Raw genomic sequence first — 57,671 nt, forward strand, 5'->3', positions numbered from 1 at the left:
CGTCCCGGCACCGAGCTGGGCGCAGGCGGCAAGATCGGGGCGTTCGTGGAGACCAAGAACGCCAAGATCGGCGACGGGAGCAAGGTGCCGCACCTCAGCTACGTCGGCGACGCGACGATCGGCGACGGGAGCAACGTCGGGGCGGGCACGATCTTCGCCAACTACGACGGCGTGCGCAAGCATCAGACGCAGGTCGGCGACGCAGTGCGGATCGGTTCGAAGAATGTGCTCATCGCGCCGGTTACTATTGAAGACGGCACGTACACGGCGGCCGGAACCGTCGTGCGGAAGGACGTCCCCTCAGGGGCGCTGGCGCTCAATGTGGCGCCGCAGCGCAACATCGAGGGGTGGGTCGCCGAGCATCGGCCCGGCACCAGCACCGCGGAAGCGGCGGAACGATCGAGAACTGCGAAGGACGGCGGGAAGTAGTACATGAGCAAGATCGAGATGGCGGGGCAGAAGAAACTCGTCCTCATCACCGGCCGGGCGTATCCTGAGCTGGCCGAGCAGGTCGCCGCCGAGCTCGGCGCCGAACTCGTTCCTACCGATGCGCGCACGTTCGCCAACGGCGAGCTCTACGCCCGCTTCGACGAGAGCGTGCGCGGCTCGGACGCGTTCGTGATCCAGTCGCACACCAATCCCATCAACGAGTGGCTCATGGAGCAGCTCATCATGGTGGATGCGCTGAAGCGCGCTTCGGCCAAGCGCATCACGGTCGTCGCGCCCTTCTACCCCTACTCCCGACAGGACAAGAAGGGCAGGGGCCGCGAGCCCATCTCGGCCCGCCTCGTCGCCGATCTGTTCAAGGCGGCGGGCGCCGACCGCATCATGTCGATCGATCTGCACGCGCCGCAGATCCAGGGCTTCTTCGACGGTCCCGTCGATCACCTCTTCGCCATGCCCGTGCTGCTCGACCACTTCAAGAAGACCATCGACCGCGATGACCTGACCGTCGTCTCGCCCGACATGGGTCGCGTGCGCGTCGCCGACGTGTGGAGCGACCGGCTCGACGCCCCGCTCGCGATCATTCACAAGCGGCGTGATCCGCTCGTGCCGAATCAGGTCTCGGTGCACGAGATCGTCGGCGAGGTGAAGGATCGCTGGTGCGTGGTGGTCGACGACATGATCGACACGGGCGGCACGATCGCAAAGGCGGCCGAGGCGCTCAAGGCCAATGGTGCCAAGGGCGTCACCATCGCGTGCACGCACGCCATTTTCTCGGGTCGCGCGACCGAGCATCTGTCGCAGGAGTTCATCGACCAGGTCGTGGTCACCGACACGCTGCCGGTGGGCCCCGAGAAGCGCTTCGACAAGCTCACGGTGCTGCCGATTGCGCCGCTGCTGGCGAAGGCGATCCACGAGGTCTTCGAGGACGGCTCGGTTACCTCGATGTTCGAGGGCGCGGCCTGAAAGCGGGACGAGGCGCAGTCCAGGTAGGAGATCGCGATTCAGGAGGACGATTCACCGGCGGAACGTCCTCCTGAATCGCGATCTCCTATTTGGATCGCGGTATTCGAGACCCGCGCGAGTTCAGGCCACCCGCGCGCCCGCGCGCCAGACTGCGGCGGTGAGCGGCATGCCCGGGCGGTAGGCGAGGTGCGTCACCGAGGGCGCCTCGAGCACCTGCAGGTCGGCGCGGGCGCCGGGCCGGATCGCCCCGACGGCGGGCTGCATCTGGCCGAGGGGATCCCGCCAGCCGTGCTCGTGCATGCCGAGCGCGATCGCGCCGCCGAGCGTCGCCGCCCGCACCGCCTCCTGCACGGAGAGGCCCATCTGCAGCACGGCGGTCGCCACGCAGAAGCCCATCGAGCTGGTGTACGACGTTCCGGGGTTGCAGTTGGAGGCGATCGCCAGCACCGCGCCTGCGTCGATGAGCCGGCGCGCCGGGGCGAGGGGCATGCGGGTCGAGAGGTCGCAGGCGGGGAGCACGGTCGCCACGGTGCCGCGAGCGCCGTCGCTCCAGGATCCGGCCAGTGCCTCCACGTCGGCGTCGTCCAGGAAGCCGAGATGGTCGACGCTCAGCGAGCGGTGCTGCACCGCGAGGCGGACGCCGGGACCGTGGCCGAGCTGGTTGCCGTGCACACGAGTGGCAAGCCCCCTCGCGGCCGCGGCCTCGAGCACGCGAGCCGAGGCGCTCTCGTCGAAGGCTCCCGCCTCGCAGAACACGTCGACCGCGCTGACGATCGGCGCGACCGCGTCGAGCATCGGCCCGGTCACGAGGTCGAGATAGGCCCGCGGATCCTGCCCGCCCGGAACCACATGCGCCCCCAGGAATGTCACGGCGTCGGCCTGCTCGGCCGCGATCCGCGCGCTGCGCACCTCGTCGTCGACCGTGAGACCGTAGCCGGTCTTCGTCTCCAGCGTGGTCGTGCCGCCCCGGCGGGCCTCGGCGACGAGCCGCGCGAGGTTTTCGGCGAGTGCAGCGTCGGTGGCCGCCCGGGTCGCCTCGACGGTCACGTTGATGCCGCCCGCGGCATACGCCTCGCCGGCCATGCGCGCCTCGAACTCCGCCGTGCGGTCGCCGGCGAAGACCATGTGGGTGTGCGAGTCCACCCAGCCGGGTAGCACTGCGCGCCCCGCCGCGTCGAATCGCTCGTCGGCGGGAGGAGCGGCGGCGGCCGCACCGACCCACGCGATCCGGCCGTCATCGATCACCACGGCGGCTTCGCGCAGGCGACCTCCGACGCCCTCACCGAGCGACGCGTCGTTCGTCGTGAGCTCGCCGATGCCGTCGATCAGTAATGCAGTCACAGTTCTACTTTCGCACCAAGGAGAGGGGCGCGGTGGCGGATTTCCGATTCTGGCGCTTTTGCGGCTGAACGATGTGCGATATTGCACATCGAGAAGACGCAATGTCGTGCTGGAATCGGGAATCCGCCACCGCGAACCGGGGTCACCAGGCGGTGTCGGTGTTGCGGATGGTGGGTGTCATGGGAACCCGCACGCCGCGCTCGCCGGCGACGTCGACCGCGCGCTGGTAGCCGGCGTCGACGTGCCGGATCACGCCCATTCCCGGGTCGTTGGTCAGCAGGCGCTCGAGCTTCTCGGCTGCGAGCGGCGTGCCATCGGCGACCGAGACCTGGCCGGTGTGGACGGAGCGGCCGATGCCGACGCCGCCGCCGTGGTGGATGGACACCCAGGTCGCACCCGAGGCGGTCGCGGTGAGCGCGTTGAGCAGCGGCCAGTCGGCGATCGCGTCGGAGCCGTCGGCCATGGCCTCGGTCTCGCGGTACGGCGAGGCGACCGACCCCGAGTCGAGGTGGTCGCGGCCGATCACGATCGGCGCCGAGACCTTGCCCTCGGCCACGAGCCGGTTGAAGAGCAGGCCGGCCTGGTGCCGCTCGCCGTAGCCGAGCCAGCAGATGCGGGCCGGGAGGCCCTCGAACTCGACGCGCTCGGCGGCGGCGTCGAGCCACTTGTGCAGGTGCGTGTTCTCCGGGAAGAGCTCCTTGAGCGCCTCGTCGGTCACACGGATGTCTTCGGGGTCTCCCGAGAGCGCGGCCCAGCGGAACGGCCCGAGGCCCTCGCAGAACAGCGGGCGGATGTAGGCCGGCACGAAGCCGGGGAATTCGAAGGCCCGGTCGTAGCCGCCCGTGCGGGCCTCGTCGCGGATCGAGTTGCCGTAGTCGAAGACCTCGGCGCCCGCATCCTGGAACTCGACCATGGCCTTCACGTGCGCGGCCATCGCGGCCTGCGCGTCCCTGGTGAACTGCTCGGGATCCGCCTCGGCGCGCTCCAGTCGCTCCTCGACCCGGTAGCCGATGGGCAGGTACGACAGCGGATCGTGGGCCGACGTCTGGTCGGTCACGAGGTCGATCGTGATCTCGCCCGCACGGTGGCGGCGCAGGATCTCGGGGAACACCTCGGCGGCATTGCCCACGAGGCCCACCGACCAGCCGCGCTGCTCGTCCTTCGCCTGCTGCACTTTGGCGAGCGCCTCGTCGAGGTCGGTGACGACCTCGTCGAGGTAGCGCTTGCCCGCGCGGCGGTCGAGGCGGGTCTTGTCGACGTCGACGATGAGGCAGGCGCCGTCGTTCAGCGTCACCGCGAGGGGCTGGGCGCCGCCCATGCCGCCGCAGCCGCCGGTGAGCGTGATGGTGCCGGCGAGGGAGCCCTTGCCCGCGACAGTCTCGATGCGATTCTGGCCCTGCAGCTTGCGGCCCGCCGCGGCGAAGGTCTCATAGGTGCCCTGCAGGATGCCCTGGGTGCCGATGTAGATCCACGATCCCGCGGTCATCTGGCCGTACATGAGCAGCCCCTCGGCCTCGAGCTTGCGGAACTCGGGCCAGTTGGCCCAGTCGCCCACGAGGTTCGAATTGGCGATGAGCACGCGGGGTGCCCACTTGTTGGTGCGGAACACGCCGACCGGCTTGCCCGACTGCACGAGCAGGGTCTCGTCCTCCTCCAGATCGCGCAGCGTGTCCGCGATGGCGTCGTAGGCCTCCCAGCTGCGGGCAGCGCGGCCGGTGCCGCCGTAGACGACGAGATCGTCGGGCCGCTCGGCGACCTCGGGGTCGAGATTGTTCATGAGCATGCGCAGCGGTGCCTCGGTCTGCCAGCTCTTCGCCGAGAGCTCGGTGCCGCGGGGAGCGCGGACGGGGCGGGCGCCGGGGAGCGTCATGGTGGGGTCCTTTCGATCGTGTGCGGCGGCGATGCCGCGATGGATCCATCCCACCGCGTCTCGGTGCTCGGGGCAATGAACTCCTCGGCTCGCATGTCCGGGATCCCGGACGCGGACCGCCGCCGACGCCGAGCGAGTGGACGTGGCGCCGATCGGGGAAGCGGAGCGTGTCGCCGATTGGGCGAGCTGACGCTGCAGACCCAGACCGATCCACTACACCGGCACGGTGCCCTCCAGTCCGACCGCCGCTGGTTCCGCAACCCGGTGGCTGAACGGGACCCTGTGCAGGCATATTGCGCGAATGCGCTCCACGATGCTCTCCTTGAGGATTCCGAGTTCGGGTATCGGTTCCTCGCTGATGAAGCGAAGAGCCTCGGTGAACCGATGTGTGACCGGACTGCGTGGCTGCTCTGCCGTGATCCGCGCTGGCGGTGACGCGTTGAATAGCGCCGTGCTTCGCCGTGGTGACGTGGATCGAGCGCACCTATCATCGACGTCGCAGACAGGCCCGATTGGGGCGGTTGACGCCAATCGAATACGAGACCATCATCAACAACCAGGTCGCACTCGCTGCCTGACCAAACGGTCACCCTGACTGCGACACTACTGAGAATAGGCTGCCCAGTGCCGTCAACTCCCTCGCATGCAGATTCTGGAGCGGATACATAGCCGCACTGTACCAAATCTCCGGTATCCGCATACCTAAACTCTCCTGAAGCATACTGAGTGCGATTCGTGTGAGGTTAGATTTTCTCCACAGCCGGGGCTCAAATTGAGAAGGCCATCTACAGGCCTTCCACGCAAACCCGGGTAATTACGCACCATTCTCAAAGAGGTCGGCAATGAGTGTCTCAAGGATGAGGCCTACGTTTCCAGTTACCATCTCCGGATCATGTACCCGGCGCCAGGGCAGTTGGCGACGAAGAGCCGGTTCGGGCTGAGCGGGCACAGAGATGAGTTCATTCATGAGAACTTGGCTTTCTGAACATGCAGAACCATGTCTTCGTTCGCGCCGGTACACACGATTTGCCGCTGGCTTGAGAACTCGAACCGCTCTGCCGTCAACTCGTGCCAGAAATGCCGCTGCCCCTGGGTACGGGAAGGACTAGTGCAGTTCGGTTGAACCTCTCGACAAGGGAGTGGCTGTCACAACTGGCTCCTTCAGTGCGCTGTGGCTCATTGTTTCAGCGTGGAGCTTGTATACGCAGTTTGGCCGACGATAGGAGAACTTTATGCACGGCTCGCAAATACCTCAAGAAGCACCTGGGGTCTTGTGTCAGAGCAAGATCAAAAAGGTTACAAAATGGCTGCCCCTGGGTCTCGTGTCTCTAGTGCTTGTATCGCTTATTCCGATACCGATCACCGTTCATTCCAGCTCATCCTGCACTCTTCAGCGACCTTCCGCATGTGTCGAGAAGCAATTCGTGCAGTGGACTCCCGTCTATAGATTCTTCGTTCGCTAACGAATCCCACCCCGCAGGAAAGGAACCCCGAAGGAAATGAAGAAGCTCATACCGCCAGTAGCTCTCGCGGCACTCGTCGTCCTCCCTGCGTCTCCGGCGCAAGCGCTTGATGATGAAACCATCCACTTGGAAGAACTTGCTACGGTGCACGTGGCTGAAGAAGAAACAACGTTTCTGATTCTTCCGGATGGTAGAGAGTTTGCTTTGCCGCCTCCTGGGTTCGAAGTAGCCGCAGAAGCCCTAACCACAGAAGGGTCTCCTGAAGTTCTTCCAGTGCTGATCGTCACCGATGAAGATGGGGCTGCCGCAATTCGGATCGGCGACGAGGCCGTAGGAAGTGAAGCAGGTCTCGAGCGCTTAGCTGAGATTGAATCGCTGCTTGAAGAGGAGGAACGGTCATTGCAGGTCCCTCATGGCGCCTCCGGGATCGCTCCTCTTGCTTCACCCATCAAATGCAGCTCATGGGACTCGGTGTTGCTCGGGCATGATTGGGCCAGCCGAAACGTCGAGTGGCAATACAATCCGGCAAACCAAAAAGGCACTGATGCGGCGGCAACTCTTCAACGAGCTGCCAATCGCTGGAAAGGAACGCTTTCGGATGGCTGCGGGTTTACGGCTTCCTCAAAACTGAGAACGAGTTATGCAGGAACCACTACCCGTGCTCCGCTAAATAATAGCTCTGGCGGTTGTGGAGCTTGGAGTGCTGCGCTCAACACGAAGGGCTGGGGCTCGTTGCCTACCGACACGCTCGCCAACGCCTGCACGTACACAGTGGGTGCTTACCCGTACCGTTCGGACCACAAATACAACACCAGATATGCCTGGAATACTGGAAGTAGCACGTCCTGCTCAGGGAGCAAATACGATTTGCAGGGGGTGGCAACCCACGAGTTCGGTCACACCTACGGGCTCGGACACTCCAGCCAGTCGAACAACCAGGTGATGAAGCCCTCGGCCAACGCGTGCGAGTCCGCTATGCGCACACTCGGCAGAGGGGACATTCGAGGGATGAGCTACCTCTACGGCTAGTTGCCCCACACCGTCGAAAAGCCGATGCTGGTAGGGAGAACGGTGTCTTCTGCCCGCATCGGCTTGAGAACTCGAATAGCGTCACCGGTGATTGCAGCACTGTCGAGGCGCACGCCGAGAGGAGGGCTTCTCGGGCTGATCCGCCAGATCAGGCCAGAAGCTTCTCCTCTCGGCGCAGGGGGGGGCGGCGTCGCTGCGCCGCCGGCCCGCGGAAGGGGCCTCTCGCGCCTACTGCTCCACCACGTCGACCATCTCGGTGCCGTAGGCGCCGGGCTCGGTGCCGTGACCGATCTGCCGGTAGATCTCCGGCTTTCTGGCGCGCAGCACGAGCGCCCAGATGATGCCGACGATGGCGGCCACGAAGATCATGCCGGGCAGGATGAAGGTGGTGGCGTTGGGCTCGTCCTGATCCAGCATCAGCTGGAAGTTGCTCAGGATCATGATGAACACCCACAGCAGCGCGAGACCGGAGACGACCGGTGCGATCACGGTCGTCCAGACGCTGAGCCCGCGGTTGTTGCGCCGGAAGAAGCAGATCACGGCGACTGCGATGACGGCCATGAGCAGCACGAGCGCCGCAGCGCCGGTGTTCGTCAGCCAGGTGAACATGGTGAGCACCGGGTAGAGGAACGCCATGTCGCCGAACATCGACTCGGCCGCGCCGAAGGCGTCACCGGTCAGCGCGAAGCCGGCCACGACGACCACGGCGATCACGGTCTGGGCGACGGAGCCCGCCCAGGGCGCCCCGGACCGGCTCGTGCGGCTGAACCACGTCGGCAGCACGCCCTCGCGGCCGAGCGAGAAGAAGTAGCGGGCGACGGCGTTGTGGAAGGCCTGCAGCGCGGCGAAGAGGCTCGTGAGGAACAGGAGGGTCATGATGTCCGAGAAGATCACACCCACCTGATCGGTCATGAACACGAACATCAGGTCGGGGCCGAACGTCTGCGACTGCTCGACGACCTGCGAGGGGCCGATGCCCACCGAGAACGCCCAGGCGCTGAAGGCGTAGAAGACGCCGATGATGGCGACCGCCGCGTAGGTGGCGCGGGGCACCGTGCGCTTCGGATCCTTCGCCTCCTCGCCGTAGATCGCGGCACCCTCGAAGCCCATGAAGGCGGCCACGCCGAAGACGAGGATGATGCCGAGTGCCGGCCCGAAGAGCGCGGCCGGATTGAGCGCCGCTGCGGTCACGCCCTCCGGGGCATGACCGAGCGCGACGATGTCGAAGACGATGACGACGAGGAACTCGAGCGCCACGAGCACGCCCAGCACCTTCGCCGAGAGATCGACGCGGTTCACGCCGAGCACGCCGACGACGACGATGCAGAGGAGGATCCAGACCCACCAGGGCGAGGCGAAGCCGAACTTGGTCTCGAGGAAGATGGAGAGCTGGAAGCCGAACAGGCCGTAGATGCCGATCTGCATCGCGTTGTAGGCGACGAGCGCGACGAGCGAGGCTCCCACGCCGAGCGGCCGGCCGATACCCTGGGCGATGTACGCGTAGAAGGCGCCGGCGTTCGTGATGTAGCGGCTCATGGCGGTGTAGCCCACCGCGAAGACCGCGAGGATCACCGCGATGAGCAGGAAGCCGAGCGGCACACCGAGCGATTCGGTGACGGCGAACGATGTGGTGACACCGCCGGCGACCACCGTCAGGGGGGCCGAGGCCGCGATGATCATGAAGGTGATCGCGGGGACTCCGAGCGTCCGGCGGCTGAGCCCCGGATCGTGTTGCGCCGTTTCCGGCGTCGCGTGGGCACTCATGCTGTGACTTCCTCTCGTGGCTGCGCTGCGCACCTGCTTCGGCGCTGAAGGCTCTACGCGTCCGAGTCTAAGTACGGGCCCGGAAACGGCGAAGGGCAGGACTGTGCACAGCGCGCACGGCCCATGAGGATCGGCGCACGGCTATCCAAATGGACAGTCTGTGGAGCGGTTCGCCGGGGAGGGTCCGCCACCGTCATTCTGCGCGCAGTCGCAGAATCTGCGCTTGTGGATCCTGCGACTACGTTCGCTACGCTCACTCCGCGCAGGATGACGGAGGAGGCGGGGGTGCGCTCACTCCGCGCAGGATGACGGAGGAGGCGGGGGTGCGCTCTCGTCGCGCAGGATGACGGAGGAGGCGGGGGTGCGCTCACTCCGCGCAGGATGACGGAGGATGCGGGGGTGCGCTCTCGTCGCGCAGGATGACGGAGGAGGCGGGAGGAGGTGCTGGGGGCGCGGCGGGAGGGTCACGCGGCGTCGAACGCCGCGCGCACCTCCTCGTGCGGCAGCGCGAAGCTCGTGTGCCCGTCGCGGCCGGTCATGTCCCGCGCGGCGATGAGCGCGTTGCAGACCGCCTCCTCGGTGGCCTGCACGACCGCCTCGAAGAAGGGGTCGATGCCGCCCCAGGCCACGTGCGAGAGCTGCTCGACGGCGATGCCGTCGCCGGCCATCCGCGAACCGAGCGCCCCCTCGTTCGCGGTTGAGAAAGCGAGGAAGATGTCGCCCGAGAAGTGGCTGCCGGTGGTTCCGGTGCGGGCGAGGCCGAGCGGCACGCGGCGCGCGAGCGCACGGCACTGGTCCGGCAGCAGGGGCGCGTCGGTGGCCACGACCACGATCACGCTGCCCGCGCCGGGGGCGGCCACGGCGCCGGCTCCTGCCTCGCGCGCGAACCAGCCGCTGGTCTCCATGGGGTTCGGGGCCTGCGACGCGGGGCCGAGCGGGCGCCCCGCGATCCTGAGCTCCTTGCGCGAGCCGAAGTTCGCCTGCAGCAGCACCCCCACGGTCCAGCGCTCGTCGCCCGAGCGCACGATCCGCGATGCCGTGCCGGTGCCGCCCTTGAACCCGTAGCAGTTCATGCCGGTGCCGCCGCCGACGTTGCCCTCGGCGACCGGGCCGCTCGCTGCCGCGTCGAGGGCCGCGACGGCGTGCTCCGGGCGCACGGTGTCGGCGTTGATGGAGTTGAGGTAGCCGTCCCAGGTCTCGCCGACGACGGGGAGCATCCATGAGGCAGCCGATGCCGGGTGGTGCTGCGCCATCCAGCGATCGACGCCGCGGTGCACGGCGCCGACGGCGTGGGAGTTCGTGATCGCGATGGGGGCCTGCAGCTGGCCCGACTCCTCGATCCAGCTACGGCCCGTGAGTTCGCCGTTGCCGTTGAGCACCGCGACGCCGGCGGCGCACGGCCCGCCGGCTGCGGCGCGGCCGCGGGGCAGGATCGCGGTGACGCCCGTGCGGGCGACCGCGGGCTGATCCTCGAGGATCGTGACGAGCCCCACTTCGAGGCCGGGCACGTCGGTGATGGCGTTCCAGCGGCCCGGTTCGCCGTCGCTGGGGACGCCGAGGTCGCGCGCGCGGGGGGCTCCCGGGTCGGCGCCGCCGCCGGCGCCGGTGCCGGCCTCAGGGGCGGGGTCGGATGCCATCGATCCATCCTCGATCTTGAACATTGTTTAATCCTTTCGTCTGTGATTACATTACAGGCGATAACGAAATGCAGGAAGAACTTGATCATTGTTCAGCAAGCGCAGTGATCTCGGAGTCAGACAAGGGAGTCCGCATGTCCACCGCACCCACCCCATCGTCGCACCGCGGAAGCGGGCAGCTCGCCCGAGGTCGCCTCGGCACCTGGGACATCGTGTTCTTCGTGGTCTCGGCCGCAGCGCCCCTCACGGTGATCCTGAGCGGTGCCGTCACGACCTTCCGGCTGGGCGGTATCGGCGCACCCGGCGCCATCCTGTTCTGCGCCGTGGTGCTCGTCCTCTTCGCGCTCGGCTTCACCGCGATGTCGAAGAGCGTGCGCAACGCGGGAGCCTTCTACGCCTACGTGTCACGAGGGATCGGCAAGCCGTTCGGTCTCGGGGTCTCCTCGGCCACGGTCTTCGCCTACATCTCACTCGTCATCTCCTTCTACGGGTTCATCGGCTTCTTCGCGCAGTTCACCTTCGCCGAGCTCTTCGGTCTCGACCTGCCCTGGGGTGTCTGGTCGCTCATCGCCGTCGGGCTCGTCGCGTTCCTCGGCTACCGCAAGGTCGACGTCGGCGCGAAGGTGCTCGGCGTGCTGCTGACCCTCGAGGTCGCGATCCTGCTGGTCTTCGCGATCGCCGCGCTCGCCGACGGCGGCCCCGAGCCGTGGAGCCTCGTCTCCTTCGACCCGCAGAACGTGTTCTTCGCGCCGGCCGCGGGAACGCTCTTCATCGTGGGCTTCGGCGCTTATCTGGGTTTCGAGAGCACGGCGATCTACGCCGAGGAGGCGAAGCGCCCCGAGCGCACGATCCCGCGCGCCACGATCATCGCCATCGCGTTCCTGGGCCTGTTCTACGCGTTCACCTTCTGGGTGCTGACCGTCGCGTTCGGGGTGGACGGCGTGCTCGAGATGGCGCGCAGCGACGCGTTCGAGACCATGGTGATCACGGGCACGGAGAATCTCGCCGGCGCCTGGGCCGCCTTCGCCATGAAGGCGCTGATCGTCACCAGCTTCTTCGCGTGCGTGCTCGCCTTCCACAACGCCTGCACCCGCTACCTGTTCTCGCTCGGACGCGAGGGGCTGCTCCCTCGAGCGCTCGGCCGCACCAGCGCGCGCAGCCAGTCGCCGGCGGTCGCGAGCCTGACGCTCAGCGCGTGCTGCGCGATCGGCGTGCTCATCGCGATCCTCGTGAACGCCGACCCCTTCCTCGGCCTGGCCCTCTGGACCTACGCGACGGGCGTGCAGGGTCTCGTCTTCGCGCAGGCCTTCACCGCCATCGCGGTCGTCTGGTACTTCGCGAGGGATCGTCGCGGGCACAGCGTCTGGCGCGTGGTCGTCGCCCCGGTGCTCGGCGCGCTCGGCCTGGTCGTCGGATTCGTCCTGATCGTCACCAACTTCGAGGTGGTGACGGGGCTCGAGGGGCCGATCAACCAGATCCTGCTGCTGCCGACGCCGATCCTGTTCTTCGGCGGGATCACGGTCGGCCTCGTGCTCAAGGCGCGCAGACCGGAGTACTACGCGGGGCTCACGGAGTCGGTGCGGGTCGTGCCGCAGGAGGAGCTGCCGGAGGAGCAGCGGGAGCGGGAAGAGCCGGAACCCGCCCGCTGATGCGGGATCCCCGATCCGCGATCCCGGATCCTTCGCTCCGAGGGATCCGCTCCCCGAGGGATCCGCCCCTCCAGGGATCTTCGCCCCGAGCCCTCCGGCGGCCGCGCGTCGCGCCGGAGGGCTCGGGGCCGTCCTGCGTACGAATAAGCTGGAGCGCATGAACGCGACCGCACGCCGTCGATCGGAACGCCGCGAGGACATCGTCCGCGCATTCTGGCGCGTCGCCCGGTCGAATCCCCGGCGGGTGAACGTGCGATCGGTCGCGGCCGAGGCGGAGATGAGCCCCGCCAACGTGCTGCACTACTTCGCCAGTCTGGGGGAGCTGCAGATGACGGCGATCGCGGGGGCGCTCGAGCAGTTCTTCGAGCGACGCCAGGCGATCCTCGACCGCTCCGAGAGCGCGACCGCACGCATCGCGGCGATGATCGAGGCCGGCGTGCCCGACACCATCAGCGATGAATTGCGCCACGTCTACGAGAGCGTCGGCATTCTCGCCGACCACCCGGAGTACCTGCCCGCGCACCGCGCGCTCACGGATCGGCAGGTCATGCTCTACCGCACCCTCATCGAGATCGGCGCGGGCACCGGCGAGTTCGCGCTCGCGTCGCCGCCCGGGATGATCGCCCGCAATCTGGTGGCGCTCGAGGACGCCTATGACCTGTACCCGCTCGTGGGCGACCAGACCCCGCGGGAGGAATGCCGCGCCGCCGTGCGCAGCTACGCCGAGCTGGCGCTCGGCATTCCCGGGCGCCTCACGGGCGGCCCCGGATCCGGGGATCCCGGCACCGCCGCGTTCGGATCCGGGGATCCCGACTCCGCCTGAATCGACGACGGGGCCGGAGCGCTGCGCGCCCCGGCCCCGATCCCCAGCCGCCTCTGAGAGGTGGTGCCAGAACCCGTCATGCTGCGACTCGCACGCGTGCGCAGGACGACGGGAACCAGCCCGAGAAGCGTGCTACAGCGTCTCGCCGAGCTTGAAGCCCTTCGTCTCGTCGCCCTCGCGGGTGTACGAGAACCCGTCGGCGCCGATCGTCACGGCCATCTCGCTGTCGTCGGTGCGCGCGATCACCGGCTGCGGGTTGCCGTCGAGATCGAGCACCAGGGAGGCCTCGGTGTACCACGAGGGCACGACCGGATTGCCCCACCAGTCGCGGCGCTGGTTGTCGTGCACGTCCCAGGTGACGACCGGGTTGTCGGGGTCGCCGGTGTAGTAGTCCTGGGTGTAGATCTCGACGCGGTGGCCGTCGGGATCGAGCAGGTAGAGGTAGAAGGCGTTCGAGACGCCGTGGCGGCCCGGGCCGCGCTCGATGCGATCCGACAGGCGCAGCGCGCCGAGCTTGTCGCAGATCGCGAGGATGTTGTGCTTCTCGTGCGTGGCGAAGGCGACGTGGTGCATGCGCGGCCCGTCGCCCCCGGTGGCGGCGGTGTCGTGCACGGTCGGCTTGCGGCGCAGCCACGCGGCGTAGACGGTGCCCTCGTTGTCCTGGATGTCCTCGGTCACGCGGAAGCCGAGATCCTGGTAGTGGCGCACCGCGCGCGGCACGTCGGGGGTCACCTGGTTGAAGTGATCGAGGCGCACGAGCTCACCCGGGGTGTGCAGGTCGTAGCGCCAGGCGAGACGCTCGACGTGCTCGGTCTGGTAGAAGAACTCGTAGGGGAACCCGAGCGGGTCGACCACGCGCACCGAGTCGCCGATGCCCTTCACGAAGCCGTTCTCGTTGCGACGCACGTCGCAGCCGAGCTCGGTGTAGAAGGCGACCGCCTTGTCGAGGTCCTCGGGCGTGCGCACGCGGTACGAGAAGGCGGCGACCGCCGCCACGGGGCCCTTGCGCAGCACGAGGTTGTGGTGGATGAACTCCTCGGTCGAACGGAGGTAGATGGCCTCGTCGTCCTCCTCGGTCACGTAGAGGCCGAGCACGTCGACGTAGAACTCGCGCGAGGCCGCGAGGTCGGTGACCACGAGCTCCATGTACGCGCAGCGCAGGATGTCGGGGGCGGCGGCCTGCGGGGTCGCAATGGGGTTGTCGGAGTGGATCGGGGCCTCTTCGGTCACCCAGAAGCCGGAGGAGGTCTTGTCGCTGTCGTTGAGTTTGGCCATGATGTCGCTTCCTTGCAGTGTTCTGTCATCCTGCGCGAGCGCAGCGAGTCGCAGGATCCAGCTTCGTGTCGAGCCGGATGCCGCGCTTCGGTCTTCGGCCTTCGCGCAGGGTGACATGGGTGGCGTATGGAGGTTGAGGTTACTTGCCGGCGCCGAACCGGGGGCTGTGCGCCTCGTTGAGCGTGATGTGCACGGCCTGCTGATCGGTGTAGAAATCGATCGACCGGTACCCGCCCTCGTGGCCGAGGCCCGAGGCCTTCACGCCGCCGAAGGGCGTGCGGAGGTCGCGCACGTTGTTCGAGTTGAGCCACACCATGCCGGCCTCGACCGACTGCGCGAAGTTGTGCGCGCGCTTGAGGTTCGAGGTCCAGATGTAGGCGGCGAGGCCGTACTTCGTGTTGTTGGCGAGCTCGAGCGCCTCTTCGTCGGTGTCGAACGGCGTGATCGCGACGACGGGGCCGAAGATCTCCTCCTGGAAGATCCGGGCGTCGGGCGACACGTCGGCGAACACGGTGGGGGCCACGTAGTTGCCGGTGGGGAAGCCCTCGGGGCGCCCGCCGCCGGCGACGAGGCGGCCCTCGCCCTTGCCGATCTCGACGTAGCTCATGACCTTCTCGTAGTGCTCGGGGTGCACGAGCGCCCCGACCTCGGTGGCGGGATCGCTCGGCAGGCCGACCACGATGTTCTTCGCCCGCTCGGCGTAGCGCTCCACGAACTCGTCGTAGATGTCTCGCTGCACGAGCACGCGGCTGCCCGCGGTGCAGCGCTCGCCGTTCAGGCTGAACACGCCGAAGACGGTGGCGTCGAGCGCGGCCTCGAGATCGGCATCGGCGAAGACGACGGCCGGGCTCTTGCCGCCCAGCTCCATCGACAGGCCCTTGAGGTACGGAGCCGCGTTGCCGAAGATGATCTGCCCCGTGCGGCTCTCGCCCGTGAAGGAGATCAGCGGCACGTCGGGGTGCTTGACGAGCGCGTCGCCCGCCGACTCGCCGAAGCCGTTGACGAGGTTGAACACCCCGGCGGGCACGCCCGCCTCGGTGAAGATGTCGGCCCAGAGCGAGGCGGAGAGGGGAGTGAACTCGGCGGGCTTGAGCACCACGGTGTTGCCGGTCGAGAGCGCCGGGGCCAGCTTCCACGACTCGAGCATGAACGGGGTGTTCCAGGGGGTGATGAGCCCCGCGACGCCGATCGGCTTGCGGTTGACGTAGTTCACCTGGCGACCCGGCACCTTGAAGGTGTCGTCGTGCTGGGCCACGATGAGATCGCCGAAGAACCGGAAGTTCTCGGCCGCGCGGCGGGCCTGGCCCTTCGCCTGGGTGATGGGCAGGCCGGAATCGAAGCTCTCGAACAGCGCCAGCTGCTCGTCGCGCGACTCGACGATATCGGCGATCCTGTGCATGATGCGCGAGCGCTCGCGGGGCAGCATCTTGGGCCACGGGCCCTCCTCGAAGGCCCGCTTGGCGGCGGCGACGGCGAGGTCGATGTCGGCCTGCTGGCCCGAGGAGGCCATGATGTAGGTCTCGTTGGTGACGGGCTCGAGCACCTCGAACTCCTCGCCCCCGACGGAGTCGACGAACCGGCCGTCGATGTAGTGGCGGATCTTGTCGGGCAGCCCGGTGGGCTTCTCCTGAGTCATACTCTCTCCAGGTGGTCGGTGGTGGATGTGGATTCTGAACGGAGGGGATCAGGCGGCCGGTGCCGCCCGCTGCTCTCCCGTGTGGCGGTGCTCGTCGGAGTAGGCGAGCACCGCGTCGAGCGTCGCCGTGCGGTGCGCTCGAGCGGCCATCTCGATGTCGAGCGGCGCGGCGCGATCCTCGATGAGCTGCAGCAGCCGCTCGTGCTCGTCGACCGACTCCTGCGCCCGGCCGGGCACGAAGCTGAACGACGAGTTGCGCAGCACCTTCATGCGATTCCAGCCGCGGTGCACGAGGTCGAGGATGTGCGGGTTGGGGCACGTCTCGAACAGCACGCTGTGGAACTCGAGGTTGAGCTCGGTGAAGCGCTGGGGGTCGAACGCGCTGAGCGACTCGCGCATCGTCCGGTTGACGAGGCGCGCGCGGCGGATCTGGTCCGCCGTGATGTGCGGCGCCGCGAGCCCCGTAGCGGCCCCCTCGACGAGCGCGAGCGTCTGCATGGTGTGCAGGTACTCGGTCTCCTTGATGAGCGAGACCTGGGCGCCGACGTTGCGCTCGAAGGTGACGAGCTGCTCCGCCTCCAGACGTCGGATGGCCTCGCGCACCGGCACGACCGACATGCCGAGCTCGGTGGCGATCGGTGCGAGCACCAGGCGGTATCCCGGCACGTACTGCCCGCTGTCGATCCGATCCCGGATCAGGCGGTACGCGCGCTCGGACTTCGACTCGGCGGCCATGGCTACGCCCGTGCGCCCTGCCCGGCCGTCTCGGCCTCGTACTTCGCGCGCCACTCGGCGTTCATGGGGAACAGGCCGTCGACCGGGGCGCCCTGGGCGACCTGCTCGGCGACCCACGCGTCGGCGCGCTCCTGGGCGGCGGCCTCGCGGGCCACCTCCTCGAGCAGGAACGGCGGGATCACGATCACGCCGTCGCGGTCGCCCATGACGATGTCGCCCGGCTGCACGGCCGCGCCGCCGCAGGCGATGGTCACGTCGGTCTCCCACGGCACGTGACGGCGGCCGAGCACGCTCGGGTGCGCGCCCTGGGAGAAGACGGGGATGTCGAACTCCTGCACGGCCGCGAAGTCGCGCACGCCGCCGTCGGTGACGATGCCGGCGGCGCCGCGGACCTGCGCGCGCAGCGCGAGCACGTCGCCCACGGTGCCGGTCGACGGGATGCCGCGGGCCTCGACCACGAGCACCTCGCCGGCCTCGACGGTGTCGAAGGCGCGCTTCTGCGCGTTGAAGCCGCCGCCGTGCTGCTTGAACAGGTCGGGGCGAAACGGGATGAAGCGCAGGGTCTTGGCGGTGCCGAGGATCGTGTCGCCCTCGTGGTTCGGGTGCACCCCGTCGATGAAGACGTCGACGTACCCGCGCTTGCGCAGCGCCGCCGAGACGGTGGCGACCGCCACGCCGTCGAGCAGCGCGCGGATCTCGTCGGTGAGGGGCGAGCCGTCGGTCGCGCTCGTCGAGACCGGGCTCTCGCTCAGCGGGGACGCCTTGCCGGCGGCGACCGCAGCGGCGTGCGCCGCCTCGTCGCCCCACGCCTCGACCCGCTGCGTGTCGTTGACTGCGGGCGTGTTGCCGAAGTCGCCGAACGCGGTGCCGCCCTGGGCGACGGTGGTGACCAGGCGGCCGGTGCTGGGGGAGCCCGCGGCGTTCGGTGCGTCGACCTCGACCTCGACCACGTCGCCCGGCACGACGACCGAGGAGCCGGCCGGGGTGCCTGTGAGGATCACGTCGCCCGACTCGAGCGTCATGTGCTGCGAGAGGTCGGCCACGAGCTGCCCGAAGGGGAACGCGAGGGTGTCGCTCGTGTCGTCCTGCACCAGCGCCCCGTTGACCCAGGTGCGCACGCGCCAGGCATCCTGGCCGATGCCCGCGGTGGGGATCGCGACGGGGCCGATCGGGGTGAAGCCGTCGCCGCCCTTGTTGCGCACGTTGGAGCCCTTGTCGGCGGCGCGCAGGTCGTAGAGGCCGAAGTCGTTGGCCGCGGTGACCCGGGCCACGTGCTTCCAGCCGTCCTCGGGGGAGACCCAGCGGGCCGGCTCGCCGATCACGAGGGCGATCTCACCCTCGAAGGCGAGCAGCTCGGTGCCCGCGGGGCGCTCGATCGTGCCGCCGGTGGGGGCGAGCGACGAGGCCGGCTTGAAGAAGTAGGAGGGGAACTGGGGAGTGCGGCCGCGCTGCGCGATCCGCGAGGGGTAGTTGAGGTGGACGGCAATGATCTTGCCCGGCGTCTCGATGCCCAGCTGCTCGATTCCGTACGTCATGGCGACCTCGCTCATCTTTCTCGTGCGCGGGGTTCAGGAACTCCGCGCCTCGTTATATTTCTTATCGTATACGATCTGAAGGGGTTTGTGAAGAGGGGTGTGTGGCCGGCCGTCAGTAGCTCGCGCGTTCACCGTTCGCGCCGCCCGCGAAGCGATCCACGAGGGCCTCGGTCTGGCGAGCGAGGATCGCCACGTCGGCGCCCACCGCGACGAACGAGGCGCCCGCCGCGATGTAGCGGTCGGCGTCCGCTGCGACGAAGGCGTTCACGCCGACGGGCGTTCCCGCGGCCACGCCGGCGGCGATCGCGCGCAGCACCGACTCGACCACCTCGGGGTGATTCTGCTGGCCCAGCAGGCCCATCGAGGCGGCGAGGTCGGACGGCCCCACGAAGATCGCGTCGACGCCGTCGACCGCCACGATGCGCTCGACGTCGGCCACCGCCGCGGCCGACTCGATCTGCACGGTCAGACTGATGGTCTCCGCCGCCCGGCCGAGGTAGCCCTCCACCCGGTTCCAGCGGGCCGAGCGCGCGAGCGCTGATCCCACGCCCCGCACCCCGCCGCCGGCCGAGCCGTCCGGATAGCGCACGGCGCGCACGATCCGCTCCGCCTGCTCGGCCGAGTCGACCATCGGGATCAGCAGATTCTGCGCGCCCAGATCGAGGAACTGCTTGATCGTGACGGTGTCGCCGAAGGGCGGCCGCACGAGCGGGGCGACCGGGTATGCAGACATCGCGTAGAGCTGGGCGAGCACCGACTCCAGGCCGTTGGGGGAGTGCTCCGCATCGAGCAGCACCCAGTCGCAGCCGCTCCCGGCCACGATCTCGGCGGTGATGGGGCTCCCCGCGCACGCCCACAGACCGATGAGCGGGCGGTCGGCCTCAGCGAGGCGCTTGCGCAGCGTGGCCGGCAGGTCTACACGAATCGGCATGTCACCGACCCCAGCTCGTGGTAGTCGGCGTGCACGGTGTCGCCGCGCTCGACCCACATGGGCTTCGTGAACGAGCCCGCGAGGATGATCTCTCCCGCCTCGAGCGTCTGGCCGTGCTGCGCGAGCTTGTTCGCCAGCCACGCCACGCCGAGTGCGGGGTGGCCGAGCACGGCGCCCGCGACTCCCGAGTCCTCGATGGTCTCGTTGCGGTAGAGCAGCGCCTTGGCCCAGGTGAGGTCGAGCTCGTCGATCCGCACCGGGCGGCCGCCGAGCACCATGGCGCCCATCGCCGCGTTGTCGCTGATCGTGTCGACGATGGTGCGGCCCTCGAGCTCGAGGTGCGAGTTGAGCACCTCGAGCGCGGGGACGACATAGGCCGTCGCGTCCAACACGTCGAAGAGGGTGACGTCCGGGCCCGCGAGCGGCCGCGACAGCACGAAGGCGAGCTCGACCTCGATGCGCACGTTCGAGAAGCGATCGAACTCGAGCACCGATCCGGACTCGTAGACCATGTCGTCGTGGATCACGCCGTAGTCGGGTTCGGAGATGCCGGTGGCGAGCTGCATGACCTTCGAGGTGAGCCCGATCTTGTGGCCCACGAGCCGGGCCCCGTCGGCGATGCGTCGATCCGACCACACCTTCTGGATGGCGTAGGAATCCTCGACCACCATTCCCGGGTAGCGCGAGGTGAGCTTCGGGAGGATCGTGCGATCCCGGTCGGCCTGCACCAATTCCTCGGCGATGGATTCAATCTGCGACTGCTCGAGCACGAGTCCTCCGTTTCCTGGGTCCTGGTCAGATCGTATACGATCCTGGGCCGCCGCGCCAGGGGTCGGCGCCGCCTCGCGCCGTGTCGAATTCGTGATGTTCGCGAGGGTCCGGATGACTTGCGTTTTTTGTCAACGCACGTAGAATGAAATCCGACGGCACGCCGAAGTGACGTCCATCGCAGCTGGGAGAATGTTCTCCTCCCGCGCTGCATGGCGGATCTGCAACGGTGCCTCACCCCCAAGAAACGACATGTCCGAACTACCGAGAGAAGCAGACATGAAGAAGAACACCCTCACGGGCATCGCGGTCGTCGCCGCTGCGGCGCTCGCGCTCACCTCCTGCTCGGCGGGCGGCGCGGAGACCGGCGGCGAGGACGCGCCCGGCGGCGCGGTCCCTCTGAGCATCGGCAACTTCCTGGACGTCACCAACTGGGACCCCGCGAACGCCGATCTCGGCTTCGACGGCCCCTACCTGTCGGCCGTCTACGACGCGCTCATCACCACCGATGAGGCCGGCGAACCCCAGCCGGGGATCGCCACCGAGTGGCAGGTGTCGGACGACTTCCGCACCGTGACGTTCGACATCCGCACCGACGCGGAGTTCTCGGACGGCACGCCGGTCGACGCCGACGCGGTCGTCGCCGGCCTGCAGCACCTCAAGGACGGCACCACGGCGAGCGAGGCCTACCTCAACGTCGAGCAGATCGCGAAGGTCGACGACGACACGATCGAGTTCTCGCTGTCGAAGCGCGACGACACCATGCTCTACTTCCTCGGACTCGGCCGCAGCTATCTCGCCGCGCCGAGCGCGATCGACGCCGGCACGCTCTCGGAGGCACCCGTCGGCTCGGGCCCCTACACGCTCAGCGACTCGAGCGTTCCCGGCAGCGAGTACGCCTTCGACAAGGTCGAGGGGCACTGGGACGCCGGCGCGTTCCCGTTCGACCCGCTGAAGATCACGCCGCTCAGCGATCCCACGGCCATGCTCAACGCCATGGAGGCGGAACAGCTCAACCTCATCTACACCGACAAGACCGGGGCGGATCTGGCCGAGCAGAACGACTGGAAGGTCGCGCGCGGGCTCGCCACCTGGGCCGGGCTCAACTTCTCGGATCGCTCGGGCGACATGGGATCGCCGCTCGGCGACGTGCGGGTGCGTCAGGCGCTCAACTTCGCGTTCGACCGCCAGGGCATCCACGACTCCATCGCGCAGGGGGAGGGCTTCGTCTCGACCCAGCTGTTCCCGACCGGCACGCCGGGCAATGTGGAATCCCTCGACGCGGAGTTCCCCGTCGACCTCGATCGGGCCAAGTCGCTGCTGGCCGAGGCGGGCTACGCCGACGGCTTCGACGTCGCCATGCCGATGGCCGCTCCCTTCCAGCCCTACCAGGCCATCGTCGAGCAGACGCTCGCCGAGCTCGGGATCACGGTCACCTGGGAGGAGACCGACTTCATGAGCTACATGGGCAAGGCCCCCACCTACCCCATGTACATCGCGGTGATCGCGATGGACGCCAACCCGGTGGCCACCGTCGAGCGCCAGATCTCGAAGCCGCAGTGGTACAACCCGAACCCGGGCCTCGCGAACCTCGACGGTGTGCAGGAGCAGGTCGACGCCGTGTTCGCGGCCGAGCCCGGCGACGCGCAGCTCGCCGAGATCGAGCAGCTCAACGCGCTCGTGACCGAGCAGGGGTACAACGCGGTCTTCGGCCAGAACGAGAACATCTTCGTGAGCACCTCGGAGTTCGACGTGAAGCCGGTCATCGGCCTCATGTTCCCGACGCTGCGTCAGATCTCCGTCGGAGGCTGACCTTCGCGGGGCGGGGGCCGCAGTGCGACGCGGCCCCCGCCCCGTCGGTTCCGCCCCGCTCCGCTCCGTCAGTTCCGCCCCGCTCCGTTCGACCAGGGAAACCCGATGATCCTCTTCATACTCAAGCGGCTGCTCTCCGGCATCGTGCTGCTCTTCGTCGTGGCGAGCGGCACCTTCTTCCTCGCGCACGCGGCCATCCCGAACCCCGCACTCGGCCTGCTCGGCAGCGGGGCCACGCCCGAGGCCATCGCCGCGCTCACCGTCAAGATCGGCGCCGATCGCCCGGTGCTCGTGCAGTACCAGGAGTGGCTGCTGAACCTCCTCCAGGGCGACTTCGGCACCTCCTGGAAGAATGACCAGCCCATCGACAAGATCCTCGCTCTGCGGCTGCCGGTCACCCTGTCGCTCGTCACCGCGTCGGTCGCCCTCTCCGCACTGCTCGGCGCCATGCTCGGCACCCTCGCCGGCCTGCGCCCCCACAGCTGGATCGACAAGACCGTCAAAGCGGGGGCCGTCATCCTCTTCGCACTGCCCGGCTTCTGGGTCGCCGTCGTGCTCGTCATGACGTTCGCCGTGCAGCTCAAGTGGTTCCCGGCCATCGGATACGTGCAGCCGAGCGAGTCGCTGCCCGGCTGGCTGAGATCCATCACCCTGCCCGCGATCTCCCTCGCGCTGGGCGCGATCGTCATGATCGCCGAGCAGCTGCGCAACGGGATCATCCAAGCCGACGCCCAGGACTACACCCGTACGCTGCGCAGCCGGGGCATCCCGTTCTGGCGCGTCGCCCTCCACCTGCTGCGCAACTCGGCGCCGGCGTCCCTGACGATCCTCGCCCTCCTGTTCGTCGGCCTGCTCTCGGGTGCGATCATCGTCGAGCAGATATTCGGCATCAAGGGTATCGGCGAGCTCACGCAGAGCTCGTCCCAGAACGGAGACATCCCCACGCTGCTCGGCATCACGGTCGTCACCGTCGTGTTCGTCATCGTCGTCAACCTCCTGCTCGACATCGTGCTCGGCTGGATCAACCCGAAGGTTCGAGTGAAATGACCACCACCACCGCGCCCCTCTCCGCGCGACCGGACACGCGGTCCGGCGAACGCGGCTCCGTGCTCCGCCGACTGCTCCGGCGCCCTGCGGGCGCCGTCTCGCTCTCGGTGCTCGCGCTCATCGTGCTCGTCGCGATCCTCGCGCCCTGGCTGTCCCCGTACGACCCCAACGAGGTGATCCTGTCGCAGGCGCGCGCGCTGCCGAGCTGGGAGCACCCGCTCGGCGGCGACACCACCGGACGGGACGTGCTGAGCCGCCTCATCTGGGGCGCCCAGATCACCCTGTGGGGTGCCTTCGTCGCGATCCTCACCTCGCTCGTGCTCGGCGTCCCCTCCGGCCTCGCCGCCGGGTACTACGGCGGGGCGACCGATCGCATCGGCACGTGGATCAGCGACGGGCTGCAGTCCGTGCCCGGCATGGTGATCCTGCTCATCGTCGGCGCCAACACCGGCAACGACCTGACGCTGCTCATGATCACCATCGGCATCTTCATGGCTCCCGGCTACTTCCGACTCACGCGCTCGACCGTGCTCGCCGTGCGGGGGGAGATGTACGTCGACGCCGCGCGGGTCTCGGGCCTCACCGATCTGCGCATCATGGCGCGGCACGTCATCCGCCAGGTCTTCGCGCCGCTCGTCATCCAGTCGGCGCTCACGGCAGGCATCGCCATGGGCATGCAGGCCGGCCTCCAGTTCCTCGGCATCGGCGGCGGCACGACGCCCGGCTGGGGCGCGGCTATGAACGAGGGCTTCCAGGTCATGCGCACCGATCCGCTGCTGCTGCTCTGGCCGTCGCTCGCGCTGGGCATCTCGATCGCCGCCTTCGCGGTGCTGGGCTCGACGCTCGGCGACGTCATCAACGCGAAGACCCCCGTGCTGTCCCGCCGTCAGCGCAAGGCCATCGAGGCCGAGAACGCCGCCCGCGGCTCGGCACCCGCGACGACGTCGACCACCGGGTCGATCTCCGTCGCCGCGGTCGATTCGGCCGTGCGGCTCGAGAACCTGCGGGTGAGCTACGAGACTCCCGACGGAGAGGTCGAGGTGGTGCACGGGATCACCCTCGACGTGGCGCCGGGCGAGGTGCTCGGGATCGTGGGCGAATCGGGATCCGGCAAGTCGCAGACCGTGTTCTCGATGCTCGACCTGCTGCCCCAGTCGGGCTACTACACCGCCGACGCGATCTGGATCGGCGGCGAGGACGTGACCACGCTGTCGAAGCGCGACCGGGCGCGGCTGCTCGGTCATGAGATCGGCTACATCCCGCAGGAGCCGATGACGAACCTCGATCCCTCGTACACGATCGGCTACCAGCTCACCGAGCCGCTGCGCGCCGTGCACGGGATGAGCCGGTCCGAGGCGCGCGAGCGCGCGCTCGCGATGCTCGACCGGGTCGGCATCGTGGATCCCCATCGGGTCATGAAGTCGTACCCGCACGAGCTCTCGGGCGGCATGGCGCAGCGCGTGCTCATCGCGGGGGCGATCGCCGGCAGGCCGTCGGTGCTCGTGGCCGACGAGCCCACCACGGCGCTCGACGTCACCGTGCAGGCCGAGGTGCTCGAGCTGCTGCGCGAGCTGCAGCAGGAGGACCAGATGGCGCTCGTCATCGTCACCCACAACTTCGGCGTTGTGGCCGACATCTGCGATCGCGTCGTGGTGATGCGATCCGGATCCATCGTCGAGATCGACGACGTCGGTCCGATCTTCGCGCACCCCGAGAGCGACTACACCCGCGAGCTCATCGCGGCCTCGCTCGACGGGGCCGCGAGCCGGGTCGAGCTCGACGCGGAGGTCGGATCCGGTGCCGGTGCCGAGCTGGGATCCGGGGCCGGTGCCGAGCCGGGATCCGGGGCCGGCGCCGTGCCCGGAGTCGATGCCGAGCCCGGATCCGGGGCCGGTGCCGTGCCCGGCCCCGAACCGGTCTCAGCAGGTGCGAACAAGGAGGGCGACGTATGAGCGCGCAGGAGCAGACGGCGTCCGACAGAGGCGTGCGGGAGACGTCCACGCCCGAGCCCCTGCTGCGGGCGGAGCGAGTGGCCGTCGAGTACGGGTCGAAGCGCAGGCCCAACCGCGTGCTGCACGAGGTGTCGCTCGAGGTGGGCGCGGGCGAGTGCGTGGGCCTGGTGGGCGAGTCGGGCTCCGGCAAGTCGACGCTGGGCAAGGCGATCCTGGGCCTCGTCCCCGTGACGAGCGGCACCATCACCTTCGACGGCCGCGACATCACGCACCTCGCGGGGCGCGAGCGTCGGGAGCTCGCCTCGGACATCCAGGTGGTCTTCCAGGATCCGTACGGCTCGCTCAACCCCCGCATGACCGTCGGCGAGATCCTCGCCGAACCGCTCTCGACCGCGGGGACCGGGCGGGCCGAGGCCCGCCGCATCGTGGGAGAGATGCTCGAGCGGGTCAACCTCCCGGCCGGGGTGATCGATCGCTTCCCGAGCGAGTTCTCCGGGGGGCAGCGCCAGCGCATCGCCATCGCCCGCGCGCTCGTGCGCAAGCCCCGGCTCATCATCTGCGATGAGCCGGTGAGCGCGCTCGACCTCACCACGCAGGCGACCGTGCTCGACCTGCTCATCGAGCTGCAGCGCGATACCGGTGTGTCGTACCTCTTCGTGTCGCACGATCTGGGGGTGGTGCGTCGCATCTGCCACCGGGTGGCGGTCATGTACCGGGGCGATCTGGTGGAGGTGGGCGACGGCGAGCAGGTGACGCGGGATCCGCAGCACCCCTACAGCCGGCGTCTGCTCGCGGCCTCGCCCGTGGCGGATCCGGTGCTCCAGGCGCAGCGCCGCGCGGACTGGCTCGCGCTGCGCGAGACGCAGGCGGCGGCTTCGGCGTAGGCCGCGGCGCAGCCGTGCTCGCCGGCGCCGCGCGGCTCGCGGCGTGGCTCGCGCCGCCGTCCGCCGCTCGCACCGCCGCTCGCACCGCCGCCCGCACAGCGGGGTGCCCGCCCGGGGTGCTCGCCCGGGGTGCCCGCCCCGGGTGCCCGCCCCGGGGCGTCTGCCCCGAAGTGGGAGTCCCGTTCTGCCGCATCGAACGAGGCGAAACGGCAGAACGGGACTCCCGCTTCGGTGCGGCGCACGGCAGAGGGGGCCGGGGGTCGCCGGCCATGACCCGTGTGGTGGCTCGCGGCGGCGTGGCGCCGCAGAATCCGGGGTAGAATCGTATGATGAGCAATTCCGAAAACGTCGACGCCGCAGAGCCCCACGAGACGGCCGCGACCGACGTCGCCTCCACCGAGGCCGCAGTACCGGCTGAGACCCAGCCCGAGCCCGCCGCGGAGCCCGCAACCCCGGCCGCGCCCGCATCCGACCCCGCATCCGATCCCGAATCCGCCGCAGAGACCGACGCCGAAGCCGCGCCGGCCGAACCGGAGGCTCTCGAGACACTCGCCGAGGAGGCCGCTACCGCCGCTCCCGCCGCTCCCGCCGCTCCCGCCGCCGAGGCCCCCGCTGCCGCGGAGCCCGCGGCACCCGAGCGCGTCACCTTCGCCGATCTCGGCCTCGCCCCAGAGGTGTTGCGCGCGGTCACCGCGGTCGGCTACGAGACTCCGTCGGCCATCCAGGAGGCCACGATCCCGGTGCTGCTCAGCGGCCGCGATGTCGTCGGTCTCGCGCAGACGGGCACCGGCAAGACCGCGGCATTCGCGCTGCCGATCCTCAGCCGCATCGAGCCAGGCCAGGGTGTGCCGCAGGCGCTCGTGCTCGCCCCCACCCGCGAGCTCGCGCTGCAGGTCTGCGAGGCGTTCGAGAGCTACGCGTCCCAGTTGCCCGAGGTGCACCTGCTGCCCGTCTACGGCGGCCAGGCCTACGGGCAGCAGCTCTCGGCGCTGCGCCGCGGCGTGGACATCGTGGTGGGCACCCCGGGCCGCATCATGGACCACCTGAACCGGGGATCCCTCGATCTCAGCGAGATCAAGTACCTGGTGCTCGACGAGGCCGACGAGATGCTGAAGATGGGCTTCGCCGAGGACGTCGAGACGATCCTCGCCGACACTCCCGATACCAAGCAGGTCGCGCTGTTCTCGGCGACCATGCCCGCGCAGATCCGGCGCATCTCGCAGCAGCACCTCAACGATCCGCAAGAGATCAAGATCGCGGGCAAGACCCAGACGAGCTCCAACATCACGCAGCGCTACAACGTCGTCTCGTACACGCAGAAGCTCGATGCGCTCACGCGCATTCTCGAGGTGGAGGAGTTCGACGGCATGATCGTCTTCACCCGCACGCGCGGGGACTCCGAGCAGGTGGCCGAGAAGCTGCGCGCCCGCGGCTACTCGGCCGCCGCGATCAACGGCGACATCCAGCAGGCCCAGCGCGAGCGCACCGTGCAGGCGCTCAAGGACGGCAAACTCGACATCCTGGTCGCGACCGACGTCGCCGCGCGCGGCCTCGACGTCGAGCGCATCAGCCACGTCATCAACTACGACCTGCCCATCGACACCGAGTCGTACGTGCACCGCATCGGCCGCACGGGCCGAGCGGGCCGCTCGGGCGATGCGATCAGCTTCGTCACGCCGCGCGAGCAGCGTCTGCTCAAAGCGATCGAGAAGGCCACGAAGCAGCCGCTCACGCAGATGCCGCTGCCGCGCGTCGAGGAGGTCAACGCCACTCGCCTCAGCCGCTTCGACGACGCGATCACCGCGGCGCTCGACGAGACCAAACGCATCGAGGCATTCCGCGACATCATCGATCACTACGTGCGGCACCACGACGTGCCGGAGGCGGATGTCGCCGCGGCGCTCGCGGTCGTGGCGCAGGGGGACACCCCGCTGCTGCTGACCGAGGAGGACGACCGCAAGTTCGAGCGCGACCGCAAGCAGGCCGCGCGATTCCTGGAGGACGGCGCGCGGGATCGAGCCCGCGGCGACCGCCCGGATCGCGAGCGCGGGGAGCGCGGCGAGCGCGGCCCGAAGCGCGACGACCTGCGCATGTACCGCATCGAAGTGGGTCACCGGCAGCGCGTGAAGCCGGGGCAGATCGTGGGCGCGATCGCCAACGAGGGCGGTCTCGGGCGCGACGATTTCGGCCGGATCCAGATGCGCGACGATTTCTCGCTCGTCGAGCTGCCCGCGAAGCTGTCCCGGGAGGCCCTGGACGCGCTGTCCCAGACCCGCATCAGCGGCAAGCTCATCGAGCTGCGCCCCGACACGGGCCCCGTGCGCGACGGCAAGCGCGGCGGCTATGACCGCGGGGATCGCGGGGATCGCGGGGGCCGCGGCGGGTATGACCGCGGCGGCCGCTCGGGCTACGACCGAGGTGATCGTGGGGGCTACGACCGCGACCGTCAGGGTCGGGGCGGCCACGATCGGGATCGCGGTGGGGTCGAGCGGGATCGCGGCGAGCGTCGCGATCGCGGCGCCGGTGGTGATCGCGGAGACCGCGGGAGCTACGACCGGGATCGCGGGGGCTATGATCGCGGCGACCGCAAGCCGCGCTGGGACCGCGACGACCGCCGAGGGGGGCGCGACGGCAGGAACGACCGGAACGACCGCGATGCTCGTGGCGGCGGGCAGGACCGCGGATTCCGCGACGATCGCAAGCGCGACTCCGGGTCGGATCGCTCGGACGGCAAGCGCAAGCCCCGCTGGTAGTCGCCCCTCAGCGCCACCGGATCGCGGCCGGATGGCTTTCGAGCAGCTTCTCGATCGTCGCGTTCGGGCTGGACAGCATCGACGCGGCGGGCCAAGCTGGGAGGCACGGTCGCGACACCGGGGCCGAGAATCGGAGGGCACCATGCGCATCGGCACCATCGTCGGGAGTCTCTCGGCGGTCTCGATCAACCGGCGGATCCTGGCGGCGCTCACAGAGATCATCGGCGACCGCGCCGAGCTCGTCGACGTGCGGATCGACGACCTGCCGCTCTACAATCGGGATCTCGACGATCGCTTCCCGGCCGAGGCAGTGCGGTTCAAGGCGCAGCTCGGCGAGGTCGACGGTCTCATTCTCGTGACGCCGGAGTACAACCGCTCGATGCCCGCTGCGCTGAAGAACGCTCTCGAGTGGGGGTCGCGTCCGGGAGGCGAGAACGCGTTCCCGGGGATCCCGGCCGGTGTGCTCGGTGCGTCGGGCGGTCGGCTGGGCACGGCGCTCGCGCAGCACCAGCTGCGCGAGGTGCTCGCATACCTCGACATGCCGACGCTCGGCCAGCCCGAGGTGTATCTCACCTTCGACGCCTCGGAGCTGGACCCGGTGACCGGCGCCGCGACCGACCCGGCGCTGCGCCGCCGCCTGGAGCGATGGTCCGCGCGATTCCTCGCCCACGTCGAACGGCACCCGCGGCATGCGTGACCACGCCCGGTGCCTCGCGCGCACGCAGAGGGGGCGGCGACCCGTCGGTCGCCGCCCCCTCCACTCGTGGGCTGGCGGTCAGCCGCTGATGACGTGGGGCTCGGCGACGGCCTTGAGGCCTTCGACGCCGAACTCGCGGCCGTAGCCCGACTGCTTGGCGCCGCCGAAGGGGACCATGGGGTGCAGTCCGCCGTGGGAGTTGATCCAGGTGGTGCCGGCCTTGAGACGGGCGGCGACCTCGAGCGCCTTGGCGCGATCGGAGCTCCAGACCGACGAGCCGAGGCCGAACTCGAGCTCGTTGGCGAGCCCGATCACCTCGTCGAGGTCGGTGTAGCGGATGATGGGCAGCGCGGGGCCGAACTGCTCCTCGACGACGAGATCGTTGTGCGGATCGATGTCCGCGATCAGGGTCGTGGGGTAGAAGTTGCCCGGGGCGTCGTAGTCGGGCTCGCCGCCGAGCACCACGCGGGCTCCGGACTCCTTGGCCGCCGTGACGAGGCGGTCGACGGTGTCGAACTGGCCCCGGTTCTGCAGCGGGCCGAGCACGTTGTCCTCGTCGAGGCCGACGCCCATGGGAACGTTGGCGGCGAACTTCGCGAGCTCCTCGACGACACGGTCGTAGACGGAGTCGTGCACGTAGAGGCGCTTGAGCGCCGCACAGGTCTGCCCGGTGTTGATGAACGCGCCCCAGAACAGGTCTTCGGCGATGGCCGCCGGGTCGACGTCGGGCAGCACGATGCCGGCGTCGTTGCCGCCGAGCTCGAGGGTGAGACGGGTGACGTTGTCGGCCGAGGCCTCGATGATCTGCTTGCCCACGGGAGTCGATCCGGTGAACATGATCTTCCCGATCTTGGGGCTCTTGGTGAGCGCGTCGCCGATGGTGCGGCCGGGGCCGGTGACGATGTTGAGCACACCCTCGGGCAGCACCTGGTTCATCACGGCGACCAGGGCGCGCACCGAGAGGGCGGTGGTATCGGCCGGCTTGATGACGACCGTGTTGCCCATGCGCAGCGACGGTGCGATCTGCCAGATCGAGATCATCATCGGCCAGTTCCACGGCGAGATCGCGCCGACCACGCCGATCGGGCGGTAGTGCATCTCTGCGTAGCCCGACTCATCGTCGATGAGCACCTCGACCGGGAGGGGGGTGTCGGCCGCGGTGCGCGTCCAGACCTCGCACCCGCCGACCTCGAAGCGGGCGTTGGGGCCGTTGAGGGGCTTGCCCTGCTCACGGGAGAGGAGCTCGGCCAGGGCCTCGGAGGACTCCTTGATGGCGTCGGCTGCGCGGTGCAGGTAGGCCTTTCGCTCGTCATCGCTGAGCGCGGCCCACGCCGGCTGGGCGGCCTCGGCCGTGTCGATCGCGGCCTCGAGGTCGGCGACGGTCTGCGTCGGCGACTTGCCGATGACCTCTCCGGTCGCGGGATCCACTGCGTCGCGGGCATCACCGCTCTTCGCCGTGACCGCCTCGAGCAGCTCTGCATACGTTTTCATGGAATGAACCTCCACCTTGAGTCCGGTTGCGTGATTTCAGGGTAATCGCTCGGTGTGCGAAGCGCTTGACTCGCGCGGTATCCCCGTTGTCTTTGCGGGCACGGTCGTCGCGTCCCGGTGCGCAGGCGCAGGAGCTGCTGCTGCTGATGCCGTTGCTGCTGCTGCCGTCGCCCCGGGCTCGGTCCCGGCCGCCACCGTCGCCCCGGGGTCGATCCCCGCGGGACCGCACGAGGGGTCGGCCCGCGGCGCGCGGCGACGCACCGCGAACCAGCCGATCAGCGCCGCGAGCACGGCGCCCGCGGCGACGGTGGCCGCGAGCGTGAGCGTGGAGGTGCCGGCAACGGCCGACACGAGCGGCGCGACGACCGCACCCGCGGTGAACATCGCCATGCCGAGCAGCGCCGATGCGGTGCCGGCGCGCGAACCGTGGCCGCCGAGCGCGATCGTGGTGCCGTTGGGGCCGCCGAGGCCGGAGGCGCCGAGATACAGCGCCAGCAGCAGGATGTAGGCGACCGCCGGGGCCTGCAGCAGGGTCGCCGTCAGCAGCAGGATCGCGGCCGCGGCGCCGGCGAGCTGGCCCGAGAGGTACATGCGCACGGTGCCGAAGCGGCGCACGAGCGAGCGGCTCACCTGCGCCCCGCCGAGATGCGCCAGTGCGTTCGCCGCGAAGATCAGGCTGAAGATCTGCGGGGTGAGCCCGAACTCGCCCTGCAGCACGAAGCTCGACATGGAGAGGTAGGCGAAGAACGCCGTGCCGCCGAGGCACCCGGCGAGCATGATCGCCACGAACAGCGGATCCCGCATCACCGACGCGATGTGGACGGCCGTGGTGCCGAGCGGGCCGCCGGTGTGGCGCCCCTCGTGGAGGGTTTCGCGCAGCCCCAGCTGCGCGACGAGCACGAGCGCCGCCCCGATCCCGGCGAGGACGAAGAAGATGCCCCGCCAATCCATGAACCGGGCCAGCTGGCCGCCGATCACCGGGGCGATGATCGGCGTGAGCGAGGAGACGAGGGCCAGGAGCGAGAGCATGCGCGACAGCTCCACCCCCTGGAAGAGATCCCGCGCCACCGCCATGCTGATCACCACGCCCGCCGATCCGGCGAGCCCCTGCAGGAAGCGCGCCGCGAGCAGCACCTCCACGGTCGGGGCGACCGCGCAGACCGCCGAGAGCACGGCGAACAGCACGACGCCCGCCACGAGGGGCCGCTTGCGGCCGAAGCGGTCAGAGAGCGGGCCGGCGATCAGCTGCCCGATCCCGAGCCCGATCATGCACACCGACATCGTCGCCTGCGCGAGCGCGTCGGAGGTGCCGAGCGAGCGCGCCAGCTGGGGCAGCTGCGGCAGGTAGAGGTCCATCGAGAGCGGGCCGAAGGCCTCGAGCGCACCGAGTACGAGCGTGATGCGCACGAGCCCCATCGGGGGTCTCGCCGCGCGGCGATCTCGCGCGCGACCTCGGCGGGCGCTGCGGCCTGCGCTGCGGCCTGCGCTGCGGCCTGCGCTGCGGCGCGCGCTCATCGGTCGAGGATCCTGCGCCACCAGCTGTCGCGTGCGTCGAGCGCGGCCCGGGACACGACGGCGTCGGGTGAGAAGCCGCTGAAGCCGTGGTAGGCGCCCGACCACACGTGCAGCTCGGCCTCGCCGCCCGCCGCCCAGATGCGCTCGGCGTAGTCGACCGTCTCGTCGCGGAAGATCTCGGCGGACCCCACCTCGAGGAAGGCGGGCGGCAGGCCCGAGAGATCCTCCGCGCGCGACGGGGCCTGATAGGGATGCACACGATCGGTGCCGCGATCCTCGCCCAGAGCCGCGTCCCAGCCCGTGTCGTTGTTGTTGCGATCCCACGCTCCGATGCCGTCGTACTGCCACGCGGAGACGCTGCTGTTGCGATCGTCGATCATGGGGCAGTTCACCAGCTGGCCCGCGAGCGGAGGGCCGCCGCGATCCCGTGCCATGAGCGCCACCGCAGCGCTGAGCCCGCCGCCCGCAGAGGCCCCGGAGACGACGACGCGCGCGGGATCGATGCCGAGCTCGGCGGCGTGCTCGGCCATCCACACGAGCGCCGCGTAGCAGTCCTCGGCCGCGGCGGGCGCGGGGTGCTCGGGGGCGAGGCGGTACTCCACGGCCACGCCGACGGTGCCGTAGCGCTCGGCGAGATCGATCAGCTCGCCCGTGCCGAAGAAGCGCGTGCCGAGCACGTAGCCTCCGCCGTGGATGCCGAGCACCGCGGGGCGTGCGACGGCGGATCCGGATCCCGGTCCGGCCGATCCCGGTTCGGCCGATCCCGGTTCGGCCGGCCCGGGAACGTCCGATCCCGTTCCGTGCTCGGCCGGCCGCACGATCGTCACCTCGATGTCGGGGGCGCCCGCGGGGCCGGGGATCACCCGGTTCTCCCACCGCACCGCACGGCCCTCGGCCTGGGATTCCATGGGCGGGATCACCGTGGCGAAGTGGGTCCGGTTGTCGAGGATCGTGTGCGCGCGCAGCGGGATGCGCTCGACGAGGTCGAGGAAGAACGCGAGCCCGGCCTCGAGCTGGGGATCGTAGGGCACCGGCGCGGGGCGCGGATCGGGCTCGGCGGCGCGGTAGCGGGCGGGCAGGGGCCGGCGCTCAGTCATCGTCTGCTCCGTTCAGAATGCGCTGCAGCCAGGAGTCGCGCGAGGCGAGCGCCGCACGCGTGATCTCGGCCCCGGGCGCGTACATGTCGAAGCCGTGGAAGCCGCCCGACCACACGTGCAGCTCGGCGGTGCCGCCGGCCGCCCAGATGCGCCGGGCGTAGTCGACGTCCTCGTCGCGGAACATCTCGGCGGCCCCCACCTCGATGCAGGCGGGCGGCAGGCCCGAGAGATCGGCGGCGCGGCCCGGAGCCGCGTAGGCCGGCGCCTCGGGGGAGAAGGCGAGCTCCTCGCCGAGCACGCAGCGCCAGGCGAGCAGGTTCGCGTCGCGCTGCCACGTGCCGATGCCGTCGTACTGCAGGCTCGAGACCGACGAGTTGGTGTTGTCGAGCATGGGGCACAGCAGCAGCTGCCCGGCGAGCGCGGGGCCGCCGCGATCCCGCGCCATGAGCGCCACTGCGGCCGCGAATGCGCCGCCCGCGCTGCCGCCCATCACCACGATGCGCGAGGCGTCGCCGCCGAGCTCCGCGGCGTGCTCGGCGACCCAGCGCGTGGCCGCGTAGTTGTCCTCGACGCCCGCGGGGAAGGGATGCTTGGGGGCCAGGCGGTACTCGACGTTGACGCCGACGACCCCGTGCCGGGCGACGAGGTCGGCCACGCGGCCGTGTTCCCAGCTGCGATGCCCCACGATCATGCCGCCGCCGTGGAAGTTGACGAGGATCGGGAGCGGGACCGGGCCGGGATCCTCGGGGCGGAACACCGTGATCTCGAGCGCGGGGGAGCCCGGCGGGCCGGGGATGACGAGCTCCTCGGCGGTCACGGGCAGCCCGGCGGCGACCTCGGCCCCGCTGGGGAATGCCGGTGCTCCATCGCGCATGAGCGGCAGCGTCTCCTCGGTGAGCGGCGGCTGCGGGGCCGCGGCCATCGCCTCGAGGATCGGCGCGATCTCGGGGTCGAAGGGCACCGGTGCGATGCTCGGGAAGCCGTGCGCCACCGGGGCGGCGCCGGGCGTCATCGCCGCGGCGGCGTCTGCGGCGGGCGCGGGGTCGGGGGTGGAGGCCGCACGCTCGGGGGTGGCGGCCGCCGTGGCGGACTGGGTCGGTGTCGTCATGGTCACGGTCCCTCCGGGTCGACGAGGCCGCGATCGGCCCAGAACGGCTCGACGCGGGCGCGGATCTCCTCGGCACCCACGCGGTGCAGCACGTCCAGACTGCCGAGGTTGGCCTCCAACTGGCCGACGCTCGACGCACCGAAGAGCGTCGTGGCCGTGGCGGGGTGGGTGAGGGTGAAGGCGATGGCGAGCTGCGCGGGGGTGCAGCCCAGATCCTCGGCGAGGCCGACGAATCCGGGCACGTCGTCGATGATCCGCTGGCGGATGCCGCCGGGATCCCGTCCCACCTCGCGCTCGGTCGCCACCTTGCCCGCGAGGTAGCCGCCCTCCATCACGTCGGAGGCCTGCATCGAGAGGCCCTGCTCCCACAGCCTCGCGAACGGCTCGCCGTCGGGGATCGCGCGCCGCGAGACGCTGTACTTGAGCTGAGCGATCTCCGGCGCGGGCGCGCCCTCTGCCGCCGCGATGTCGAGGAGCGACTGGACGCTCGACGCCGACCAGTTGTTCACACCCCAGGCGCGGATCATGCCGGCCTTCCGCAGCTCCGCGAGGCTGAGCACGATGTCGCGCAGCGCGACGTCGTCGCGGCGCAGATCGCCGAGCACGACGAGGTCGGCGTGCTCGGCGCCCACGCGGAACAGCGCGCGCTCGAGCTGCGGGCGGAAACCGGCCTCGTCGTCCCAGCCCTCGACCCAGAGTTTCTCGGAGAGCAGGTAGTCGTCGCGGCGCGCACCCGTCGCCCGGATGATCGCCGAGAAGAGCACGTCGGTGAACGCCGGCGGCATGCCGGGGGCGCCGTAGACGCCCACGTCGAACAGGGTGATGCCGCTGTCGAGCGCGGTGCGCACGAGGTCCACGGCGTCCTCGAAGTGCATGCGGTCGTAGATGTGCCAGGAGCCGAGGGCGAAGATCGAGGTCTCGAGCTCGCTGCGGCCGATGCGGCGGCGGGGGATCGGGGTGGTCATGGCGTCCTTTCGAGGATCGGGATCGGGGGGCTGGGGCGGTGTGCGGTGGTGCCGGGCGTCGCCCGGGGAGGCTCAGAGAGCCGTGAGCCGCGGATCGATGACGGCCTTGACCTCGCCGAGCCGGTGCATGTTCGCGATGCGGTCGGAGGCCCGCTCCAGGCCGCACGGCGCTGAGAACAGCTCGTCCCAGGGGAAGCGATCGGCGAACGTGCGGAAGAACTCGATGGAGCGGAAGTAGTCGGAGACGTCGCCGTTGAGCGAGCCGACCACGGTGAGCTCCTTGCCCATGACCGCCGAGAGCGGGAACGGATCGCCCGCGGGGCCGGTCGATCCCACGATCGCGACGGTGCCGCGCTGCGCCGCCATGCCGATCGCCTCGGGTCCGATGCTCGGCGCGCCCGCGAAGTCGAGCACGAGGTCGGCGCCGTGCCCGCCGGTCAGGTCCATCACGCGGGCCACTGTGGCGTCGGAGCCGCCGGCATCGCCGCTCGCGGGGGGAGCGCCGATGTCGACGGTGTGATCGGCCCCGAAGCGCTCGGCCAGCTCGAGTCGTGCGGCGGGAGCGCCGACGGTGATGACGGTGCCCGCTCCCGAGATGCTCGCGACCGCCGTGGCGAAGAGACCGAGGGCGCCGGATCCCTGCACCACGACTCGGGATCCCGGCCGTACGCCGCCGGCGCGCTCGAAGGCCCGCAGCACGGTCTTCGCCGCGCACCCGGCGGCGGATGCCCAGGTGTCCTTGACCTCCGCGGGCAGGCGCAGCTTCTGCGCGCCCGGGGTCACGTAGGCGTACTCCGAGAGTCCCGCGGTGGCGTAGGGCGGCGTGTCGGAGCGCTGCAGGAAGCCGTAGCCCCGCCGGGAGCACGCCACCGGTTGGCGCAGCACGGTGCAGCCGAAGCAGCGGCCGCAGACCGATTCCGACCAGCCGATGCGGTCGCCGACGGAGAGCGGCTCGCCGAGCGCGTCGACGGCTCCTTCGCCCACGGCGATCACCTCGCCGACCATCTCGTGCCCGAGCACCATGGGGAGCATGCCGGGGAAGCTCATCTTGCCCGCCCAGATCTCGATGTCGGTGCCGCAGAGGGTGGTGCAGGTGATGCGCACCAGGGCGGCGCCGGCCTCGAGCGCGTCGGGCAGCGGCAGTTCCTGCAGTTCGAGCGGGGCGCCGTGCTCGGTCAGCACGGCCGCGAGTGTGGAGGTGGGGATCGTCATCGAGTGCTCCGTTTCCGTGGGTTCGGCATGGCGTCGTTGCCGGGACGCCGACGATGTGGTTTTATTCTACATACGTTGACCTAAACGGGAAGCCCTGAATGCCGCCGCCCGCGCACCGGTCGGAATCGGCGGGATCCCGCCCCCATGGAGGAATGTGATGAGCTCGAGCGAAGCGACGATGCGGAGCGATGCACTCGTGCGGGACGGGGCGCCGGCGAGCACGCCGGCGAGTGCACCGCCGAGCACCGCCGACCTGGTGCTGCGCGGCGGAGCGGTGCTGGTGATGGACCCGGCCGGATCCCGCGCCGAAGCCGTTGCGGTGGCGCGCGGCCGCATCGTCGCCGTGGGTACCGATGCCGAGCTCGCCTCTTGGGTCGGCGACGAGACCCGGGTGGTCGAGCTCGACGGCCGGGCCGTGCTGCCCGGCATCAACGATTCCCACGTGCACGGCGCCTGGCTCGGCGCGCGCTGGCCGCACACCTTCTTCGACGCCCCGGATCCGGACGCCGCCGCGGCGGTGAGCGGGGTGCTCGCCGGCACTCGTGCACAGCGGCGCGCCGCGATCCTGCGCACCGGCCGGTTGCTCGCGGAGTACGGGATCACGAGCTACACCGAGCCCGGCATCGGCCCCGGCGAGGACGACGGGGAGACCGGCTGCTTCCACAGCGAGATCATCGACGTCTACCGCGAGCTCGCGGCCGAGGGGGCGCTGCTGCAGCGCGTCACGCTGCTCGCGCTGTACGGGGTGCTCGACGGCCCGAGCGATGTCGAGACCGTGCTGCGCGGGGTCGCGGAGCGCGCTGCGGCGGCAGCCGAGGCCGACCCGGCGTGGTTCAACGTGCCGGGCGTCAAGCTGTTCGGAGACCTGATCCCGCTGTCGCGCCAGGCCTGGACCGCGCGGGCCTACGACGACGGCAGCCACGGGGACCTGCTGGTGCGGGGCGACACGATCGAGCAGAAGGCCGAGCGCCTCGCCGAGATGATCCGCGCAGCGCACCTCGCGGGGCTGCAGATCGGACTGCACGCGACCGGCGACCGCACCGTCGAACTCGCGCTCGACGCCATCGCCGAGGCGGCCGCGGTTCCGGGCGCTCCCGCGGCCCGCGACGCCGGGCACGTGATCATCCACGGCGACCTGGCCACCGGGGCGCAGGTGCGGCGCATGGCCGAACTCGGCGTGTGGCTCAACGCGCAATCGGGGATCGCGGCCGCAACGGGCGGCTGGCTGGGGCGCATGCTGGGCGAGTCGGCCGCCGCCGAGGCCTGGGCATACGGCGCCGCGCTCGACGCGGGGGTGCTCGTGCTGTCGTCAGACTCGCCCGTGCTCGGGTTCGACTGGCGGCGCGGGATCGCCGACGCCGAGGCGCGCATCGTCGCGATGGGCGGGTCGGCGTCGGTCGCCGCGGCGCGGGATCGCCTGCACCGCCTGCTGCGCGCCTACACCGCGGTGCCCGCCGAGCAGGACCGGGCGGGCTCGTGGAAGGGCACGGTCGAGGCGGGCAAGGTCGCCGACCTGGTGGTGCTGGGCCGCGACCCCTTCGACGTCGGTGCGGCCGGACTGCCCGAGGTGCCGATCGAGCTCACGGTGCTCGACGGGCGGGTGGTGTTCGAGGGGGAGGGATTCCGCTCCGCCGGGTGAGCGCCTCCGCCGGTTGCGCGAGGAGTGCAGCGCCTCGAAACCCGCCCGTTCTGCCGGTTGCGCGAGGGGCGCAGCGCGTCGACAACCGAGGACCGAAACCTCGGTGGCGACTCCGTGGTCCCTCCGCCCCGCAGCGCCCCGCGAGTGTCGGGCTTCGAGGGTGATTTCCCGGGCGGTGTCACGTGGTGGGGGCAACGCTGGGGGCGGAGGGAGTCGGGCAGGGAGGCTCAGGTGAGCAGCTGCCCGCCGTCGACCGCCAGGCTCACCCCTGTGATGTGCGCCGCACCGGCGCCCGCCAGGAAGGTCACGGCCGGGGCGATGTCGTCCACCCGCGCGAGATCGCCCAGCGGGATGCGGCTCGACCACGCCTCTCGTGCGGGCGATCCCTCGGGCATGCCCATTTCGAGCATGGGGGTGAGGACCGGCCCGGGGGCGACCGCGTTGACCCGGATCCCGTGCGCCGCGAGCTCGATCGCCGCCCAGCGTGTCACCGAGTCGACCGCGGCCTTGCTCGACTCGTAGGCGCCCATGCCGGGGGTCGGCTGACGCCCGCCGATCGAGGAGATGTTGACGATCGAGCCACCGCCTCCCGCCGCGATCCGGTGCGCTGCGAACGCCTGGATCATGGTGAACGTGCCGATCACGTTGACCTCGAGGATGGAGCGGTAGGCGTCGGGGCCGAGTTCGGTGACGGCGCCGTGCACCGAGAGGATGCCCGCGTTGTTGACGAGCACGTCGGCGCCGCCGGCGCCCCCGTCCTGCGCGGGGCGCGCGAACGCGGCCGCCACGGCCTCCGCGTCGGTGATGTCGAGCGCGAGCGCGCTGACGGGCGTGCCGGTGTTCGCACCGCCGCTCGCGCCGACGCTCTCGGCGAGCGCTGCGGACGCCGCGTGCACCGCCGCGGCATCGCGATCCGCGAGGATCACGCGGGCGCCCGACTCGATGAACGCCCGGGCGATGCCCTGGCCGATGCCGCCGGCGCCGCCGGTGATGAGAACGGTGCGGGGAGAGGTCACGGTGACTCCTTCGTCGTGGGCCGCCGCGAAGGATTCGTGGAGGCACTGGATCGGTGGTGGTTTATATTATACGATTGTAGAAAATAAAGAGCAATGGGCTCGGGTGCGCGCACGCGGCCCGGCTCGCGAGTGCTGCGAGGAGGCGGTTGTGACGTTCACTGGTGAGGTGCCCGTGCGGAGACTCGGGCCCGGAGGCCCGGAGGTGCCGGTCTTCGCGCTCGGCTCCTGGAACATCTGGGACCGCATGGAGCCCGAGGATCGCCGTGCGCTCATCGAGCGCGCGGTCGAGGCCGGTACGGCGTTCTTCGACGTGGCCTACTACAACATGGGGCCGCACGCCGAGGCCTCGCGCACGGATCTGCTCTTCGGCGAAGCCATCCGCGAGCTCGGGCTCGACCGATCCCGATATCAGCTGTGCGGCAAGCTGTGGCTGTGGGAGTACCCGCGCACCGGTTTCGCCGAGCAGATGGACGTGTCGCTCGAGCGGATCGGCGCCGCCGGGGCGGATCCCGGATCGTTCGAGACCGTGGTCGTGGGCGACTTCATGGGAGACATCGACATCGCGCAGGTGGTGCGCGATGTCCAGCTCGAGATCGACCGCGGCAGCTTCGCGAGCTGGGGCGTCAACAACTGGCCGGCCGAGGCGCTGCAGCTGGCGCTCGACACCGCAGAGGCCGAGGGGCTCACCGCGCCGAGCTTCGCGCAGCTGAAGTACGGTCTGGTGCGCCGCAGCATGGCGGAGGGGGAGTTCTACGGGAAGTGGTTCGCCGACGGCACGCTCGCGCTGCAGGCCTCCGACGCGTTCGAGGGCGGGATCCTGGTCGGCAAGCTCACTCCCGGGCGCAAGATCGGCGCCGACGTGGGCGGGATCCGCGAGCGGATCGTCGCCGCGTACCCGCGCGTCGCCGAGATCGCGGCCTCGTTCGGCGCGACGCCCGCGCAGCTCGGGATCGCGTTCTGCCTCGCGAACCCCGCCACCGCGAACGTGCTCTTCGGCGCGTCGAGCGTGCGGCAGCTGGATGACAACCTCGGCGCGATCTCGCTGCTGGCGCGGGAGGGCGCGGAGCGGATCCGCGAGGCCACGGCAGAGCTCTGGCTGGACCGCGAGGTGCGCGCCGACGGGGTCTGGGCGCCGCCCGCGGCGTAGTCCGCGTCCTTCGGTGCGCGCCGTGCCTGCGCCGCGCCCGCGCCGTGCCTGCGCCCGCCGCGCCCGCGCCCGCCGCGCCCGCCGCGCCCGCCGGCGATCCCATCTCGCCCTCCCGAAGTGGGAGTCCCGTTCTGCCGCATCACCGCTGACGAAGCGGCAGAACGCGACTCCCACTTTCCGTGTTCTGAGGAGGAGAGGCAGGACGCGGGTCACGACCGGCGGCAGGTACGGTGCCCGGGGCGGCGCGCTTCGCTCACAGACTGCGGATCCTTGGGATCCTCGTCATTTCTGCCAGGGCCTCTGTGGACCACTCGATGCGGGGCGGGGCATCGGATCAGTATGGAGGCATGTCGAGGATCGCCGGGCCGTTGCCCCATGAGTTGCGCGCCGCGCCGTTCACGGTGCGGCAGGCCGCTGCGGCCCGGATCCCGCTCGGCCGCCTGCGCAGACTCGACCTGGATCACGAGTTCCGCGGCGTGCGCGAACTGCGACGACCCGGTCCGGCCCTCGACCGGGTCGCTGAGCTCGCACGCAGGTCTCGCCTCGCCCTCGCGGGCAAGCCGGCGAGTTGGGCCGTGTCGGGCGCGACGGCGGCCCTGCTGCACGGCCTCTATCTCCCCAGAACGCTCGAGCGCGATGCGCGGCTGCACGTGGTCGCGATCGGAGCGGCGAACGCGCCGCGCGGGTCCGGAATCGTCGGCAGGCGCACCGGTCTTCCGGTGCCGGTCGTGCACGCCCGCGGAGTGCGGGTCGTGGTCCCGGAATATGCTTGGGCCGCGCTGGCCTCCCTGCTCGATGACGAGGAATCGCTGGTCGTCGCAGGCGAGCGGCTGTGGGATCCGTTCGACCCGATCGCGACTGTCGCGGCGGTCGATGCGATGCTCTCGAGCCTCGGCAACTGGAACGGGGTATCTCGCCTCCGTGCGGCCCGCAGGCTGATGCGGCCCGGCTCGCACTCGCCGAGGGAGACGCTGATGAGGCTCCTCTTCGAGCGCAACGGCCTGCCGACCGGGGTGCCCAACGGTCGGATCGACGTGCGGAGCGGTCGGACCTACTACGGCGACCTCGTCTTGCGGGAGTATCGGATCGTCTTCGAGTACGACGGTGGTTGGCACTGGGACGAGCAGGGGCGCAGGCGAAGCGAGGATCTGCGGCGTCAGAACGAGCTGGGAGCGGAGGGCTGGCTGCTCGTCAGGTTCGCCTCCGAGAGCGCTGAGGAGGGAATGCTCGAGATGGCGCGGGCTGCCTTGCGCTCTCGCGGCTGGCGCTCGGACGACGCGACATGACTCGGGATCGCATCCGGTGACGCCAGTGTTGCCGGTGGTGCTTGCGGTGCCGGTGGTGCTTGCGGGGCCGGTGGTGTTCGGAGTCTTCGGGGTGCCTCATCTCCCCGAAGTGGGAGTCGCGTTCTGCCGTTTCGGACCACGGATAGCGGCAGAACGCGACTCCTGCTTCGGGTGGATCCGCTATGCCAGGAACTGGATCGCGGCCGTCCGGAACTCGATGCTGTCGAGCGCGCCACGGTGATCACCCGGCACGTGGGTGAGTGCTCCCTGGCGGAGCGCCTCCGCGAGCTCTTCGATGCCCCGGGTCATCGGATCGCCGCTCCCCGCGACGAGCAGGGCCGGCACCTGCGGCGCCGCCGTCTGCGGAGCGAACGGCTCCGAGGCGAGGCCCGGGATCAGCCGAGCGAGCGACTCAGTATCTCGACCGGGCGCCGAGATCATCCCTGCCATCATGCCGACGAGCGGGGTGCTGGGCTCCGCTCCGAGAAGCACGGCATCGAGTTCGGCGGGGTCGACAGTGGCGAAGGGCTCGAACGGGCTGAGTCCGCCGAGCACCACCCGGCGCACCCTCGGTGACGCCGCAGGGAGCTCCCAGGCGAGCCGCGCGCCGAGGGAGTACCCCACCACGTCGAAGGGTCCCTCGGGAACGGCGGCAGAAATGGCCTCGAGGATCGCGGCGACGACCGCCGATGTGGTCGCCCGGGTGTCGGCATCGACCGAGGGGCTCCCTCCGTGGCCGGGGAGGTCTACGGCGATGACCGTGCGTCCAGCGGCGGCGAGGGACTCGGCCCAGCCGGTTGCGAGGTAATCCTCGGCGGCACTGGACGCGAACCCGTGGAGGAGTACGACGGGCGGGTGCGCGGATCCCGGGGAGGGGAGGTGATGGATTGCGAGGGGCATGGGTGACCTTTCGTCGGCGAATGGCGGAGTGTATGTATGGAATGAGGGTGTGATGGTGTGATGAAACCGCGATATCACTGAGGATGCGTTTCGGTCCGGGAGCAGTGCGGTCGGGCGCGCGGTGGCGCGGGCAGTGCGGGAGCGGCGAGGGGGCGAGAGCGGGGTGCGCCGCCCGGGGCGGCCCACCGCGATGTGTTTTTCTATGATAGTAGAAAATAAGCTCGGCGGGCGCTGGACTTTAAGTTTCTACAGTTGTAGAGTTTCCCGCAGGCCACCATTCGGACATCGTCGTCCCGCAATCGCCGGGACGGCCCGCACAGCGAAGGACGATCCACACCATGACCGCAACCCCCGAACGCATCGTCGACATCGCCATCGGCTTCATGGGCGCGAAGCAGCTCGACGCGGCGAGCCGCATCGGCATCTTCACGGCCCTGGCCGACGGTCCCAAGAACGTCGCCGAGCTCGCCGCGGCAACGCAGCACGCCGAGCGCCAGGTGCGCACGCTGGCCGACGCCATGAACTCGCTCGGGCTGCTCGACCGCGAGAACGGCAGCTACTCGCTCCAGGCCGACGCCGCGAAGTATCTCTCGGGCGCGGGCGAGATCGATCTGACCCCCTTCATCGCCTTCCTCGGCGACATCAGCTACCGGCAGTGGCTGGGATACGGCCGCACCGTCGACTCCGACGAAGCGGGCACCCTCGACCTCGACGAGGCCGGCTGGGGCGAATTCATGAACGGCGTCATGACCTACAACGCGCTCCACGCCGAGCAGTTCGGCCGAGCCTTCGACTTCTCGGGATTCCGCAGCGCGCTCGACTTCGGCGGCCTGGCGGCGGGCTTCTCCATCGAGGCGATGCGGCAGAATCCCGAACTCACGACGCGCTTCGTCTACGCCCCGGGCTTCACCGACGGGATCGCCGCAGCGGCCCGTGAGGCGGGCGTCGCCGATCGCATCGTGCTGGAGGAGGGGCCGACCGAGTCCACCGCTCCCGGCGGCGATCACGATCTGCTGCTGCTCACGCACGTGCTGCACCGCTTCGACGAGGCGCAGAACCGCGCGATCCTCGCCGCGGCCCGCGACGCCGCCGCCGACGGGGCCACCCTGATGCTGCTCGACTTCTTCCTGGACCGTGACGAGGTGCAGCGCCCCATCGACGCCCTGCACGCCGGCGAGTACTTCAACATCGACGGCACCGTCGTCTACCCGATCGAGCAGGTCGAGGGGTGGCTCGCCGAGACCGGGTGGACGGTCGACCGCCTGGTCGCGCTGCCGGGCAGTCCGCGCGTGCTCGTCGCCACCGCCTCCTGACCCATCCGGCCGCTCCGCCGTGTCCACGCTCACCACCGTTCTCGGCCGGATCGACTCCGGCTCTCTCGAGACCGTGCTCGCCGCGGAAACCCTGCTGTGCGCGCCGGCCGATGACCCGGGGCCCTGCGGGCGGCCGGCGACCGACGCGGCATTCGAGCGTGCACCGGTGACGATGGAGCGGCTCGGCCGGCTGATGCTGGGGGCGGAGAACCGCGACGACCGCACGCTCGCGGGCGCGGACGCCGAGGCCGCGCTGGACGGCCTCGCGGCCACCGTCTCGCACGGTGCGCTCACCGGTGACGTCTCGCACGGTGCACACACCGGCAACGGCCGACCCGTTCCGCGCCCCGCCGCGGCGGTCGTCGTGCTGGCGGGACGCGGATCGACCGCGACTCCCGCGCTGCTCGCCGCGCTCAGCCGGGCGAGCGGCGTGGCGCTGGTGCGCGGCGTCGACGGCTCCCAGGGGCCGCACGGTGCGGCCTGCGGAGCTGCTCCGGAGCTCGTCGCCGAGCGCATCGCCGCCGCGCTGTGCGCCGCGGAGCACGCGGCGGGCGCGGTCGGTGCGCTGCCGCTGCCAGCCCCGGATCCCGCCGCCGACCCGGCGGATGCGGCGCGCATCGAGGCGGCGGCGGGAGCGGCGCGCGCGGCGGGCGCCGCGCTGGTGCTCGCGCCGCGCGAAGACCCCTGGGGTATCGCGATCGCCGACGAGCCCGGTCGCGGGTCACTGCTCCGCGCGCTCGCCGCCGTCGATGCCGCGGGGCTCGAACGCGACCGGGTGATCCTGGGCGGTGCGGCGGCGTGCATCGCCCGGCGCGACGGCCGCGGCGCACCGCTCGCCGGCGTCGATCCCGCGCGTCTCGACGCGCTGCTCGGCCTCGGCACCGCGATCTGCTTCGACGATCTGGGGAGGATCCCGAACGTGCGCACCGCGGTCTCCGACCACGATGTCGCACTGGCGGTTCTGCGAGCCGCCGAGCGAGGGGACGCGTCGCGGATCCTGCTCAGCAGCGGGATCCGCAACAAGCATCGTCTCACCGCGTACGGGGGCACCGGGCTCGAGTTCGTCCCGGAGCGATTCCTGCCTTACCTCCGCGGGCTCGGGGCGAACGACGCGCTGCTGCGCGCGGTCGGCGGAGCCAACGCGGCCGGTGTGCTCGCGCGCGCGACGACGGAGCAGACATCGTGACCGGCGCGCACACCGGGGCTCGGGGTCGTCCGGGCGAGGCCCCGGGGCATCGATCCGCGGGGCTCGACACCCGTGTGATCCCGGATCGCGACGCGCGGGTGATCCCGACCCTCGACTCCCTCGTGATCCCGAACCTCGAGGGCCTCGTGCAGACCGTGCTCGGCCCGGTGTCGCCGCAGGCGCTCGGCACCACGCTGATGCACGAGCACCTCTTCCTCGACATCCGTCGTCCGGCGCACTCCCGCAACCCGCGGCCGGGCGAGTGGGAGCCGCAGGCCCGGGATCCGCTGACGCTCGCGAATCTCGCCGCGGTGCGCGGCGGCCGCCCCAATGCCGACAACGACGTTCTCGGGGATCTCGCGGAGATGCTCGACGAGATCGGCGATTTCGCGCGTCAGGGCGGTGGCGCGATGGTCGAGGTGACGAGCGCGGGCATCGGGCGCGATCCGCGGGCGCTCGCCCGGCTGAGCCGCGCGTCGGGGCTGCATCTCGTGATGGGCGCCGGGTGGTATCAGCGGGACCTCCACCCCGCGGACTTCCCGGACCGGACCCTCGAAGACCTCACGGCCGAGATCGTGCGCGATCTCGTCGTGGGGGTCGACGGGACCGGGATCCGATCCGGCATCATCGGAGAGGTGGGAGCCGAGGGCGATCCCGTGGATCCGCAGGAGATGCGCAGCGTGCGCGCTGCGGGCCGGGCCGCGGCGATCACGGGCGCGCCGATCACCCTGCACATGGGCGGCTTCGGCGAGGCCAAGCTGCGCGTGCTCGACGCGCTCGAGGAGGAGGGGGCTGATCCCCGATCCGTGATCTTCGGACACGCCGGATCCATCGCCGACGACATGCACCTCGCCAGGCGCCTGCTCGCGCGCGGGGCGTCCGTCGAAGCCGACTTCCTCGGCACGACGGGCAGTCCCTGGGGCACGCTCTTCCCGTTCACCGATCGCACCGCGGCGCGCGGCTTCGCCGAGCTCGTCGCCGACGGCTGGGGCGCGCAGCTGGTGCTCGGCGGTGACGTCTGCCAGCGGGTGCAGCTGCGCCGCTGCGGCGGGCACGGCTACGGATACGTCGTGGAGCACTTCCTGCCGACGCTGGCGGAGTTCGGGGTGGGGCCGGCCGACCTCGACCGGATCATGGTCGAGAACCCGGCACGGCTGCTGGCCTTCCGGGCGCCGCGGGCGGCGTGAGTCGGCGGCGTGAGGCGGCGGTCTGGGGCGGCGGCGCACGGCAGAAGCCCGAGAGCGGCCGCCGCGTGCGTCAGGGCCTCGGACTGAACATCAGTCGGCGCGACGCAGACGCGCGATGAAGTCGGTGACCTGCGCGTCGAGCACGGCGACGCTCATGTGCTCGGGGCTGACCACCCGCACCACCGTGGCGCCGATGTTCATCATGACGATCTCGTCGACGAGCTGCTCGTCCGGGGTCGCGGTGACGATGTCGCCGTCCTCGCGGCCCTCCCGCAGGTACTGCCGGTGCATGGCCTTCCAGGAGTCGAGGTGCTCGCTGTAGCCGTGGTCGAGCTCCGGGCTGAACGCGCACCGCTCCCAGAACGAGAGCAGCACCCGGGCCGCGGTGGCGTCGCCCTCCTCGATCGGCAGGGTGAAGCGCATCGACATCTCGAGCGCCTCGATGCCGCGCCGGCCCGCGACGTGTGCGGCGAGACGGTCTCCGAGGCCGTGCAGCGACCGTTCGTAGGCGCCCTTGATGATCTGGTCCTTGCCCGTGAAGTAGTGCTTCAGCGCACCGTTCGCGAATCCGGCGCGCGCGGCGATCTCGCGCATCGTCGCGGCTTCGATGCCTCCCTCGACGATCAGTTCCCAGGTGACGTCGACGATGTCGCTCCGTCGCTGATCGTGGTCGATGATCTTCGGCATGGCGGCGTCCTTCGGCGTGCGGCGAGTTTTTCTCCTCCAGTGTAGACGAACCGGGCCGCCAACGGTCGGCTCGCGGCCGGGCGACGTCTGTTGCGCTGGAGCGCACGCGCGTTGATCGACCGGGCACGACCGGCAGCCGGTGCTCGACCGTCGCTTCGTGTCGGTGCGATGCTTGAATGGACTGTGCGGCGAGGGTGCCGCGAGCGAGAGGAGTTCTGATGTCGAGTCAGTCCGGATCGGCCGCGCGGCCGAACAGCGTGATCGTGGTGGGTGCGGGGTCGGCCGGTTCCGTGGTCGCCCGTCGCCTCACCGACGCCGGGGTGGAGGTGACGCTTCTCGAGGCCGGGGGCGAGGACACCAACCCCGCGATCCACGACCTGAGCCGAATGGGCGAGCTGTGGCACAGTCCCGACGACTGGGACTACTACACGGTGCCGCAGGAGGGCGCCGGCGGGCACCGCCTGCACTGGCCGCGGGGCAAGGTGCTGGGCGGATCCCACTCGTTGAACGCCATGATCTGGGTGCGTTGCGTGCCCGGCGACTTCGACCACTGGGCTTCCCTCGGCAACCCGGGCTGGGAGTGGGAGAGCGTGCTCCCCGTCTACCGGGACATCGAGAACTACCGGGGCGCGGGGGATCCCGAGTGGCACGGCACCGACGGCCTGCTCGACGTCACCGACGAGTACGAGCTGTCGCCGATCCAGGCGTCGATCATCGATGCCGCGGTGGAGGAGGGGCTGCCGCGCAATCCCGACTACAACGGTGCGTCGATCGAGGGCGTGTCGCAGCAGCAGGTGACGATTCGGGATGGCAAGCGCCTCAACACCTACATGGCGTACGTGAAGCCGGTGCGGGATCGCCTCACCCTCGAGGTGGGCTGCCACGTGCACGAGCTGATCTTCGCCGACGAGGCCGACGCGCCCGAGGGCGGCCGGCCCCGGGTTGTCGGTGTGCGCTTCGCCCAGGGCGGGCGGCTGCGCGAGCTGTTCGCCGACGAGGTGATCCTCGCCGCAGGTGCGATCGATTCGCCGCGGGTGCTGCTGCGCAGCGGGATCGGCCCCGCCGACGAGCTGGGCGAAGTGGGGATCGCGTCGCGCGTCGACCTGCCCGGCGTGGGCAAGAACCTGCACGACCACTACCTCGCGCCCGTGATCTTCGACACCGCCGCGCCCATCGACCCGCCCCGCGAGGGCGTGTCGGTGACCCAGTCCCACCTGTTCTGGAAGAGCCGGGAGGATCTGGATCGCCCCGATACGCAGCCGATCTTGTTCTCGGTGCCCATGTACGGCGACTTCCTCGAGCCCCAGGGCGGCAACGGCTTCTCGCTGATGGCCGGACTCGTGACCCCGGAGTCGCGGGGCGAGATCCGGCTGTCCGGGCCGAATCCCGAGGATCCGCTGCTGCTGGACCCGCACGCGCTGGAGCACGAGGACGACGTCGCGTCGCTCGTCGCCTCGGTGCGTCAGTGCCGCCGCATCGGCCGGCAGCCGGCGCTCGCGGCCGCGCCGGCGGACGGCGGCTGGGGCGCCACGGAGATGTACCCCGGTCCCGAGGTGGGGGATGGTGAGGATCTCGTGGAGTACGTGCGCAACACGCTCGCGACGTATCACCACCAGGTCGGCACCTGCAAGATGGGTGTCGACGAGCTGGCCGTCGTGTCGCCGCGGCTCGCGGTGCACGGGGTGGACGGGCTGCGGGTGATCGACGCGTCGATCATGCCCCGCGTCACGACGGGCAACACGAACGCCCCGTCGGTGCTGATCGGCGAGCTCGGCGCGCGGTTCGTGCTGAACGGGGAGCGGTAGGCGGAGACCCCGCCGGTTGAGCGGAGCGCAGCGGAGTCGGAACCGCGGATCGCGTCGGGTTTCGACCTCCTCGTTCCTCGGTCGCTCAACCGGCGGAGCCGCCGTCAGGCGGTGCGCGAGCGCTCGGCGCCGCGGTCGGCGTGCAGGGCGTCGAGGATGGAGTCGATGCTCGCGAGCAGGCTGGCCTCATCGGCCGACTCGGGGACGAGCACGGCCATCATCTGCCAACCGGCGTTGTGCGCGGAGACGCGGTTGACCCCGTCTTCGATGACCAGGGTGGGGTCGAGCTCCCCGTCGTCGCGCGCCTCGACGAGGAAGCGCCGGATCAGCTCCCGGCGGCGCGTGATGTTCTCGTGGTGGATCTCCCACAGCTCCTGATCCTGCGCTGCCCGGTCCCAGAAGGAGAGTACGACGCGCGCCCGTTCCGGGCCGTCCGCTTCGAAGGGGAGCAGTTCGAGGAACATCTGTCGCAGGGCCTGCAGGCCGCGCACCCCCTCCACCCGCTGGAGGGTGCGCTCGTGCGAGCCCTGGAACACCTGCAGGAACGCGGCGGTGAGCAGACTCTTCTTGTCGGGGAAGTAGCGCGCGATCGCCCCGTGCGCGTATCCGGCCTCGGCTGCGATCTCGCGCATGGTGACCCGGTCGAAGCCGTCTCGAATGATGATCTGCGTGACGGCCTCGACGATGTGCGCGCGGCGTTCGTCGTGGTCGACGATCTTCGGCATGGTGCGGGCTCCTTCCGCGGGTCCTGTGCTCGATCATAGGGTCACGCGCGCTGGATGCGCGGTCTCCGGGCGACACTCGAAGTTTATTATCACCAAGTGGTGACTAATCGTTATCCGCTCGTTACCGAAGGGGAGTCGCTGGAGATTATCCTTTAGTCACCGATTGGTGATTAAACGGATCGGCGAACCTCAACGGGAGTGCCTCCCACCGACGAAGGAGTCGTTCATGCAGAAATCCAACCGCCTCGCCGCCGGCATCGCGCTCGCGGCCTCGGCCGTCCTCGCCCTCGCGGGCTGCTCGTCCGGGACCTCCGGTCAGGACGACGCCGGCTCGGACGCCATGGACGGCGGCGAGCTCACGACGCTGAGCGTGGCGACCATCGGCCTCACGTCCGACGGCAGCCTCCTCACCGGCATCGAGCAAGGCTTCTTCGAGGAGGAGGGGCTCGAGATCGAGACCTCGATCGTCGCCAACCCGCCCGCGGGCCTCGCCGCGGTGCAGAGCGGGCAGGTCGACATCGCCTACTCCCCGAGCATCCCGCTGCTCAACGCGCTCAGCCAGGGCGTGCCCATCCAGGTGATCGGCGCGGCCGACGGGTATCCCGACGACCCCGCGGAGATCGACGACCCCGCCGAGTTCGACGACACCGGGCTCTTCGCCGCGGTCGACAGCGGCATCGAGTCGATCGAGGATCTCGACGGCAAGACGATCGCGATCCCCGCGCGCAAGGCGCAGCTGGAGGTCGTCATCGCAGGCGAGCTCGAGAAGGCCGGGATCGACCCGGCGAGCGGCGTCAACTGGGTGGTGCTCGACTTCACCTCCGCCGTGGCCGGGCTCAAGAACGGCACGGTCGACGCCGCCGGCCTCGTGAGCCCCTTCACCACCGAGGCGGCAGAGGCGGGCGCGACCCAGCTCTCCGCGCCGTCGATCGGCTTCTTCGAGACCGGTGCGACCGGCCTGTGGACCGCCGGCACGGCGACCGTCGAGGAGAAGGGCGAGGCCATCGCCGCATTCCAGCGCGCGATCGTCAAGTCGAACGAGTACGCCACGGCCAACCCGGAGGAGGCGATCCAGGCAGGCCTCGACTACACGGGATCGACGCTGACGGTCGACCAGGTCAAGACCCCGGTCTGGCCCCTGGTGGTGAACCCGGAAGACCTGGAGCGCCCCAACGAGAAGATGGTCGCCCTCGGCTTCCTGCCCCAGCCGGTCGATCTCGACGGCGTGATCCTGCAGGGCTGACCCACGACCATGCGAGACTCTCGACTGCTCAATTCCGGCATCGGCGCGCTGGGCGCCGTGGCGGCGATCGGCCTCTGGCAGTTCGCCGCTACGGCGGGGCCGCTGGCCGACTCGCCGCTGCCGACCGCCGTGGATGCGTTCCGCGCGTTCTTCGGCCTGCTCGGCACTCCCGAGATGTGGATGGCGACCTGGGACACCGTGTACATGGCGCTCGTGGGCCTCATCGTCGCGACGGTGGCGGGCGTGCTGCTGGGTGTGGGCATCGGCGTCTCGCCGCTCGCCATGCACGCCACGCGCGTGCCGCTCGAGTTCTTGAAGCCGATCCCGCCGATCGTGATCCTGCCGGTGGTGGTGCTCGTGCTCGGCCCGACCGCGGGCATGGGCGTGTTCCTCGTGTTCATGGGCTGCTTCGTGTCGATCGTGGTGCAGTCGTCGGCCGGGGTCTTCGACACCGACCCGGTGGCGAAGGCGACCGGGCAGTCGTACGGCCTCGGTTCGGGCGAGATCCTCGGGCGCATCGTGCTGCCGAGCGCCCTGCCCTACATCGGCACGGCGGTGCGGGTGGCGGCGCCCACCGCGCTCATCGTCGCGGTGGTGGCCGGGCTGCTGGGCGGGGGCCCCGGGCTCGGGCAGAGCCTGCTGCTCGCCCAGATCACCGGCAACCAGGATCAGCTGTTCGCCTACGTGCTGATCCTCGGCGTGCTCGGCCTCATCGTGCAGGGACTCAGCCAGTGGGGCGAGCGGCGCCTGCTGCACTGGCATCCCCAGTATCGGAAGCAGGTGGTGTGATGACGTTCACCTCGACCGTCCTCGTGCGCACGCGCGAGGCCCGACGCCAGAAGCGCAGCGGTCTGCCCAAGTGGGTGCTGATCGGCGCCGAGATCCTCGTGCCGATCCTGCTGCTGGCCCTGTGGTGGGTGGCCTCGGCGGGCTCGACGAACACCTTCTTCCCGCCGCTGCAGACGATCCTCCAGCGCCTCGTCGAGCTGCTCGGCACGCCGATGTTCTGGGGCGACGTGGGATCCTCGGTGGGCAACCTGGTGCTCTCGTTCGTGCTGGCCTGCGCGATCGGCGTGCTGCTGGGCATCGTGCTCGGCACCTCGCGCTGGCTCTCCGCGCTCGTCGAGCCGACCATCCACTTCTTCCGCGCCATCCCGCCGGTCGCGCTCGTGCCGATCTTCGTGTCGCTCATCGGATTCGGCAACGAGACCCGAATCCTCGCCATCACGCTCTCGGCGCTGTTCCCCGTGCTCATCTCGACGATCGACGGCATCCACGCCACCGATCCCGACCGACGCGCCGTGGGGCAGATCTACCGCCTGAGCCGCTGGGACCGCGTCTTCTCGGTCGCCCTTCCCGAGGCGAGCCCGCGCATCCTGTCGGGCATGCAGGTGAGCCTGATCACGGCCTTCGTCGTGATGGTCGCGAGCGAGATGCTCGGCTCCTCCAACGGCCTCGGGGCCCGGACGCTGCTCGCGCAGCAGTCCTTCATGATCGCCGACATGTGGGTCGGGATCCTCGTGCTGGGCATCATCGGCTACGCCGCCACCGCCCTGCTCTCCCTCTTCCGGCGCCGCGTGCTGCGCTGGTACATCGCGATCCGACAGCAGGAGAAGAACCTATGAACACCACCTCGACCGTCGACGCGCCGGCGCGCCTGAGCGTGCAGGGCCTCGCCAAGACCTACGACACGAAGCACGGCCCGGTGCCCGTGATCGCGGACCTCACGTTCGACGTGCGCAGCGCCGAGATCGCGTGCATCGTCGGCCCGTCGGGCATCGGGAAGACCACGCTGCTCAAGTGCCTCACCGGTCTGCAGTCGATCACGTCGGGCTCGGCGCGGATCGACGGCAAGCAGATCGACGGGCCGCCGGAGGAGATGGCGCTCGTGTTCCAGGAGTACACGCGATCGCTCATGCCCTGGCTGACGGTGGAGAAGAACGTGCGGCTGCCGCTGAAGCACCTGCGCCTGCCCGCCGCCGAACGCGAGGAGCGGATCGGCTCGGCCCTCGCCGCCGTCGGCCTCGCCGGCGCAGAGGCGAAGTACCCGTGGCAGCTCTCCGGCGGCATGCAGCAGCGCGTGGCGATCGCCCGCGCGATCGCCTACCGGCCCGAGGTGCTCATCATGGACGAGCCCTTCGCGTCGGTCGACGCCCAGACCCGCTTCGAGCTCGAGGATCTGTGCCTCAAGATCCGCGAGGAGTTCGGCATGACCATCGTCATCGTCACCCACGACATCGACGAGGCCGTCTATCTCTCCGACCGGGTCGTCGTGCTCGGGGAACGCCCCGCCCGCGTCACCGAGATCATCGACATCGACTTCGGCGGCCCGCGGGATCAGATCACCACCCGCTCGGTGCCCGAGTTCGCCGAACTGCGCACCCGCATCTTCGAACTCATCCGGAAGGCGGGCTGAGCGTGGGGGCGCGGCCCGGGGCGGCCGAGCGGCGGCGCGCGAGCGGCCCGGATCCGGCGGGGAGCCGGGGCTACGAGTCGTTCGGCGGCGGCGTCGCGGAGTTCGCCTCCGAGTCGTCGCCGTGGTGGCGACCGCGGCCGACCGCTCCGGCGGGATCGCCGAACGTCATCGTGATGCTCGTCGACGACCTCGGTTTCAGCGATCTCGGTCCGTTCGGCAGCGAGATCCCCACGCCGAACATCGACGCGCTGGCCGACGACGGCTGGGTGTTCACGAACTACCGCACCGCTCCCATGTGCTCGCCCGCCCGGGCCGCGCTCTTGACGGGGCTGAACCCGCACCGCGCCGGCTTCGGCTTCGTCGCGCACACCGATCCCGGCTACCCGGGATTTACCTGCGAGCTCCCTGACGACGCGCCCACCCTCGCCGAGTCCCTGCGCGCGGGCGGCTACGCCACATTCGCGGTGGGCAAGTGGCACCTGACCCTCGAATCGCGGTTGCACGACGCGGCCGACCGCTCGTCGTGGCCCCTGCAGCGGGGCTTCGATCGCTACTTCGGCAGCATGGACGGCTTCACCTCGCTGCACCACCCGCACCGGCTCGTGCGCGACAACTCAGTGGTCGATGTGCAGCAGTTCCCCGACGGCTACTTCCTCACGGATCAGCTCACGGATGAGGCGCTGGCGATGATCGACGAACTGCGCGTCAACGACGCGGAGAAGCCGTTCTTCCTCTACTACGCCCACACCTCTGTGCACGGCCCGATCCAGGCGAAGCCGGTGGACATCGAGCGCCATCGCGGACGCTACGAGGCGGGGTGGAACGCGCTGCGCGAGTCGCGGTTCGCGCGGCAGCGCGAACTGGGGATCGTGCCGCCGCACGCCGAACTGCCCGGAGACGCGCTCGCCGACGGGGATCGGATTCCGCACTGGGAGCACCTCGGCGATGACGAACGCGCACTCTTCGCCCGCCACATGGAGGTCTACGCGGCAGCGGTCGACGAGGTCGATCAGAGCGTCGGGCGTCTCGTCGCGCACCTCGAAGACCTCGGCGAGCGCGAGAACACGGTCATCGTGATCGCGAGCGACAACGGGGGGACCGCGGAGGGCGGCCCGAGCGGCACGCGCAGCTACTTCGCGCAGTTCGGGCACTCGGCGCCGCTGCCCGACGGCTGGGTGCGCGACGTGCCGAGGGACCCGGAAGAGATCGGGGGACCCCGGGTGTTCTCGCAGTACCCGACCGGGTGGGCCCGGGTCTCGAACACCCCGTTCCGCTCGTTCAAGTCGTCGACCTACGAGGGCGGTGTGCACGCGCCGCTCATCGTGTCGTGGCCGGAGGCGCCCGTCGCCGCGCGCGGCCTGCGCGATCAGTTCGTGTTCGTGTCCGACCTCTCGCCCACGATTCTCGATCTCGTCGGCGTCCCGCCGCTCGCCGAACTGCGCGGGCGGCCGGCGCAGGAGATCGACGGTCGCAGCGTCGCCGGGGTGCTCAGAGACCCCGCCGCCGAGGGGCGCGCGGCGCAGTACTTCGAGTGCGTGGGGCGCCGTGCGATGGTCGACGGCGAGTGGAAGGCGGTCTCGCCAGAGCCGCCGCGGCGCGAGGAGGGCGCGGCCGGCGGCCGCTGGGAGCTGTACCACCTCGCCGACGACCCCACGGAGACGCGGGATCTTGCCGCGGACAGACCCGAGCGCGTGGCCGATCTCGCCGAGCGCTGGCGCTCCGAGGCGTGGCGCAACACGGTCTTTCCGCTCGACGACGACGGCACGCTCCACAGCACGCGCCCGGCCACCGAGGCCGCGCTCGCCGCTCCCGTGGCGCTCGTGCCGTTCCGCGCGCCGCTCGAGCGGTTCCGCTCGGCGCAGCTCACGGTGCTGAAGTCGTTCGCGGTGGAGGCGACCGTCGTGGTCGGCCCCGACACCGCGGGGGTCGTCGTCGCGCACGGCGACCAGGGCGGGGGATACCTGCTCGGCATCGAGGACGGCGCGCCGTTTCTCTCGTACAACGCCTACGGCGAGATGCACCGCGCGATCGGGCCGGTGCTCGCACCGGGAACCAGGGAGCTCGTGCTGCACGTCGACGAGTCGGAGGGCCTGCGCTGGCGGCTGCGGCTCGAGGTCGACGGCGAGCGCTCGGCCGAGATCGCCGGGGTGCCGATGCTGCTCGGCATGGCGCCGTTCACCGGCATCAGCGTCGGCTACGACTACGGGGGGCCCGTGGACTGGGAGCTGCACGAGCGGCACGGCGACGGCTTCCGCTTCTCGGGCGGTGCGATCGAGCGCCTGCGCTACGTGCCCGGTGCGCGCTCACGGCACGATCCGACCGTGCTGCGCCGCATCGGCGAGGCGGTCGCCGAGCTGGCCGACTGATGCCGGCAGCGCTGCCCGACGGCGCCGTCGACGAGACCCTGCGCGCCAGGGACGCGGCCGAGACGCTCGGGGGCGCAGCATTCGTGACGGTCGTCGGCACCGCCGAGATCGAGCGCGAGCTCGTGCGGGCCGCGCGGATCGGCCGGCCGGCCGCCGATCCGCTCGTCGGCCGCGCGGTCGCCGTGAAGGACAACATCCACGTCGGCGGTCTGCCGAGCACCGCGGCGACGCCGGCTCTGCGGCACTACGTGCCCCGCGTCGACGCCTCCGCGGTCGCCCGGCTGCGCGCGCGGGGCATGGTGGTGGTCGGCAAAGCGAACCTGCACGAGCTCGCGCTCGGGGTGACGTCGACCCGCACCGCGATCGGGCCGGTGGCGAACCCGGCGCTGCCGGGGCGGGTGGCGGGCGGGTCGAGCGGAGGGAACGCCGCGATCATCGCGGCCGGGGTCTGCCGCTACGGCATCGGCAGCGACACCGGCGGGTCGACCCGGATCCCGGCGGCCTGCACCGACACCTGGGGGTTCCGCCCGAGCACCGGGCGCTACCCCGAGGACGGCGCGGTGAGCATCGCGTTCTCCCGGGATACCGTGGGGCCGATGGCGGCCGACCTCGCGTCGCTCCGCCGCCTCGACGCGGTGCTGGCGGGGGAGCTCGTGGGGGCGTGCGCCGGACGGAGCGCCGAGGGAGCGGTGCCGTCCACGCTGCGCATCGGCGTCGACGCCGACGATCTCGCGCGCTGCGACGCGGCGGTGGCCGCGGGGGCCTCGGCCGCCCTGACGCTGCTCGCCGCGGCGCCGGAGGTGCGGCTGGTGCCGATCGACCTGGCCGCCCTCGATCGCGCCGTCGCGGCGTTCGAACCGGCGCTCGGCGCGCACGAGCTGGCGCCGTCGCTCAGGAGCGTCCTCGCGGGCGACGCGCGGCTGCCGTCGCTGGACGCCGTGATCGAGCAGATGGTGGATCCGCACGCGGTGCACCTGCTCGAGTCGAGCCTCGCCGCGACGGCCGGCGGTGTCTGGAGCGCGCGCCTGCACACCCTGCTGAACGATTGCGCGCGTGCGCGAGCGGCGTACCTCGCCCTGCTCGGGCGGCACCGGATCGACGCGGTGTTGCGGCCTGCGGTGCCGGTCCTCCCACCGGCGTCGGAGGAGACGGCGACCTCCTCGCTCGCGGGCTGCGGCGACCTCTTCGCGCGCATGACCTCCTTCACCCGTCTCGCGACGGTGGTGGGCTCGCCCAGCCTCGCGCTGCCGCTCGGCCGGCTGCTCGGACGCGCGGGAACCGGGCTGCTGCTCGACGGAGCGCCGGGTCGCGACGCCGAACTGCTCGCCGCGGCGGCGCGCGTCGAGCGGGTCCTCGCCTCCGGCTCGCTCGCCCGGCGGCGGCCGCTCGCCGGGTGAGCTGAGCGCTGCGGAGTCGACACCCAGGAGTGCCTCAGCCGAGCGGAAACGACTCGGCCGCGTGCGGGATCACGATGGCCCCGCCGCTCGCGTAGTTCGGCACATCGGCCTCGACGGCCCGCCCCTCGGGCGAGGCCAGGGCCGCGCCCATCGCGGCCTCGTCGGCGAAGGTCGCCCGGAAGATCGCGTAGTACGGACCCTCGCCGGGCTCGCAGACGTCGAGCGCGTACGTGATGTCCTGCACCCCCGGCAGCTGCGCGCACAGCGGCAGGTGGGTGCTCCGGTAGTACTCCGCGAATGCGGCGCGGTCGGTCGGCTCGGGGTAGAGCACGGTGAGCACCTGCATGGGTTCTCCTTCGATCGGGTCGGTGTCGGCGTGAGGTGGACGGGCGGGGTCCCGCCCTCGGTATGACGGGCGGGGTCCCGCCCGGATGGACGGGAACGGCGGGGAGCGTCAGTCGCGCGCGAAGACTCGGCGGCCCGCGAACCAGGTCTCCGAGACCGTCGTCTGCACCAGTTCGTTCGCGGGATGCGCGAATGGGTCGCGATCCAGCAGCACGAAATCGGCTGACTTGCCCGGCTCGAGCGAACCCGTCTCGTGCTCGAGCCCCATGGCCGTGGCGCCGCCGATCGTGAACGCGGCGATCGCCTCGTCGAGGGTGATCGCCTGCTCGGGCCAGAGCGTGCCGGGGTACTGCCCGCTCGGGTCCTCGCGGGTGACGAGACCGTGGATGCCCTCCCACGCGTTCGGAGACGGCGACACCGGCCAGTCGGATCCGCCGGCGACGACGGCCCCGGCATCGAGCAGCGCGCGGTTCGGCTGGATGCGGTCGGCGCGATCGCGCGGCAGCACCTCGCGGATCGCCTCGACGATGGGGCCCGGCACCCAGATGAAGGGCGAGATCTCGGCCGACACGCCCAGAGCGGCGAAGCGCGCGATGTCGTCGGGGTGCACGAAC

At 70.5% G+C, this 57,671-nt stretch carries 46 protein-coding genes and 1 pseudogene (2 of these 47 cut by a window edge); 25 read left to right on the forward strand and 22 right to left on the reverse strand.

All coding sequences use genetic code 11. The features are described 5' to 3' along the window. Both glmU and EVS81_RS13510 read left to right on the forward strand, forming a co-directional pair. A protein-coding gene (gene glmU / locus EVS81_RS13505; RefSeq protein WP_130110825.1) for a bifunctional UDP-N-acetylglucosamine diphosphorylase/glucosamine-1-phosphate N-acetyltransferase GlmU crosses the window boundary here: on the forward strand, window positions 1-429 show its 3' portion. 1,014 nt of this gene lie to the left of the window's left edge; the window shows 429 of its 1,443 coding nt (coding positions 1,015-1,443); the start codon falls outside the window, past its left edge; its stop codon occupies window positions 427-429. Window positions 430-432: 3 nt separating this feature from the next. Then, entirely contained in the window at window positions 433-1,410 is a 978-nt protein-coding gene (locus EVS81_RS13510) for a ribose-phosphate diphosphokinase (protein ID WP_130110826.1), read from the forward strand. Window positions 1,411-1,530: 120 nt separating this feature from the next. Here the strand turns inward: EVS81_RS13510 and hutI are convergent, their stop codons facing one another. After that, on the reverse strand, window positions 1,531-2,751 hold the full coding sequence (gene hutI / locus EVS81_RS13515; protein ID WP_130110827.1) for an imidazolonepropionase: 1,221 nt from the start codon (window positions 2,749-2,751) through the stop codon (window positions 1,531-1,533). A gap of 142 nt (window positions 2,752-2,893) precedes the next feature. Then, window positions 2,894-4,621, reverse strand: coding sequence for a urocanate hydratase (gene hutU / locus EVS81_RS13520; protein WP_130110828.1), 1,728 nt, complete (start codon window positions 4,619-4,621; stop codon window positions 2,894-2,896). Between the two features lie 458 nt (window positions 4,622-5,079). Here hutU and EVS81_RS16290 point away from each other — a divergent pair. Further along, window positions 5,080-5,199 (forward strand): annotated as a pseudogene (locus EVS81_RS16290) (IS3-like element ISAar45 family transposase); the annotation flags it as partial. A 921-nt stretch (window positions 5,200-6,120) separates the two neighbouring features. Then, entirely contained in the window at window positions 6,121-7,113 is a 993-nt protein-coding gene (locus EVS81_RS13525; protein WP_130110829.1) for a matrixin family metalloprotease, read from the forward strand. A 228-nt stretch (window positions 7,114-7,341) separates the two neighbouring features. On the opposite strand, the gene EVS81_RS13530 is transcribed toward EVS81_RS13525, so the two are convergent. Further along, window positions 7,342-8,877: an APC family permease gene (locus EVS81_RS13530; protein WP_240739859.1), complete on the reverse strand. Its 1,536-nt coding sequence runs from the start codon at window positions 8,875-8,877 to the stop codon at window positions 7,342-7,344. Window positions 8,878-9,341: 464 nt separating this feature from the next. Continuing rightward, window positions 9,342-10,538, reverse strand: coding sequence for a DmpA family aminopeptidase (locus EVS81_RS13535; RefSeq protein ID WP_240739860.1), 1,197 nt, complete (start codon window positions 10,536-10,538; stop codon window positions 9,342-9,344). A 110-nt stretch (window positions 10,539-10,648) separates the two neighbouring features. Between EVS81_RS13535 and EVS81_RS13540 the strand changes: the two genes are divergently transcribed. Both EVS81_RS13540 and EVS81_RS13545 read left to right on the forward strand, forming a co-directional pair. Continuing rightward, window positions 10,649-12,163 carry an APC family permease gene (locus tag EVS81_RS13540; RefSeq protein ID WP_130110830.1) on the forward strand — a complete coding sequence of 505 codons (1,515 nt, stop codon included), beginning with the start codon at window positions 10,649-10,651 and terminating at the stop codon, window positions 12,161-12,163. 157 nt (window positions 12,164-12,320) lie between these two features. Next, entirely contained in the window at window positions 12,321-12,986 is a 666-nt protein-coding gene (locus tag EVS81_RS13545; RefSeq protein WP_130110831.1) for a TetR/AcrR family transcriptional regulator, read from the forward strand. Between the two features lie 132 nt (window positions 12,987-13,118). Here the strand turns inward: EVS81_RS13545 and hpaD are convergent, their stop codons facing one another. From hpaD to EVS81_RS13575, 6 genes are all read right to left on the reverse strand, one after another. Next, window positions 13,119-14,261: a 3,4-dihydroxyphenylacetate 2,3-dioxygenase gene (gene hpaD, locus EVS81_RS13550; RefSeq protein ID WP_130110832.1), complete on the reverse strand. Its 1,143-nt coding sequence runs from the start codon at window positions 14,259-14,261 to the stop codon at window positions 13,119-13,121. A gap of 139 nt (window positions 14,262-14,400) precedes the next feature. Next, a complete protein-coding gene (gene hpaE / locus EVS81_RS13555; RefSeq protein ID WP_130110833.1) occupies window positions 14,401-15,897 on the reverse strand; it encodes a 5-carboxymethyl-2-hydroxymuconate semialdehyde dehydrogenase in 1,497 nt (498 codons plus the stop codon). A 48-nt stretch (window positions 15,898-15,945) separates the two neighbouring features. After that, window positions 15,946-16,632, reverse strand: a complete 687-nt coding sequence (locus EVS81_RS13560; protein ID WP_130110834.1) for a GntR family transcriptional regulator — start codon at window positions 16,630-16,632, stop codon at window positions 15,946-15,948. Between the two features lie 2 nt (window positions 16,633-16,634). Beyond that, on the reverse strand, window positions 16,635-18,167 hold the full coding sequence (locus EVS81_RS13565) for a fumarylacetoacetate hydrolase family protein (RefSeq protein ID WP_130110835.1): 1,533 nt from the start codon (window positions 18,165-18,167) through the stop codon (window positions 16,635-16,637). 112 nt (window positions 18,168-18,279) lie between these two features. Continuing rightward, window positions 18,280-19,098, reverse strand: a complete 819-nt coding sequence (locus EVS81_RS13570) for an HpcH/HpaI aldolase family protein (protein ID WP_130110836.1) — start codon at window positions 19,096-19,098, stop codon at window positions 18,280-18,282. Further along, window positions 19,083-19,868, reverse strand: coding sequence for a fumarylacetoacetate hydrolase family protein (locus EVS81_RS13575; protein WP_130110837.1), 786 nt, complete (start codon window positions 19,866-19,868; stop codon window positions 19,083-19,085). Before EVS81_RS13575 ends, EVS81_RS13570 begins: the two co-directional genes overlap by 16 nt. Window positions 19,869-20,145: 277 nt before the next feature. Here EVS81_RS13575 and EVS81_RS13580 point away from each other — a divergent pair, with 277 nt between their 5' ends. The 6 genes from EVS81_RS13580 to EVS81_RS13605 all read left to right on the forward strand — a co-directional run bounded on the left by EVS81_RS13580 (window position 20,146) and on the right by EVS81_RS13605 (window position 29,011). After that, entirely contained in the window at window positions 20,146-21,678 is a 1,533-nt protein-coding gene (locus EVS81_RS13580) for an ABC transporter substrate-binding protein (protein ID WP_130110838.1), read from the forward strand. Between the two features lie 105 nt (window positions 21,679-21,783). Next, the gene (locus tag EVS81_RS13585; RefSeq protein WP_130110839.1) at window positions 21,784-22,725 is read left to right on the forward strand and encodes an ABC transporter permease; all 942 of its coding nucleotides are present in this window, start codon (window positions 21,784-21,786) and stop codon (window positions 22,723-22,725) included. After that, entirely contained in the window at window positions 22,722-24,677 is a 1,956-nt protein-coding gene (locus EVS81_RS13590) for a dipeptide/oligopeptide/nickel ABC transporter permease/ATP-binding protein (protein ID WP_130110840.1), read from the forward strand. The genes EVS81_RS13585 and EVS81_RS13590 overlap by 4 nt, the downstream gene beginning before the upstream one ends. Continuing rightward, entirely contained in the window at window positions 24,674-25,561 is an 888-nt protein-coding gene (locus EVS81_RS13595) for an ABC transporter ATP-binding protein (protein ID WP_130110841.1), read from the forward strand. Before EVS81_RS13590 ends, EVS81_RS13595 begins: the two co-directional genes overlap by 4 nt. 329 nt (window positions 25,562-25,890) lie before the next feature. Beyond that, window positions 25,891-28,314, forward strand: a complete 2,424-nt coding sequence (locus EVS81_RS13600; protein WP_205879343.1) for a DEAD/DEAH box helicase — start codon at window positions 25,891-25,893, stop codon at window positions 28,312-28,314. Between the two features lie 142 nt (window positions 28,315-28,456). After that, entirely contained in the window at window positions 28,457-29,011 is a 555-nt protein-coding gene (locus EVS81_RS13605; protein WP_130110842.1) for an NADPH-dependent FMN reductase, read from the forward strand. Window positions 29,012-29,089: 78 nt separating this feature from the next. On the opposite strand, the gene EVS81_RS13610 is transcribed toward EVS81_RS13605, so the two are convergent. From EVS81_RS13610 to EVS81_RS13635, 6 genes are all read right to left on the reverse strand, one after another. Continuing rightward, window positions 29,090-30,502, reverse strand: coding sequence for an aldehyde dehydrogenase family protein (locus tag EVS81_RS13610; protein ID WP_130110843.1), 1,413 nt, complete (start codon window positions 30,500-30,502; stop codon window positions 29,090-29,092). Window positions 30,503-30,538: 36 nt separating this feature from the next. Next, entirely contained in the window at window positions 30,539-31,918 is a 1,380-nt protein-coding gene (locus EVS81_RS13615) for a multidrug effflux MFS transporter (protein WP_130110844.1), read from the reverse strand. Window positions 31,919-32,013: 95 nt separating this feature from the next. Next, complete coding sequence (locus EVS81_RS13620) at window positions 32,014-33,114, reverse strand: alpha/beta hydrolase (protein WP_130110845.1); 1,101 nt, start codon at window positions 33,112-33,114, stop codon at window positions 32,014-32,016. After that, window positions 33,107-34,222: an alpha/beta hydrolase gene (locus tag EVS81_RS13625; RefSeq protein ID WP_240739861.1), complete on the reverse strand. Its 1,116-nt coding sequence runs from the start codon at window positions 34,220-34,222 to the stop codon at window positions 33,107-33,109. Before EVS81_RS13625 ends, EVS81_RS13620 begins: the two co-directional genes overlap by 8 nt. A gap of 2 nt (window positions 34,223-34,224) precedes the next feature. Next, window positions 34,225-35,187 (reverse strand): aldo/keto reductase, encoded by a 963-nt coding sequence (locus tag EVS81_RS13630; RefSeq protein ID WP_130110846.1) that lies wholly within the window; start codon window positions 35,185-35,187, stop codon window positions 34,225-34,227. A gap of 72 nt (window positions 35,188-35,259) precedes the next feature. Next, entirely contained in the window at window positions 35,260-36,399 is a 1,140-nt protein-coding gene (locus tag EVS81_RS13635; RefSeq protein ID WP_205879344.1) for a zinc-binding dehydrogenase, read from the reverse strand. 157 nt (window positions 36,400-36,556) lie between these two features. On the opposite strand from EVS81_RS13635, the gene EVS81_RS13640 reads away from it, so the two are divergent. Continuing rightward, a complete protein-coding gene (locus EVS81_RS13640) occupies window positions 36,557-38,038 on the forward strand; it encodes an amidohydrolase (RefSeq protein ID WP_240739862.1) in 1,482 nt (493 codons plus the stop codon). Window positions 38,039-38,265: 227 nt separating this feature from the next. Here EVS81_RS13640 and EVS81_RS13645 read toward each other — a convergent pair whose 3' ends face one another. Continuing rightward, entirely contained in the window at window positions 38,266-39,054 is a 789-nt protein-coding gene (locus tag EVS81_RS13645) for an SDR family NAD(P)-dependent oxidoreductase (RefSeq protein WP_130110847.1), read from the reverse strand. Between the two features lie 148 nt (window positions 39,055-39,202). Here EVS81_RS13645 and EVS81_RS13650 point away from each other — a divergent pair, with 148 nt between their 5' ends. Both EVS81_RS13650 and EVS81_RS13655 read left to right on the forward strand, forming a co-directional pair. After that, window positions 39,203-40,201: an aldo/keto reductase gene (locus tag EVS81_RS13650; RefSeq protein WP_130110848.1), complete on the forward strand. Its 999-nt coding sequence runs from the start codon at window positions 39,203-39,205 to the stop codon at window positions 40,199-40,201. A 347-nt stretch (window positions 40,202-40,548) separates the two neighbouring features. After that, entirely contained in the window at window positions 40,549-41,487 is a 939-nt protein-coding gene (locus EVS81_RS13655) for a DUF559 domain-containing protein (protein WP_165384274.1), read from the forward strand. 180 nt (window positions 41,488-41,667) lie between these two features. Here the strand turns inward: EVS81_RS13655 and EVS81_RS13660 are convergent, their stop codons facing one another. Beyond that, window positions 41,668-42,387, reverse strand: a complete 720-nt coding sequence (locus tag EVS81_RS13660; protein ID WP_130110850.1) for an alpha/beta fold hydrolase — start codon at window positions 42,385-42,387, stop codon at window positions 41,668-41,670. A 338-nt stretch (window positions 42,388-42,725) separates the two neighbouring features. On the opposite strand from EVS81_RS13660, the gene EVS81_RS13665 reads away from it, so the two are divergent. Genes EVS81_RS13665 through EVS81_RS13675 form a run of 3 tightly spaced genes read left to right on the forward strand, consistent with a single transcriptional unit; the run spans window position 42,726 to window position 46,073 of the window. Beyond that, window positions 42,726-43,700, forward strand: a complete 975-nt coding sequence (locus EVS81_RS13665) for a methyltransferase (protein ID WP_130110851.1) — start codon at window positions 42,726-42,728, stop codon at window positions 43,698-43,700. Window positions 43,701-43,719: 19 nt separating this feature from the next. Further along, entirely contained in the window at window positions 43,720-44,886 is a 1,167-nt protein-coding gene (locus EVS81_RS13670; RefSeq protein WP_130110852.1) for an amidohydrolase family protein, read from the forward strand. Next, the gene (locus EVS81_RS13675) at window positions 44,883-46,073 is read left to right on the forward strand and encodes a phosphotriesterase family protein (protein ID WP_240739863.1); all 1,191 of its coding nucleotides are present in this window, start codon (window positions 44,883-44,885) and stop codon (window positions 46,071-46,073) included. Before EVS81_RS13670 ends, EVS81_RS13675 begins: the two co-directional genes overlap by 4 nt. A 90-nt stretch (window positions 46,074-46,163) precedes the next feature. Here the strand turns inward: EVS81_RS13675 and EVS81_RS13680 are convergent, their stop codons facing one another. Continuing rightward, window positions 46,164-46,760: a TetR/AcrR family transcriptional regulator gene (locus EVS81_RS13680; RefSeq protein WP_130110853.1), complete on the reverse strand. Its 597-nt coding sequence runs from the start codon at window positions 46,758-46,760 to the stop codon at window positions 46,164-46,166. 218 nt (window positions 46,761-46,978) lie between these two features. Between EVS81_RS13680 and EVS81_RS13685 the strand changes: the two genes are divergently transcribed. After that, window positions 46,979-48,565 (forward strand): GMC family oxidoreductase, encoded by a 1,587-nt coding sequence (locus EVS81_RS13685; RefSeq protein ID WP_130110854.1) that lies wholly within the window; start codon window positions 46,979-46,981, stop codon window positions 48,563-48,565. A gap of 104 nt (window positions 48,566-48,669) precedes the next feature. Here EVS81_RS13685 and EVS81_RS13690 read toward each other — a convergent pair whose 3' ends face one another. Continuing rightward, window positions 48,670-49,290 carry a TetR/AcrR family transcriptional regulator gene (locus tag EVS81_RS13690; protein ID WP_130110855.1) on the reverse strand — a complete coding sequence of 207 codons (621 nt, stop codon included), beginning with the start codon at window positions 49,288-49,290 and terminating at the stop codon, window positions 48,670-48,672. Between the two features lie 226 nt (window positions 49,291-49,516). On the opposite strand from EVS81_RS13690, the gene EVS81_RS13695 reads away from it, so the two are divergent. From EVS81_RS13695 to EVS81_RS13720, 6 genes are read left to right on the forward strand one after another with little or no spacing between them, the layout of a single operon-like run. Then, window positions 49,517-50,533: an ABC transporter substrate-binding protein gene (locus tag EVS81_RS13695; protein WP_130110856.1), complete on the forward strand. Its 1,017-nt coding sequence runs from the start codon at window positions 49,517-49,519 to the stop codon at window positions 50,531-50,533. Window positions 50,534-50,542: 9 nt separating this feature from the next. Further along, entirely contained in the window at window positions 50,543-51,322 is a 780-nt protein-coding gene (locus tag EVS81_RS13700; protein ID WP_130110857.1) for an ABC transporter permease, read from the forward strand. Beyond that, a complete protein-coding gene (locus EVS81_RS13705; protein ID WP_130110858.1) occupies window positions 51,322-52,158 on the forward strand; it encodes an ABC transporter permease in 837 nt (278 codons plus the stop codon). The genes EVS81_RS13700 and EVS81_RS13705 overlap by 1 nt, the downstream gene beginning before the upstream one ends. Next, window positions 52,155-52,949 (forward strand): ABC transporter ATP-binding protein, encoded by a 795-nt coding sequence (locus EVS81_RS13710; RefSeq protein ID WP_130110859.1) that lies wholly within the window; start codon window positions 52,155-52,157, stop codon window positions 52,947-52,949. Before EVS81_RS13705 ends, EVS81_RS13710 begins: the two co-directional genes overlap by 4 nt. A gap of 2 nt (window positions 52,950-52,951) precedes the next feature. Continuing rightward, complete coding sequence (locus EVS81_RS13715) at window positions 52,952-55,315, forward strand: arylsulfatase (RefSeq protein WP_130110860.1); 2,364 nt, start codon at window positions 52,952-52,954, stop codon at window positions 55,313-55,315. Beyond that, window positions 55,315-56,712, forward strand: coding sequence for an amidase family protein (locus tag EVS81_RS13720; protein ID WP_130110861.1), 1,398 nt, complete (start codon window positions 55,315-55,317; stop codon window positions 56,710-56,712). The genes EVS81_RS13715 and EVS81_RS13720 overlap by 1 nt, the downstream gene beginning before the upstream one ends. Before the next feature lie 34 nt (window positions 56,713-56,746). On the opposite strand, the gene EVS81_RS13725 is transcribed toward EVS81_RS13720, so the two are convergent. Beyond that, the gene (locus EVS81_RS13725) at window positions 56,747-57,058 is read right to left on the reverse strand and encodes an EthD family reductase (protein ID WP_130110862.1); all 312 of its coding nucleotides are present in this window, start codon (window positions 57,056-57,058) and stop codon (window positions 56,747-56,749) included. 108 nt (window positions 57,059-57,166) lie between these two features. After that, window positions 57,167-57,671, reverse strand: the 3' portion of a protein-coding gene (locus EVS81_RS13730; RefSeq protein WP_130110863.1) for an amidohydrolase. Its footprint extends 1,133 nt past the window's final position; 505 of the gene's 1,638 nt are visible here — the last part of the coding sequence; its start codon lies beyond the right edge, outside the window — the gene reads right to left on this strand; its stop codon occupies window positions 57,167-57,169.

Origin of the sequence: Leucobacter triazinivorans (assembly GCF_004208635.1) — a bacterium.
GTDB classification, from domain to species: domain Bacteria; phylum Actinomycetota; class Actinomycetes; order Actinomycetales; family Microbacteriaceae; genus Leucobacter; species Leucobacter triazinivorans.

Coding starts and splice junctions, on each gene's coding strand:
- EVS81_RS13665 (WP_130110851.1), top strand. CDS start 42,726: ATGACCGCAACCCCCGAACGCATCGTCGACATCGCCATCGGCTTCATG.
- EVS81_RS13720 (WP_130110861.1), top strand. CDS start 55,315: ATGCCGGCAGCGCTGCCCGACGGCGCCGTCGACGAGACCCTGCGCGCC.
- EVS81_RS13625 (WP_240739861.1), bottom strand. CDS start 34,222: ATGACGACACCGACCCAGTCCGCCACGGCGGCCGCCACCCCCGAGCGT.
- EVS81_RS13590 (WP_130110840.1), top strand. CDS start 22,722: ATGACCACCACCACCGCGCCCCTCTCCGCGCGACCGGACACGCGGTCC.
- EVS81_RS13700 (WP_130110857.1), top strand. CDS start 50,543: ATGCGAGACTCTCGACTGCTCAATTCCGGCATCGGCGCGCTGGGCGCC.
- EVS81_RS13595 (WP_130110841.1), top strand. CDS start 24,674: ATGAGCGCGCAGGAGCAGACGGCGTCCGACAGAGGCGTGCGGGAGACG.
- hutU (WP_130110828.1), bottom strand. CDS start 4,621: ATGACGCTCCCCGGCGCCCGCCCCGTCCGCGCTCCCCGCGGCACCGAG.
- EVS81_RS13525 (WP_130110829.1), top strand. CDS start 6,121: ATGAAGAAGCTCATACCGCCAGTAGCTCTCGCGGCACTCGTCGTCCTC.
- hpaD (WP_130110832.1), bottom strand. CDS start 14,261: ATGGCCAAACTCAACGACAGCGACAAGACCTCCTCCGGCTTCTGGGTG.
- EVS81_RS13690 (WP_130110855.1), bottom strand. CDS start 49,290: ATGCCGAAGATCGTCGACCACGACGAACGCCGCGCGCACATCGTCGAG.
- EVS81_RS13510 (WP_130110826.1), top strand. CDS start 433: ATGAGCAAGATCGAGATGGCGGGGCAGAAGAAACTCGTCCTCATCACC.
- EVS81_RS13680 (WP_130110853.1), bottom strand. CDS start 46,760: ATGCCGAAGATCATCGACCACGATCAGCGACGGAGCGACATCGTCGAC.
- EVS81_RS13610 (WP_130110843.1), bottom strand. CDS start 30,502: ATGAAAACGTATGCAGAGCTGCTCGAGGCGGTCACGGCGAAGAGCGGT.
- EVS81_RS13725 (WP_130110862.1), bottom strand. CDS start 57,058: ATGCAGGTGCTCACCGTGCTCTACCCCGAGCCGACCGACCGCGCCGCA.
- EVS81_RS13710 (WP_130110859.1), top strand. CDS start 52,155: ATGAACACCACCTCGACCGTCGACGCGCCGGCGCGCCTGAGCGTGCAG.
- EVS81_RS13630 (WP_130110846.1), bottom strand. CDS start 35,187: ATGACCACCCCGATCCCCCGCCGCCGCATCGGCCGCAGCGAGCTCGAG.
- EVS81_RS13580 (WP_130110838.1), top strand. CDS start 20,146: ATGAAGAAGAACACCCTCACGGGCATCGCGGTCGTCGCCGCTGCGGCG.
- EVS81_RS13660 (WP_130110850.1), bottom strand. CDS start 42,387: ATGCCCCTCGCAATCCATCACCTCCCCTCCCCGGGATCCGCGCACCCG.
- EVS81_RS13545 (WP_130110831.1), top strand. CDS start 12,321: ATGAACGCGACCGCACGCCGTCGATCGGAACGCCGCGAGGACATCGTC.
- EVS81_RS13570 (WP_130110836.1), bottom strand. CDS start 19,098: ATGCCGATTCGTGTAGACCTGCCGGCCACGCTGCGCAAGCGCCTCGCT.
- EVS81_RS13695 (WP_130110856.1), top strand. CDS start 49,517: ATGCAGAAATCCAACCGCCTCGCCGCCGGCATCGCGCTCGCGGCCTCG.
- EVS81_RS13655 (WP_165384274.1), top strand. CDS start 40,549: ATGTCGAGGATCGCCGGGCCGTTGCCCCATGAGTTGCGCGCCGCGCCG.
- EVS81_RS13635 (WP_205879344.1), bottom strand. CDS start 36,399: ATGACGATCCCCACCTCCACACTCGCGGCCGTGCTGACCGAGCACGGC.
- EVS81_RS13585 (WP_130110839.1), top strand. CDS start 21,784: ATGATCCTCTTCATACTCAAGCGGCTGCTCTCCGGCATCGTGCTGCTC.
- EVS81_RS13530 (WP_240739859.1), bottom strand. CDS start 8,877: ATGAGTGCCCACGCGACGCCGGAAACGGCGCAACACGATCCGGGGCTC.
- EVS81_RS13615 (WP_130110844.1), bottom strand. CDS start 31,918: ATGGGGCTCGTGCGCATCACGCTCGTACTCGGTGCGCTCGAGGCCTTC.
- EVS81_RS13540 (WP_130110830.1), top strand. CDS start 10,649: ATGTCCACCGCACCCACCCCATCGTCGCACCGCGGAAGCGGGCAGCTC.
- EVS81_RS13640 (WP_240739862.1), top strand. CDS start 36,557: ATGAGCTCGAGCGAAGCGACGATGCGGAGCGATGCACTCGTGCGGGAC.
- EVS81_RS13685 (WP_130110854.1), top strand. CDS start 46,979: ATGTCGAGTCAGTCCGGATCGGCCGCGCGGCCGAACAGCGTGATCGTG.
- EVS81_RS13535 (WP_240739860.1), bottom strand. CDS start 10,538: ATGTTCAAGATCGAGGATGGATCGATGGCATCCGACCCCGCCCCTGAG.
- hpaE (WP_130110833.1), bottom strand. CDS start 15,897: ATGACTCAGGAGAAGCCCACCGGGCTGCCCGACAAGATCCGCCACTAC.
- EVS81_RS13605 (WP_130110842.1), top strand. CDS start 28,457: ATGCGCATCGGCACCATCGTCGGGAGTCTCTCGGCGGTCTCGATCAAC.
- EVS81_RS13560 (WP_130110834.1), bottom strand. CDS start 16,632: ATGGCCGCCGAGTCGAAGTCCGAGCGCGCGTACCGCCTGATCCGGGAT.
- EVS81_RS13565 (WP_130110835.1), bottom strand. CDS start 18,167: ATGACGTACGGAATCGAGCAGCTGGGCATCGAGACGCCGGGCAAGATC.
- EVS81_RS13705 (WP_130110858.1), top strand. CDS start 51,322: ATGACGTTCACCTCGACCGTCCTCGTGCGCACGCGCGAGGCCCGACGC.
- EVS81_RS13620 (WP_130110845.1), bottom strand. CDS start 33,114: ATGACTGAGCGCCGGCCCCTGCCCGCCCGCTACCGCGCCGCCGAGCCC.
- EVS81_RS13600 (WP_205879343.1), top strand. CDS start 25,891: ATGAGCAATTCCGAAAACGTCGACGCCGCAGAGCCCCACGAGACGGCC.